Genomic DNA, 57,671 nt, shown 5'->3' with positions numbered 1-57,671 from the left:
CGGTAAGCTAAATTTACGGGACCGCACCCAAATCGCCATCTTTATGCTTAAAAAATAAAGCAAAAAAGGTACTTCCCTACGCCCGCAAAGACGTCTGGAAATACCTTTTTGTTTTACATCTCTACCGATCCTTTTTCGCTAACTTCAGAGGCTGGTGGCAAGGCAAGTACAGCCCCGTCCACACGCCGCTCTTTCCGGTGAGTGAATAATTTGAGCGTAATCACCTGAAACAACGTCACCGAACGTGGTTGGACCGCCCATACCTCATGGTTATCCGGTGCCATAATAACGCCAAGCTGGTGATGCTCTCCTTCGTAGATCGCACGCTGCATAAACTTGCTCTCTCCCTGATGATTACGCACCTCCAACTTACAAAAGGCTGGATTCATCCGAAGTGCCCGGTGCAGATCTTCAGGAGAATGAACGAGTACCCCATTCACTTTATACAGGGTTTCCCCTGCCTCAATTCCCAGTTCTGCTGCGGGACTATCCGGAATTACGCTCAATACCTTAAGTCCATGTTGCGGGTGAACAAATGCAGGACTAAGTTGCTGCTCCTCGAGCGCACTATACCACACCAGAAGCTCATGTCCGGCAAAAGCAACCAACGCTGCAATCACCGTGAAAGGTGACCACCATACGGCAAGAAGACTGAACACAAGCAACGCCAAGCTATACAGCATCAAGCGCTTGGCTGAGCGCTGGAGTTTGCGCCCAGGCAGCATACTCTGTGTGTTCTCGCTAAGACCGAGCAAGATCGGCAGAGCCACCAGCGTATAGCCCTGGCCTGCATGAAACAGCGGAGTCCACGCCAGTTCCGTAATGCCTCCGGTTGTCGGAACCAGAATCAGCAACGGAATCGCCCAGAAGAGTTGCATCTGATACCCGCCTACCAACTTCCCACGTTTGCCTTCCATCAGAAACGGAGAGGCCATAGATACACCTTGCATGCGAGCTAATGCTGCTTCACCAAAATGCAATAATGCAGCCAGAACGAGCAGTGCCGGCATATCTAATGCACGCACAGTCTCCACAGCCTGTCCAAGCATACCTACAGGCTGCCAACTTGAAGCCACATTTAGAGCAAATTGTAAAATTCCCAGCGCCCCTGCTGCATATGCAAAACACAAATAACGGATACGAATCAGAGATAAGACCAAAGCCGCAATCCAAATGCTAATCAGACTGCCCAACGTAAGGTGTGCACCAAGGAATAGAGATATCAGGGACACCATGACGCCTATGATTATTCCACCAAGGACAGCTCGAATCGTCTGTGTGATTGAGCTTTGCATACGAACATGGAAGAGTTTACGCTCCTGGAGCAACTGACGGTGATAAATTAAAGCAATCAGAATAACTGCTATATAATAAAACGGCTGAATCAACAACTGTAAAAATGCTTCCCCTAATGTGGTTATCCAAGGCCATACCCATTCCATTATAGCGTTTCGCTCCTCTCCTTCAGCCGGTTCAGAAAAAAAGAAGGCTGAAAATCAGCCTTCTCTATGGCTTCGACACCGCGGACGAAATATCCTTCGAGACATTTTCGATCGCGCGTTTCAGCTGTGCATCATATTGAGGATTGGCGATTCGTTCAATCAGAGATGCCTCCAGAGATTCGGCCGTTTTCTCATCAATCTGGCCGGTAACCTGAATGCCTTTTTTCTTCTGGAACGCCTTGACTGCTTCTTCCGTCTTCTGGTCGTAATATCCGTCCACACGATCCGGCTTGAAGTCAAGTCCTCTCAGCATCGTCTGTGCACTTTTCACATCCGTGCTATTGCTGTCATATTTCAGTGGCAGCTTCTCTTTATTAATCGGTGCAACCGAGAAATAATCGGGCTGGTTCACTGCAATATCGGGTTTGATGCCTTTTTCATGAATCCAGCTACCATTTGGTGTTAACCATTTGGCAATTGTAATCTTCAGCAGGCTACCGTCACCCATTTGTTTTTCGTAGCTAGTCTGTACAGTTCCTTTACCAAAGGAGTTCTCACCTACCAGTTTAGCGCCTGCCGACTGTTGCAAAGCACCAGCCAGAATTTCGGAAGCACTTGCGCTACCCTTATTCATCAAAACGGTGATTGGATAAGGTTTAGCTGATCCATTCGATTTACTTTGTTCCTTCTTACCGTTTTTATCTTCAACCTGAACGATGACTTTACCTTTCGGTACGAACTGTTCTGCAATATCAATGACGACTTGCAGTACACCGCCCGGGTCATTCCGTACATCAATGATCAGGCCCTTCATATTTTGCTTCTCCAGCTTCGCCAGTTCTTGTTTGAACCGCTCGCCTGTATTCAGCGAGAACTGCGTAATGTTGATGACGCCAATACCGCCATCTTCCATATGTGCATAGACGGTTTCCAGATCAATATCATCACGTACAATCGTGAATTCAATCGGCTCTGTTGATCCCGCACGTTTCACCTGTACTTTGGCTTCACTGCCTTTTGGACCTCTAATCTTGTTAACCGCTTTGTTTAACTCAAGTCCTTGAAGCGATTCACCGTTAACCGACATAATGATGTCTTTCGCACGAATACCAGCTTTTTCAGCAGGCGAACCTTTGATTGGTGATACGACAACGACATTACCATTTTGCGAGGAAACCTCAGCACCAATTCCGGTAAATGAACCTTCGATTGATTCTTCAAACTGGGCAGCTGTTTCTTGTCCCATATAGTTGGAGTACGGATCACCGAGAGATTCCATCATGCCATTGATCGCACCATCAATCAGCTTGGTACGGTCGACATCTTTATAATAGTTGCTGGAGATCAAATCCATCGCGGTTTCAATCTTCTTCAAATCGTTTTTCTGCTGCGAGCTGCCGGTCACACTTGCCAGCAGTCCTTCGCCGGGTCTGACCTGACTTGTAATGCCCGGGTAAGTCATTAACACTAGCGTTAACAGACTCCCGCCAAGCAGTCCCAGAATAACGAACAGCAGCGCCGATCTTTTTTTCATCATCCGTTTGTCACCGCCTTTAGTTTTGAAGCGCATCCGATTCGGATTGCCCCGAATCATTCCCTGAACATGCCAGCTTAGTATATGTCTAGCTTGTACGGATTATGATTTTTCCATTCGAAGTTTAAACCAATTTGTCTCTATTGAATCCGGGATCTATAAATAGTTCATCGGATTCACAGCTGTTCCATTATCTCGCACCTCAAAGTGCAAGTGAGGTCCCGTCGAGTTCCCGGTATTGCCTGACTCGGCAATCGTATCCCCTTTGTTGACCGTATCTCCCTTGCTAACCTTGAATCCACCTTCACGCAAGTGACCATATAATGACCACAAACCTCCGCCATGATCAACAATAACCGTATAACCATATCCACTATACCATTCTGCCATAATGACAATTCCGCCGGAAGCTGCATGAACAGATGTGCCCACAGGCACAGCGAAATCGACACCCGCATGCATTTTGCCTACTTCACCTGTAATCGGGTGAATCCGCGGACCAAATGATGAAGAAATACGTCCACCAGAGACAGGTTTTGCAAATATGCCGCTTCCTGATGAATAGGTAACCGCACTGTTGCCGTTTGAGCTTACACGTGTTGGTTGCTTGGTTGCAGCTTTCGCTCTTGCTAAAGCTGCAGCTCGTGCTTTAGCTGCCGCTGCCGCCTGTTGCTCACGCAATTTATTTTTCTCCTGCAGCAAAGCTGAACGCTTGCCGGCGATCTGCATCAAGACCGCTTCCTGCTCCGCTGTCAACTCTTCGGATTGTTCAATTTTAGCATCATATGAAGCCAGAAGCACTTGCTTTTCCTTCTCTTTCTCGTTCAGCTGCGACTTGCGTTGTTTCTTCTGTGAATAAAGGCTTTTGGCTTGCGCATACTGCCGGTCCAGATCTGCCTTTTTCTCCACCACAAGTTGCTTGTCCGCTTTATGTTCATCTAACAGATGTTGATCCTGATCCACAATCGTTTTAAGTGAATCTGCTCGGGTTAGAAAATCGGTGAAGCTGGTGGAGGACAATAGAACATCCAGATAGGATACAGCTCCGTCCGTATACATCAGACGAACACGTGATTCCAACAACTTTCCTCTTGCCACGATCCGGTCTTCTGCCGCTTGCAGTTCTTCTTTGGTTGTACGGAGTTCGTCCTCCGTATTTTCGATCTGCAACGATACACTCGCGAGCTCATCACTAACGACATTAATCTGCTCCAGGACAACCTTCAGATATTCATTGGTTTTGTTCTTATAATGCTGGGCTTCCTGCTTATTGGCAGCAGCCTTCTTTTGCTCCTGCTTGGCGGAAGCCGCCTTACTCTCCAGTTGCTGAATCTGCTGGTCAATATCACTAATGCTATTCTTGGCGTATCCGTCAGAAGGTTGAAACGTCATACCGGCCAGTAACATAAAGGCCAGCAGCGAAGCGGTTTTTTTCAAAATGATGATCCCCCATCCTATGATTTCACAAGAAAGCAACCTGCACAGGTGGTGAACAGCATGTTCTTTGCTTTCTTTCATCCAAATCCTAATAACCATTGCGTCTTTCCTACATATCGTCAAACAGCGCTCAATAATGAACCTGTTTTGTCATTCTTTTCGATATTTTCAACTTACACCTTAAGCGACTTACGTATTGATAGCGTACTGCCCAAAATGCCCACAAGTACACCAAGCCCAATCAACAGCGTCCCCATCAGCGGCCAAATCTCACTCAGTGGTATCAGATTAAGCATCTGCATAAAGACATCCTGACCAATCGTTGCCAGCAATTGACTGTATCCGAAGAACAGAACCGCGACCGTAATGACGGAACCGATCAGTCCAATTAACGCCCCTTCAATAAAGAAAGGCCAGCGGATAAAGGTGTTGGTCGCGCCCACCAGCTTCATAATACCAATCTCCCGGCGGCGTGCCAGAATCGTTACGCGAATCGTATTGGAGATCAGGAACATGGACATCAGACCCAGTCCCCCGACAAAAATAAATCCGATATTCCGAACAAGCTTCGTAAATTTAAAAAGAACATCCACCGTTTCTTTGCCGTAGTTCACTTTCATGATCGGCTTCTCCGGATGTGTCTCGTTTAAGGCTTCGATCTTTTGCGCGACAAAATTAACCGTTTCCGGTTCAATCACTTTGACTTCGATCGTATCCGGGAGCGGATTGTTATCTACATCGAAACCACTTAATACATTATCAGCACTGGTCCCAAGACGTTCGCGGAATTCTTTGAGTCCTTCTTCCTTGGATACAAAACGAATCTCACTGACTTCTGGCATCGCACTGATCTCCTGCTGCAATGTATTACGCAGGTTCTCATCCACATTCAGCTCCAGAAACGTACTGATCTCCACTTGGCTATCGACCTGATTTGCCATCGAGTTAACGTTGAGCACAAGCAGCATAAACACGCCAAGAATAAACAGAGAGACGATAATCGACATGACGGATGCCACGGACATCCAACCATTGCGGAATACGTTTTTGAAACCCTCCCGCAGATGCCGCAAGAGAGTACTAAAATTCATAACCGTATTCCCCTCTCATCTGATCCCGTACAATCTTTCCGCTCTCAATGGCGATAACTCGTTTACGCATCGTATTTACAATGTCTCTGTTGTGCGTAGCCATAACAATCGTTGTTCCCCGAAAATTGATCTCGTCCAGCAACTGCATAATGCCCCAGGACGTCTCCGGGTCCAAATTCCCTGTAGGCTCGTCCGCAATAATGACGGAAGGATTATTCACAATCGCACGTGCGATTGCAATCCGTTGCTGTTCCCCGCCCGAGAGCTGTGAAGGTTCCCGGTTGGCCTTGCTGCGCAGCCCTACCAGATCGAGCACTTCCATAACCCGTTTCTTGATATGCCGCTTAGGTGCTTCAATAACTTCCATTGCAAATGCAACATTCTCAAATGCAGTCATCTTCGGCAGCAGACGGAAATCCTGAAACACAACGCCGATATTACGGCGCACATAAGGAATCTTACGTGGTTTCAGCTTGCCAATATTAAATCCGTTAATGGATATTTGTCCTTTGGTTGGCACTTCTTCTCTGTACATCAGTTTCATAAATGTCGATTTGCCCGCACCGGATGGACCAACGATATAGACAAATTCATTGCGGTCGATCTTCACCGACACCCCTTGTAATGCGTGGGTACCATTGGCGTAGGTCTTCCACACGTCCTGCATTTCTATCACATCATCACTTCCTGCTCGCATAGTTAGCCATTATAATTTCGACACAATCCCGGCATTTCCTTTAAAAAGACCTGAAATTCATCAGGAAAAATCCATCCCGTCCCTCTTTTGATGGTGAAGCATGGATTCATATGAAGTTTATTGTAACAAATTTGTTACCTATTGAGTACCCGAAAGTTTTCCACTCTTGGATCATATAGATAGAGAGTGTTGCGAATTCCGGAACAACAGAAGCCAAAAGGAGCGTTCGGTTATGAAAAAAATACATGTAACGGTCATCGTCCTGTTCTCTCTGCTCTTGATCAGCTCCGCGTCCTATGGACTGCTCTATGTGTACGTGAATCAGCCCAACTTTCCCAAAGGGGTACAGGTCGGCGGCTGGGCACTCGATGACAAACCTCGCAAGCAAGTGCTGGCAGAATTACAAACGCGCATTCAACAATTGCAGGACTGGCCTGTCACAATCGAAGTCGCTGAACCAAACCCGATAACGATGACACATCCCGCAACTGAACTAGGGGTGAGTTACCATGTAAACAGCTTCAAGGCCGCAGTGAAACAGCTGGACGAGGGGAACCTGTGGGAACGCGCATATGCACGGTATCGATTCCCTCAGACCTTCCCACTGGATATGGCCTACAACGAACAAACCTTTCAACAATTGCTTAGCCCTGCCTGGGAAAAAGAAACCTTCGGTATCCCGGCGGAAGCTGTCCGCCGGATCACCGCAAATGATCAAGTTCAGTACATTCCGGAGAAAAGTGTGCGCCGGATCGATTGGAAAACACTTTCTGCCCTCGTGCAGAATAAGCTGCACCGAGATTTAATTGAAGTGAATGACGGAGTCAAGCCAGATCCGATCCGGATTCTTTTACCCTTATACACCTTGAAACCCGAAGTAACCATCGATTCCCTGAAGCAGGAGGGCATTGAACGCAAAATCGTTCAATTCTCTACGGGACTGGGGAACAGCAGTCAGGGCCGGGTACATAATGTGAGCGCTGCAGCTCAGGCTATTCACGGGATGATTTTGCTGCCTGGGGGTGTGTTCGACTATGAAAAGGTCATTCGCAAAGCGGAGAAGGATTATGGTTTTCGGGAGGCACCGGTCATCGTTAATGGACGGCTAACACCCGGAATTGGCGGAGGAATCTGTCAGGTATCCAGTACCGTATATAACGCTGCTCTGCTAACGGGCCTGGATATTGTGGAACGGCGTAATCATTCCATGCCGGTTAAATATTTGCCGAAAGGGCTGGATGCTACCTTTGCCTCAGGTGCCATTAACTTTCGTTTTCGAAACAGCACCGAGAAGTCCCTGTTGATCCACGCGAAGGTGCAAGGCGGGCGCATGGTCGTGAAATTTTTCGGCACATTCCCGGAAAACGTCAGTTATGCACTGGAGTCCCATACGATTGAAACGCTGAGTGTTCCCGTAAAATATGTATCCAGCAATGTGCTACCTGAGGGCGCCCAGCAAGTGCTTCAGAATGGACAGCCCGGTTATATCGTCGAGACGATCCGCACCAAAAGAGTGGATGGCCAAGTGGTTGAATCCAAAACGATCTCACGCGACACCTACAAGGCTCAAAGCCGTCTGATTGCACGTTCAGGTCACATCAGCATGCCAGATCCGAAGCAACCTTCTGTGGTGGAGGATGGCATTCGTGAAGGGAATCAGCCTTAAAATTAGGTGTACAAGTAGAACGAAAGAGATTTACACTTGGCACTCCGCGGACAGAATAACCTTCCGATCGCTGTTATCCCCAGATTTTTTTGATTCCCTTTTCCAAAGGGAAAAATCCGGTGAAAAAGGCGAAGCTTATGCTTCCGATGCAGCTTTCTTGCAGAAAGCTTTTAGCTCCGCTTCTTCAGGTTTTTTCTGTCCTCTCCGTTATTGTGTAAATGAAAGTTCAACTTAAACACAAGCCTTAGGGCTACAAGAATGATCTGTAAGAAAAATAAAAAAACATGTCTCATACCCATGACGGGATTTGAGACATGTTTTTTTCAAGATATTCTAACGAAGCCCATCTATGACAATCGTTGTTTTTCCTTAGTTCAAAACATTATAACCCAAGAATAAACACTGGATTAATGTTTCGATAATGGCTTAACACCCCTTAGCCTAGTGCCCACCTGTATACTCGTGTTGCTCTTCTCCCACAACCATTTTCTCGTTCCCCATAAAGAAGGAAGCAATCAACGCAAGGGCTGCCGGAATCACCGCCCAGGCAAACAATTGCACAATGGAAGAGGATAACGCATGAGTAATGGATTCCAGCACCTGTGGCGGAATTCCTTGACGAAGTTCTGGTGACAACAGTGCATGTGGATCGGTCAGATCCATCCCGGCAGGAATCCCACCTGCTGGTGCTCCAGCAGATGCACCGGCTTCGCCAGCAGCGCCAGCCATGCCGTCCGTCATTTTACGCGTAAATACTTGACTCTGTATAATCCCAAAGATTGTAATCCCCATTGTCATACCCAGAGAACGCAGAAAGTTCAGTGTAGAGCTTGCTGCCCCCCGTCTTTGCGGTTCGAAGGCATTCATCGCTGCATTACTGAGCACAGAGAAGGATGCACCGACCCCAAGTCCAATCATGACCATATAGATACGGATCGTCCACAAGGATGAGTTTTCATCCAATGTTGTAAGTAAACCTAGTCCCACTGCAAGTAAAGCCAGCGTTGGAATCATAATATTGCGGTATTTCGTTTTGGTCATGAGCACACCGCCCATGGAAGCCGTCACTACGGAACCCAGCATCATCGGCAACAAGACAAGACCCGAGTTGGTTGCTTTACCGCCAAGCACGCCCTGGATGAAAATCGGGATATACACCGATGCAGTAATAAATGCTGCACCACTGAACATGGCAATAACGTTACTTGACCAATACACCCGCTTGCGGAACATACTGAATGAGATAATTGGTTCTTTAGCCTTCGTCTCAGCATATAGGAAGAGCAAGGTTAGCACGACGAATCCAGCAAACAGTCCCAAAATCTGCGCGGAGTCCCAAGCAAACGTCTTGCCACCCAGCTCCAGAGCAAAGATCAGGCAGACTACAGCACCAATCAATGTAACAGCACCCAGCCAGTCAATCTGCTGTGACTGATGCTGGTGAGATTCCTTATAGAAGAATGCGATAAACAGAAATGCAATCAAACCCAGTGGCAGATTGATGTAAAATACCCATTCCCAGGTCGCATACTCTGTAATATAAGCTCCAAGCAGCGGCCCAAACACGCTCGAAAGGCCGAAGACCGCTCCAAACAATCCACCCAGCTTGCCTCGGGATTCCGGTGCAACTACGTCGAACATAATCGTAAAAGCAATCGGTACCAATGCTCCTGCGCCAATCCCTTGAATAGCTCTATACATTGTCAGTTCAACGATTGATGTTGCGGTCCCACACAATGCGGAGCCAAGCATAAACACGATGATACCAAAGACGAAAAACTTCTTACGTCCGTACATATCGGACAGTTTACCGAAGATTGGCATGCCCGCCATCTCAGCCACCATATAGGCAGAGGTTACCCAGACAAACTTGTCCAGTCCGCCAAGCTTGCCGACGATATCGCCCATGGCCGTAGCTACGATGGTATTATCCATAGAGGCCATTAAAATGCTGAGCAGCAAACCTGCAAGCACAAATCCAATTTTATTATTACGTGCAGCCATTGTTGTCAATCTCTCCATTCCCGTTCTATTCATATGACTGCATTAGTATATCCGAAAAGCAGTAACAAGCAATCAGTCCAAGGACCGATTGCTTTATGGCAAAACCTTCTCCCTTGAAATGCCTGCCATCAGCACTGCCATCTAGATGCCACAAAAGTTGAATTCTTGGCTAGATTCGCTCACTGTTGCCTACCTTCGCTTCCGGATCAACAGACAGTTCGCCAGAGTACTCCACAAAACGGACATTACAGCCGCGCCCAATATGGACTCGATTACCTCGAACCGTATCCACCTCGGTATCTTCCAGTACAATCTCATCTCCCTCAATCAGTTGAGCTCTGAAGGATGGTGCACCGCCCAATCCGAGTGCTTTCCAGAAGCCACTGCGTTCCCTGCGCCGGATATCGATACGTCCCCCGCCTACTTCTCTCGCAGAAGAAGACGTATATAGACGAATCTCCACACTGTCCGCGTTTAGCAGTCCACCTACCTTGATATTCCCCTGCACTTGGATGCTCTCTCCCTGTACATCTCCATCAATGGTTACCATACCCCCGATATCAATACGTTCGCCATCCACTCTGCCGCGCACATTACATTTCCCGTTCACCGTCAATTCCGGCGTAGTCAGGTCCCCATTGATTGTACTCATGCCATCCACACGAAGCCGTGAACTAACCAGTGGACCATTGATTGTACACATACCATTAACCGTCGTACTTTCTGCACGAGCTGCTCCGTGAACTCCCAGTGATCCATTGACATCGAGAGATTGAGTGCGCAGCTCCCCTTCTACTTTAGCCATTCCATTTACCGTTGTGCTTTCGGAGACGAGGGAACCATAGATTTTCAGAGTGCCGTTAACGCTTAAAGAGGAACAATCCAGATCACCGTCCAGTTTAGCCATCCCGTCAATATTGACCCGGTGATAGGAGCCGCCTGTCGTTTTGCGAGAGCCTGTGACATTCAGATCATTTCTTAAGTGACGTTCTTCCATTCGTATAATCCCCCTCAGCCCAATTTAAGTTTCAATTCTTCCATAAACGTTGCAAGCGGAATGCGAAGTACCACTTTTACACCTTGATCAAAATAAAGCTCCGCTCCCGAGTTCACTACCATAAAGGTAGGTACACCCATTTTGCGAATAAGCAGCAATTCACTGACACGGTCACGGAACCGGTAGTAGTGTTCAGACATGACATCAATCAGCAGCAACCCTTCCTGCTGGGTAATATCCCCGCTAAGAAGCAGCTTTTCAAGCACATATAACATCATAATCTGTTCCAAACCATATAATGCCTGCTGTCGTCCAGCCTCATTTAAGAGATCAAGCGAAGCTAACGAAACAATGTTTCGATCCAGTAATTGCTGATCCGACATCTCTACCTCCCCAAGTGTAGGCGAGAATACGTCTGCCAGTTCATCCAGTGATAGCCCATCTTTCATATGAATGATCTTGTCGATTCGCTGTAAAATCTGCTGTTTTGGAAAAAATGTTTCCTGTCCCGTAAAGGAAGATTTTCGAATAAACCACTCCTCGGGAATTAGATTTTTCCGTTTCCATCGATACAGTTGACCATATGATATACCTGTCAGATCAAGCAGTTCTTTTTTGGAGATCAAATCATCCGTCAATTTCAGGACCCCCTTTTCATCAAAGTTAGTGTAACAAAACATTGTTACGTTGTAAAGACGCGAGAATATCGAACACGTTTTATAACCTATCATTGCATTTGCTCTATTTTGGGTATAACCTTGGATTATGGCTGATATAACTCAGTTTCCTCACCTTTCCCATCGCATAGAAACATCCTTCTAAACTTCCATTTATGAAAGGGGTTACTTTTTGATATGGCACTTATTAAATGTGATTTCTACTCGGATGCCCTCGGATTAAGCACAAGCATGCACGTGATTCTGCCACAACAGACTCATAATCAGATTGGTATGGACAATGTCACGGGTTCCGGTCTGCACCCCACCCTATATTTGCTTCATGGGATGTCAGACGATGATTCCATCTGGCTCCGCCGTACCTCCATTGAACGTTATGTTGCTCCCCTTGGCATTGCAGTTGTTATGCCACAGGTTCACCGCAGCTTCTACACGGATATGGCAGAGGGAGGACGTTACTGGACATTTATCAGCGAAGAGCTGCCAGCACTCGCCCGTTCCTTCTTCCCTCTTTCAGCTAAACGCGAAGATAATTTCGTGGCAGGGCTATCCATGGGTGGATATGGTGCCTTCAAGCTGGCACTGCGTAAACCTGATCAGTACGCTGCTGCTGCAAGTCTTTCGGGTGCTCTGGACATGGCGGCTCATCTGAACAACGAAGCCCCATCTGCCTTACCTCAGGCTGAACTGTTACGCATCTTCGGGCCGCAATTTGCAGGTTCAGAGAACGATCTGATCCATTTGCTCCAGCAAAGTAAACACAGTCCGGCTCCACAGCCGTTACTCTATCAGTGCTGTGGAACAGAGGATTTTCTGTATAAAGATAATCAGACATTCCGAAAAGCCTGCGCCGAGACAGACTTCAAGTTAACTTATGAGGAAGAGACCGGAGAGCATGAGTGGGGTTACTGGGACATGAAAATTCAGGATGTGTTAAAGTGGCTGCCGCTGCCTAAAAGAGACTAAGGTAAGCGGATGGCTCGTTTTAAACCAGATCGCTCTTGAAGACTACCGATTCTTAAAAACTACAAACTTTCCATACTTGCCGCATTTTGGATATGGTATCTACACAAACATTTGTTTACCATAAACAAATATGCTCATCATAAAAGCAGGCTTGAAATGACACACCCTCGGTTACTAACAACTAACCCGGAGGTACAGTTCATCTCAGCCTGCTTTTGCATTGGCACTTCCTAAATCTATATCGATAAGCAGAGCCGAATCTGAAGTTACATTTTCGACCACGAATCCACCCGGCTACTTTTCAACACTCTGCTTACCCTCTTCCGGCAACAACGCTTTGATCCGAAACGCCATTCGTAGCCGTAATGTTTCTTCCGGATCTTTCAAGCTACGGCCAATAATCTCCTCGCATTTCTCCAACCGATAAATTACGGTATTCCGGTGAATGTATAGTCGCTTGGCTGTCTCGGCAAGATGGCAATGCGTTTCCAGATATACAGACAACGTATGAAGTAACATATGGTGATCCTTAAGTGTCTCGTCCTCGAAACCTTGCATCGTATCCGCATAAAACTTTCTTAGATGGTCATGAGGGATCAGACGCAAAATTTCAGATACTTCCTTCGGCTGATACAATTCAATAAAGAGCGTTTTCCCCGATATACTTCCGAAATAGAGCGCCTCATTGGCCTCTTTAAAAGATAAAGGGACTTGAGTAAGTGGCTGGGCATAACTGCTGAGACCAAAAGATAGCTCTGATTCGTAATACGTGGCAATCCTGCGCTGTAAACGCTCCAGCAGCTCGATCACGATAGGTTTGATCCTATCCCATTCTTCAACCAACGGCATAAGTAGCACATAGGATCGGTCATGGGTGAACAGATATATCGGATGACGGAAGTTCGCGAGCTCCCCTTGAAGATGCTCAGCAATCTGGTCCTGTTCTGCCTTGTATTGCATGAATGACGTCGTTCGGTCCTTGCCATTCAGCTTACCGACCGCGCAAATATATCGCTGATCGCTAGACAGTCCGAACTCCCGCGCCCGACTCGCAATCTCCTCATTGCTTGAGAAGACCCCTCCGATGAAGTTTGTAAAAAATTCGTTCTGGATCCGGCGCCGATTTTGCTTCAAGGCATTATCCTTCATTAGCTCAAATGCGATCACATTGGTTGCCTGTTCAATGGTCAGAATGCTGGAACGTTCAGACGGAGATACAAAACCGGTAATGCAGAGGAAATGCAGCTGTCTATGGGTGTACACGGGAAACAAAGTTAACGTCTCACGTTCTTCCCCCAGCAGAGAAAATGCAGAGAACGCGGAAGGTGCAACATGATATTGACCTCCACTGGATAACAACACCTCCAGATGCGCTGCCATTTTAGCAGGAACTCGGCCGAAGATCGGCTGTAGATATGGCCCCAGCAGAAAAACAGGCAAACGCAGCAAGGAAGATAGTTGATCTAGCAACTTCGGTATTCCTTGACCACTCATGATCTGCTGAGTGAACTGCCGATGGGTCTGTATCGCATTATGCAGCTCAGTTGTTCGCACATCGAGAATATGGCTCAGTGATTTGTTGACAATATCACCAAGTGAAGGATCGACGGGAAGTTCCATCAGAGGAAGATCTAACTCATTTGCGAGCTGAACTGCTGATTCAGGGATGCTGCCGAGGAATCTTTTGCTTTTAATACCCAGTCCCGCGCATTCCTGGTGCCCCATCTCACGGATCAGTTCAAGCAACGCCGGCAGATCGTCCTTGAAGTGAAAAGCAGTCGTAATCAACAATTCATTTCTTTTTAAGTACGGAATGATATCTGGAGCATCCATCATATTTACAGTATGGACTTCCCTGTTCAAACCATCGCTTCCCCCTACCACGATTGTCCCGTTGAACACAGGCAGCTTCAGCAGGTCACTCATTTTCATCATTCTCCACCCCTATGGTTAACATGTACAACGAATTCAGATATTCTTCTACATTTTCGTGAATGATTTTTAACTTTTTTTATTTTACGATGAATTAAACGCAATGCCAAGTTAATTAATCTAACATCGGTTGGAAAGCTAGCGCTGCCGGAATGGGGGATACTGCACTTGATGATTGAACAATCAAAACCATCTGCCTTGTCTAAACAGATCGAAGAGATGGTCGAATGGCTTGCTTCGTACGGAAAAGACAAAAGTGGCGGTGTGACCCGTTTGCTCTATGACCCGGCTTGGAGCGCGGCCCAGAAGGCAATCCAGTCTAAAATAGAACAACTCGGGTTATCCGCACGTTATGATGATGTCGGCAATTTGTTTGGTCGACTCTCCGGACGTGAGCCTGAAGCAAACGTAGTGTTAACCGGTTCCCATGTCGATACAGTGATCGGCGGCGGAAAGTATGATGGAGCCTATGGGATCATTGCCGCACTCATTGCAGTGGAATATTTGTTGACACACCACGGCCTGCCACTCAAACCCATTGAAGTGGTATCGTTGTGTGAAGAAGAGGGCAGCCGTTTTCCAATGACTTATTGGGGCTCGGGTAACATAACGGGAGTAAAAGACCACACTGCCATTCACCACCTCAAAGACATAAACGGAATACCGTTTAAACAAGCGATGCAAGCGGCAGGCTTTGGGTTAGGACTACACCCACAACCTACACGTAAAGACCTGGAATGTTTTATCGAATTGCATATCGAACAAGGCCAGGTACTCGAACGTGAGGATAAATCCATCGGAATCGTCAGTCACATCGTTGGGCAACACCGTTATAACATTACGGTATACGGCGAGAGCAATCACGCCGGAACAACACCCATGCAGTGGCGTCGTGATGCGATGTTTACCTCAGCCGAGCTGATCCGGATTTTAATGCACCGGGCCAAAGCACATGAATCCGGACTCGTTGCCACGGTTGGACGAATGGAAGTCAAGCCGAACGTAGGTAATGTCATTGCACGCGAGGTCACATTTAGTTTGGATGTACGTCACAGTGATGCGGAGACGATTCAGCAATTTTGTGAGGCATGCTTCGGCGAATTTGAGAACGTCGCTTCTGAACACGGAACAGAGGTCGTATACCATAAATGGATGGATGAACCCCCAGTTGCGATGGATTGCACGTTAAACCAAACTGCTGAGGATATTTTAAAAACCAGAGGTATTTCGTACAGAACGATGACCAGCGGAGCAGGACACGACTCACAGATTTTTGGCACGTATTGTCCCACAGGACTGTTATTCGTACCAAGCCAGGGTGGCATTAGCCATTCCCCGGCAGAATTTACCCATACGGAAGATTTGCAACGCGGAGTACACCTGTTAATCGACCTGTTATATAAGCTGGCATACTGAACCAACAACCAGAAACCAGGAGGCGATGATGAGATGACACAGTACCGGGAAATCCATGCACCTTTGAGAACGATTATGACACCAGGGCCGGTCGAGGTTGATCCCAGAGTTTTACGAGCTATGGCAACACCTATTCTGGGTCAGTTTGATCCGGAATTTACCCGAATGATGAATGAAACCATGGATATGTTACGACAGACCTTCCAGACAACAAACCAATGGGCCTTTCCCGTTGATGGAACTTCACGGTCTGGTTTGGAAGCTGTACTGTGCAGCCTGATCGAGCCAGGTGATAAAGTGCTTATCCCTATCTTCGGCCGCTTCGGACATCTGCTGACTGAAATCGCCGAGCGCCACGGTGCTGAACTCCATCTGATGGAGTGCCCGTGGGGAGAAGTATTTGACCAACAAGCGGTGATTGACGAGGTGAAGCGGGTTCAACCCAAAATTGTGGCCATAGTACATGGGGAGACTTCAACCGGTTGTATGCAGCCACTGGATCAAATCGGCCCGGCTTGCCGTGAACTTGGGGTATTAACGGTGGTCGATGCCGTTGCTTCAATCGGCGGCGCACCCGTCAAAGTGGATGAATGGCAGCTTGATGCCGTAATTGGTGGCACCCAAAAGTGCATATCGGTACCTTCCGGTATGGCACCAGTGACTTACAACGAACGAGTAGAACGCATCCTGGCAAGTAGGAAAAAGGTAGAGCGTGGTGTCGCACTTGATAGTGATCGCCGAGATGTAGCACACCCCATCCGTAGTAATTACTTTGACCTGAGTCAGTTGCAAGACTACTGGGGTCCCCGTCGTTTGAATCACCATACCGAGGCAACATCTATGCTGTACGCGCTGCGTGAAGGGCTGCGCATTTTGCTTGAGGAAGGGCTCGAAGCACGTTTTGAGCGTCATCGATTGCATGAAAAAGCACTGATGGCCGGCATCCGTGGTATGGGACTGGAATTATTCAATGATAAAGCATGGAAACTCCCGGTCGTCACCTGTGTGAAAATCCCAGCAGGCATTGATGGTGAGTCTGTACGCACTACACTTCTGACCCAGTTTGGGATCGAAATCGCCAGCTCATTCGGCCCGCTGCATGGGCAGATCTGGAGAATAGGCACCATGGGCTACAGCTGTCGCAAAGAAAACGTATTATTCGTCCTGTCCGCACTGGAAGCTGTGTTAATCCGGCACAAAGCTCCAATTGTGATCGGGCGCGGGGTGCAAGAGGCCCTCGACGTTTACGAGCATGCAGAGTAAAGCTCTGAGAGAATTAGATATTGCATAGGAACAATGTTATTTCTTTAAATATAGAAAGGATTCCGGGAACTCCCGGAATCCTTTTGTACAATTCAGACTTCGTTCAAGATACATGGAGTGCATCATGGATCACCCATGTGCACAGGAAACATTTTCAACGAGGCTCCACACGGAAGGTGACACATGTCTAATATCAACTGGCTACGCTCTGGACTGGGCGGGCTACAGTGGCTATTTTTCTTATTTACCAACACAGTAGTCATACCTATTACAGTTGGGGCGGCATTTGCACTGCCCCAGGAACGAATTCAATTTCTGATCCAGTGTTCTTTTATCCTCACTGGAATTGCATGTGCTGTACAAGCTTGGCTTGGACATCAAAGATCTGTCATGGAAGGACAATCCGGATTATGGTGGGGCGTCATTCTTAGTCTCAGCGCGGCAGCACCCTCACTGGGCATATCACTGACGGAACTGGGCGGCAGTTTAGCCGTCGGTATATTGATCTCCGGTGTAATTACAATCCTGATCGGATTGTGTGGCCTGGCTTCCCCATTATCCAAATTATTCACACCAGGGGTCATGGCAGTCTTTATGTTCTTACTCGGCTGTCGGCTGAATATCATTTTTCTCGAAGGCATGCTGGGCATTTCATCCGGCTCTTCCGATAAATCATCTGCGATTCAACCAACCGTATTCCTGCTGGCTGCAGCAGTGGGCGTTTTCGTTGCTGTTTTATCAGCCAAAGCACGGCCTGCAATTGCTCAATATGCTTTGCTAATTGGTATTTTGGGTGGTTGGTTATTACACGCAGTTGTCTTTGGCAGCTCCAGCGGAACGGGCAACTCGGGAACACTGGATGCAGGCTGGTTTCCACTCGGGGAACCAGCGGGTGGACTAAATGCTGGCGTAATCACAATTGCCGTTATTGCCGGCCTGATCAACACGTCGAATACGTTTGGCGCCCTAAAAGGTACGGACTCTATTTATGAACACGAAGCGTCGAGCAGCCAGTACAAACGCTCTTTCACCATCAGCGGTATCCTTGCAGTGATATCAGGGCTACTCGGGCTTGTCCCATACGCACCTTACGTTTCATCTGTTGGCTTTCTCCAGCAAACCCGTATCCGAGACCGACTTCCGTTTGTCATTGGCGGTCTGATGTTTGCAGCTATCGGTCTGATTCCTGCTGTGAGTGGTTTACTCACACAACTTCCGCTCAGTATCGGAAGCGCTATATTGTTCGTGACGTACCTTCGCCTGTTAGGTTCATCTCTCCAGTATTTCGGACAGATTCATATGGATTCGGCGAATCTCTACCGGACGGCTGCACCTTTGTTCATAGGTATTATCATTATGGGATTACCATCCGAACTCTTCACTACACTGCCACCACTGCTACGTCCACTCCTCGGAAACGGGTTATTGGTAGGCATTTTACTGGCCTTGTTGCTGAATCAAGTTCACTCTCGCCCTTCCCTAAATACACTGAACCCCAATATAAGAACGAAAGGAGAATAAATAATGAAACTTCCAAACCAGAAACTGACAGAGGCAATGAAACCTGATCCAAAGAAAAATGCGGATTCATTCCAGTCTAACGGGTGGGGAGCGTACGTTAATGCTGAAATCAAACTGCCAGCTACCCATACGGGTTCACTCAGCGGACTGACTTTTGCAGTCAAAGATGTCTTTGATATTCAGAGAGAAACAAGCGGAGCAGGTAATCCCGATTGGCTTCGCACACATGCTCCCTCAGAGTCCACTGCACCTGTCCTGCTCACCCTCCTGGAAAACGGAGCAAACCTCGAAGGCACAACACAGACGGATGAACTGATGTACAGCCTGAACGGAGAAAACGCCCATTACGGTACGCCAATTAACCCCATCGCTCCGAATCGGATTCCAGGCGGCTCATCAAGTGGGTCCGCCGTTGCAGCAGCAGCGGGACTGGTTGATTTCGCCATTGGGACGGATACGGGTGGGTCCGTACGCGTTCCATCTTCATACTGTGGCCTGTACGGCTTCCGTCCTACACATGGAGCTGTGTCGGCAGAAGGTGTCATCCCTCTTGCGCACTCGTTCGATACAGTGGGCTGGATGAGCCTGGATGCAACGATTTTACGCAACGTAGGCAACGCGCTACTGAAAGAAAAGCTTCTGTTGAAGGAAACAACAGATATGAAACCATTCTCACACTTCTTCATAGCAACAGAAGCATGGAACCTTCCAGAAGCTGAGGACCGCTCGATTCTCCTTTCAAAATTACACCAAATGGAGGACTGGCAGCCGGGTGGCTATGAAACAATCGACCTGACGGAGCCTGCCGAGAGCTTGGCGGACTGGTCTGCGGCGTTCCGCATTCTACAAGGCCTGGAAATTGCGGTTGAACACAGCGACTGGCTGACAAAAGAAAGTCCGACATTTGGCCCTGGTATCGCTGAACGTTTTGAGTGGGCCTGCTCCCTTGAGGAGTCTGCCAGCAAGGCCGAAGCGGAGCTACGTGCTCGTGTACGGAGTAATCTCGTTCATCTGTTAGGAGAACATGGACTACTGGCCATTCCAACCGCACCCGGACCGGCCCCCCTTTTGGGATTAAAGGGTCCTGAAGCAGAGGCTTACCGCGCCAAAACGATGCAACTCTCCTGTATCGCCGGGCTCTCTGGCCTGCCTCAGGTTACAGTTCCTGCTCTCCGTCCTGACGGACTGCCCATTGGGCTATCTTTTATCGGCGGTACGAATACAGATCTTAAGCTATTACAGTGGACAGCCAAACAATTTGCGAAAGAGGTGTGATGATGAAACTCGTAACGATTGAATATCAAGGGCGAGAACAGGTTGCCTTTTACACGGATCGAGGTATCATTCCGCTGACGTCGCTAAATGAACAGCTTGGTATGAACTGGGATACAGATCTGTTCCATTTACTGCAAAAAAACCAATTCGCCGCGCTGCATAACTGGTACGACAGTAACGGACAGGAGCACCTCCCTTCACTGCCTTATCTACCGGTCAATGAAGCCTCCTACCGTGCATTGTATCGCCGACCCGGGAAAATCATCGGTGTAGGCATGAACTATTGGGCGAAAGCAATCGAGTTATCCGGCCGCCCACCCGAGGATGAACCCGTTATCTTTCTCAAACCCCATTCATCCCTGATTGGCTCTGGGGAAGCAATTCAATTACCAGATGGAGCCGGACAGATCAGTGCCGAGGCAGAACTCGCGATTGTCATTGGACAAACATGCAAAGCCATTTGTGAAGAGCAGGCGATGGGCGTTATAGCAGGTTACACAACCTCTCTTGACATGACTGCCAAGGATATTCACGCCCGCAATCCCAGGTTCATGCAGCGCGCCAAAAGTTTTGACACCTTCCTGAGCCTTGGCTCCTCCCTCTCAACGTCTGATGAATACGAGAGCCTGAATGAACTTGAGATTCAAACGGTGCATAATAACCAAGTCACCCATAGCAATACGGTTGATCACATGATTTTCTCTCCTACATACCTGGTCTCTTTTCTTTCGAATGTGATGACACTCTATCCGGGAGATATCATCTTGACGGGCACGCCGGGGTCGGTCACCATTCAACCGGGCGATAACGTCGGCTGCCAGATTGCGGGACTTAGGAAGCTGGAAAATAGGGTAGAGAACTGAACCCGAACTTTGTAAGGTTTTATGAACATGAAAATACATTTTCCAAGCCACCCTTCTAACATCACACATCACGTCATATTTTTTCATGCAAATTCAACAGAAATTACGATAACAATCTACGTTTTTGTCAATGAATTGTACAAACAAGATGATAAAATAAGAGATACAAAGAACAAGTAAGGAAACATAACACTAATAAGTTATTTTATCTTACATCTTTTATATCATCTGTGGTGTGCAGACAGGAATGGATGGAATGACTCGTTAATTCAGAGGTCGACCAGCCTTGCGGCACCCCATATCAAAGAGGAGTGGGGCAGATATGTCAACGAATATGGTAGGACAAGCACTGAAACAGACGCAACTACATGAAGAAATCAGCATCGACGACTCCTTGAAACCAAAGCAAGAGAGCGAAAGAACAATCGGGGCAGTACCCTACATGTTCATGTGGATCGGGGATGGCGTGAACCTCGGTAACATGACACTCGGAGCGAGCCTCATTGTTGCCGGTGTTGCCACGCTCAATGTGTTTCAGACATTTGTAGCTGCGATGATTGCCATTGGTATCATTTCCGTGATCTTTGCAATCAATGACCGTTTCGGTTATCGAACAGGCATACCCTATGTCGTTCAACTGCGCATGTCGTTTGGCATCAAAGGATCGATCATCTCCTCCTTTTTACGTGGTGTGCCTGCCATCGTCTGGTACGGCTTCCAGAGCTGGGTCGGAGCAACAGCCTTGAACGAAATTGTTAAAGTGTTAAGCGGCGGCGGCTTTGACAGTATCCCAATCTGTTTCGTCTTGTTACAAGCGGTTCAGATTGTCCTGTCACTGTATGGATTTCATGCGATCAAGTGGGTGGAAACCCTCGCCTCCGTTGTCATTATGCTGGCACTTGTCTACGTATTTGGCTTATTGCTCAACTCCCACAGCACAGCCATTAGCGAACATTGGGTGAATGCAAAAGGGACATGGGGACTTCCATTCTTCGCTTTCATTATGGTATTCCTGGGTAATTATGCAGCCATCTTCCTCAGCGCAGGTGATTATTCCCGCGAACTTAAAAGCGGCATCAGTGACAAAAAACGCAGCATGCTGTACTTCTTCCCTATCGTCATCGCTTATGGCTTCGTGCTGACCATCGGGGCGATGATGGCGGCAGCAACAGGCATTTCCAATCCAGTCAAGGCCTTTGCTGTTATCGTGGACAACGCCTATATCACTGTATTCGTTTCCGCCTTCATCGTTATTGGCGCAGTTGCCGTTAACATGGTTGCTAACATCGTACCGCCGGCTTATGTCATCTCGCTTGTTACCAAGCTCAAATACAAAGCATCCGTTATTATTACAGGCTTACTCGCCCTCTGTTCCTTCCCATGGGTACTCGTACAGGATTCCTCGGCACAAGGCTTGAACACGTTCATTCTAATCTACTCCGCCTTCCTTGGTCCCATTGTAGCGATCATGCTAGTTGAGTACTATATCCTGCGAAAACAGAAGGTGAACACAGCAGAGTTATATCTGGAAAATGGTTCATTTAAAGGTTATAACTCAAGCGCCTTGTTAGCCATGCTGATCGGAGCCGGGGCTGCCTTCTTGCTTGTGGATATCGGCTGGATCATCGGATTCATCACGGCTGGCCTTGCATACCTTCTACTAAGCAAATTTGCTTTTAAAGGCTCTTCATTTAAAAAAGGTACGATCTACGAGTAAATACGAATACAAACACAGGCCTGGCTCAACTATCCGAGCCATACAATTCAAATACCACCAAAGAGGAGAGGGATGGATATGGAACATTATGATCTGATCATACGCGGCGGAAGCGTGGTACTGCCAGACGGAGTCACGAGCGTTGATATTGGTGTGAAGGATGGCAAGATTGCGGCGATTGCCGCCACACTGGAGGGCGAAACCAAACAGGAATGGAATGCCACCGGACAGCACGTGCTTCCAGGTATGATTGATGTACATGTGCATTTCAGCGAACCAGGGAGGGAGCACTGGGAAGGATTCACAACCGGATCGGCCATGATGGCTGCAGGCGGCTGCACCACCTTTTTCGATATGCCACTCAACGGAATCCCCTCCACAGTCACGGAAGAAGCACTGCTGGAGAAGGCACGGATCGGCAATGAAAAATCCATCGTCGATTTTGGCCTCTGGGGTGGACTCGTACCTGGCAACGAAGATGATCTGCAACCGTTAGCTGAATCTGGCGTAATTGGCTTCAAAGCCTTTTTATCTACCACAGGCAATAAAGAATTCGAAGCAGTCGATGATATGACGTTATTGACTGGCATGAAAAAGATTGCAGCCCTCGGCAAAATTCTGGCTCTGCATTCGGAAAGCGCGGCGATAACCAACTGGCTTAAAGCGGAAAAGGAAGCTGCAGGACTTGTCAGTGCTGATGACTATCTGGAGACACGACCGATCATCGCAGAAGTTGAAGCGGTTGAACGCGCAATCTATTACTCCGAAATTACAGGCTGTGCCCTGCATTTTGTTCATATCAGTTCCGCAGCAGCCGTGGCTAAAATCGAGGCAGCCAAAGCCCGCGGCATGAATGTCACCGTGGAAACTTGCCCGCATTATCTGCTCTTTAACCATGATAGCTTGCGGGAAAAAGGTACGATCGCCAAATGCGCACCTCCACTGAGAGAAGCGGAGGAACAGCAGCGGCTGGTCTCCCTCCTGACGGAAGGGCGATTCGATATGCTGTCCTCAGATCATTCGCCATGTCCTTATGAGATGAAAGACCCGAAAGATTATAATCTCTTTCAGGCATGGGGCGGAATCAGTGGTGGACAATTCACCCTGCTTTCGGCACTGGAACTTGCACTCACACATCATATTCCACTTGAACACGTTGCTGCCTGGACAGCTTCCAATCCGGCAGCACGTTTTGACCTGGCAGACCGGAAGGGAAGCATCGTCATCGGGATGGATGCAGACTTTGCCATCGTAAATCTAAATGAATCATTCACCGTGACAGAAGAAAACTATTACGCCAAACATAAACAGAGCCTCTATATTGGGCACACTTTCCCGTCAAGCGTGGCAGGTACCATTGTCCGCGGACATGTCGTAGTTCAGGACGGTGAGGCGCTCACCTCTGTAACAGAAGGCAGCTGGCAGAGGCCATAGGGCGGCAGGAAACCAAAAAGAAGCATGCAGAGAGATTATCTCTCAAAACATGCTTCTTTTAGTTTTTTAATCCTTTTTCATTTTTGTTTCATTCATTCCTTGATCACAATTGGTTACATCCTATCCCATTCAGATCACCGTCAGATCTTCACTGAGTACTGACCCTAAGTATTAACCCCGATTCTCAATCCATTGCTCCGTCTGTCCCAGCAGCTTCTCACTACGAGAAATAGCCTCCGCCACTTGATTAGACGCTGTTCCACCGTATACGTTACGAGCGTTAACTACTGCTTCAGGCTGTAACACAGCATAGATCCGATCATCAAACAGCGGTGAGAATTGCTTAAATTCATCAATCGTCAAATCAAGCAAATATTTGCCGTTCTGGATGCAGTACAATACCGTTTTACCAATCACTTCATGTGCTTGACGGAAAGGCAGACCCTCACCTACGAGGAAATCGGCAATGTCAGTTGCGTTGGAGAAGTCCTGATTCACGGCCTGACGCATGCGATCCTTGTTCACCGTCATTGTTGCGACCATCGGTGCAAACAATTGAAGTGCCCCCTCTAACGTTGCTACCGTGTCGAACATGCCTTCTTTGTCTTCCTGCATATCCTTGTTGTAAGCCAGCGGAAGAGATTTCAGCACGGTCAGCAATCCGATCAGATTGCCGTATACACGTCCTGTTTTACCACGAACAAGTTCAGGTACATCCGGGTTCTTCTTCTGTGGCATAATGCTGCTGCCTGTGCAGAACGCATCATCCAACTCTACAAAACCAAACTCCGTGCTGCTCCACAGCACCAACTCTTCACTCAGACGGGACAAATGAGTCATAATCAGGGAAGCTGCTGCCAGAAACTCTACAATGAAGTCACGGTCACTTACCGCGTCCAGACTGTTCTCATATACACCGTCAAAGCCAAGTTGCTCAGCTACAAAATGGCGGTCAATCGGGAATGTGGTACCCGCAAGCGCCCCTGCACCAAGTGGCAGTACGTTAATCCGTTTGTAGCTGTCCATCAGACGCTCAGCATCACGCTGGAACATCGACACGTAAGCCATCAAGTGATGTGCAAACAGAATCGGTTGTGCACGCTGCAGATGAGTATATCCCGGTACAATCGTATCCAGATTATCTTCAGCCTGTCCAATCAGCGCTTCCTGCAACGCGTGCAGCATACCAACAAAACCAACGACACGCTCACGTAGATACAAGTGCATATCCGTTGCCACTTGGTCATTCCGGCTGCGGCCTGTATGTAGTTTACCGCCAACAGGGCCAATTGTTTCGATCAGGTTTTTCTCAATATTCATGTGAATGTCTTCGTCGGATACGGAGAATTCCACTTCACCTGCACGGATTTTATGCAAAACGGTAATTAGCCCTTCTTTGATGGTTTCCACATCTTCTGCAGGCAAAATACCACATTTGCCCAGCATCGTTACATGGGCCAGACTGCCTTGAATGTCTTCTTCCGCCAAAGCTTTGTCAAAGTTAATGGATGCGGTATATTCTTCAACCAGATGATTGGTTTGCTTCGTAAAACGTCCTCCCCACAGCTTGCTCACAGTGAGTATCCCCTTTCGTTCATGGACAAAGCCGCCCCTGCCAGAATGTGCAAGAACGGCCCGCCTTGTCAGTAATTATGATCTAGCGTGACACACACGCCGCAAATTATTTTTTGTTTTGTTCCACACCGGAATGTACTTTCAAACGTAGCGCGTTCAGGCGGATAAAACCTGTTGCATCGCCTTGATCATACGCCTCCGAAGGATCAGCTTCCATTGTAGCAATATCCGGATTATACAAGCTGACAGGACTTTTCACCCCTGCGCCAATAACGTTTCCTTTGTACAGTTTCACACGAACCGTACCGGTTACGTTCTTCTGACTTTCCGTTACCAACGCCTGCAACGCAAGACGTTCCGGTGCAAACCAGAATCCATTGTATACGAGCGTGCTGTAACGTGTAATCAAACTGTCACGCAGGTTCATTACTTCACGATCCATTGTGATGGATTCCATTTTGCGATGTGCAGTGAACAAGATGGTTCCACCTGGTGTCTCATATACGCCGCGGCTCTTCATGCCGACAAAACGGTTCTCCACCATGTCCACACGGCCGATGCCGTGTTTGCCACCAAGTTCGTTCAATTGTTCCATTACTTGAAGCGGGCTAAGACGCTCGCCGTTCAGGGCAACACAGTCACCTTGTTCAAACTCCAGTTCGAGGTACTCCGGTTGATCCGGTGCATCCTCAGGTGCGCTGCTCAGCAGGAACATATCTTTGTTCTCGTCCGCACTTGGATCGAACCACGGATCTTCAAGCACACCGCTCTCATAGCTGATATGTAGCAGGTTGCGGTCCGTCGAGTAAGGTTTCGCCGCAGAAGCGGTAACCGGAATTCCATGTTTTTCAGCGTAAGCAATCATCTCGGCACGTCCAGGGAACTGATTGCGGAACTCTTCCAGACGCCAAGGGGCAATCACTTGAATGTCCGGAGTAAGCGCAGCCGCGTTCAGCTCGAAGCGAACCTGGTCATTCCCTTTACCTGTAGCGCCGTGAGCAATCGCTGTAGCCCCTTCTGCACGAGCGATATCCACCATGCGTTTAGCGATCAGTGGACGAGCAATACTTGTACCCAGCAGGTATTGGCCTTCATAGAGGGCTCCTGCCTGGAACATCGGATAGATGAAATCTTTGGCGAATTCATCACGCAGATCATCGATGTATACTTTGGAAGCGCCCGTAGCGAGTGCTTTTTCTTCGAGTCCATCAAGTTCATCCTTCTGACCGATATCCGCTGTAAAAGCGATAATCTCTGCATCATAGGTTTCTTTCAGCCATTTCAAAATTACAGATGTGTCCAACCCGCCGGAATAGGCAAGTACGATTTTTTCCTTAGCCATGTGATATGGTCCTCCCCAAGATCAATTACGTTAATTCAAACACTTATTATATTCTATCTATCATCGCCAAATTGGCTTGTAAAATCAACCCATTGCCGCAAATCGCGACTATTCACTCATCAAAGCGGCCATCAGAGCCTTTTGTGCATGCAGACGGTTCTCTGCCTGATCAAAGATCAGCGAGTTGGGGCCGTCAATGACACCTGCGCTCACTTCTTCACCGCGGTGTGCCGGCAGGCAGTGCAGGAACATGTAGTCCGGCTTGGCACCTTTCATCAATTCCTCATCCACCTGATACGCAGCAAACGCCTGCTCACGAATCTTCTGCTCTTCTTCAAAGCCCATACTTGCCCATACATCGGTGTACACGATATCGGCATCTTTCACGGCTTCCTGTGCGTTGTACGTCACAAGCACTTCGGAGCCACTCTCCTTAGCAATGGCACGAGCCTGCTCCACCACAGTGCTGTCCGGCTCATATCCTTCCGGTGTCGCTACCGCAACGTGCATCCCCATTTTGGCTGCACCCAGCATCAGGGAGTGTGCCATATTGTTGCCATCGCCCACGTAAACCATTTTCAGACCTGCCAGTTTACCTTTATGCTCCAATACGGTTTGGAAATCTGCCAGCACCTGGCATGGATGCGCCGCATCACTCAGACCATTAATCACTGGTACATCGGCATGTTCTGCCAGTTCAATCACATTATGGTGTCCAAACGTACGGATCATAATGCCATCCAGGTAACGGGACAGTACTTTAGCCGTATCATGCGTCGTTTCGCCGCGTCCTAACTGAATGTCATTTTTGCTCAGGAACAGTGCGTGTCCGCCCAACTGGAACATACCGACTTCAAAGGATACACGCGTACGTGTAGATGATTTTTCAAAAATAAGTCCGATCGTTTTGCCTTTCAGGGGCTGGAACGGTACACCGCTTTTTTGTTTGCCTTTGATCTCAATCGCGAGATCCAGCAGGTAACAAATCTCTTCTGCTGTATAGTCCGTGAATTCGATAAAATCCCGGCCTCTCAAGTCAATCTTCTGAACCTTGTCTGTGTGTTGTACTGCCATATCTTAGTTCCTCCTCATTTCCGGTTCCCTGCACCCGCTTGGGCAGAAATTTTCACACTACTTCTGCTGCCTGATAACCATGCGGCTACAGGGATTCTTTCACTTTAATCTGTGCCGGGGGCCGTTATGGCCCCGGTTCAGTGTTTTATTTTTTCCTCATGAGATTATGCTTTCGCCGCAACGTGCTCTTCAATCAATGTCGCCACCAGGGAAACGGCCTCGTCGATCTCTTCTTTACTTACATACAAGTTAGGAAGCAAACGAATCACATTAGGCCCAGCCGAGACAAACAAAATGCCACGTTTCTGACCTGCCAGTACAATGTCACCGATTGGCTCCGCGCACTCAATACCCACCAGCAAGCCCATACCACGCACTTCTTTCACGAACGAGTTTCCTGCCAGACGATTGCGCAAAGACGTCATCAGATAGTCACCCATCTCGGCTGCACGCTCTGGCAAGCGATCTTCCAGCATCGTCTCAATCGTTGCAATAACGACAGAGGAAGCAAGCGGTGTACCGCCAAACGTCGTTGCATGACTCCCGGGTGTAAATGCATCACGCAGGAAACCTTTTCCCAACATTGCGCCAACTGGAAATCCACTGCCAATCCCCTTCGCAACCGTGAACACGTCCGGTTCAATGCCATAATGCTCATGAGCAAACAATTTGCCTGTACGTCCCATTCCTGTCTGCACTTCGTCGATAATCAACAGCAAGCCATGCTCATCACACAGTTTGCGCACATGTTTTACGAATTCCGGTTCCACCGGATATACTCCGCCCTCTGCTTGAACCATCTCCAGCATAATCGCTGCGGTCTTTGATCCAATCGCCGCTTCCAGTGCAGGGATATCATGCAACGGCACGGTTACAAATCCAGCTGGCAGTGGCAAAAATCCTTCTTTCACCTTATCCTGTCCAGTTGCCGTCAATGTTGCCAATGTACGTCCATGAAAGGATTGAGCAAATGTAATGACTTCGTACCGATCTGTGCCTTTCACCTTCTGGTGATAACGACGTGCCACCTTGATGGCCGCTTCGTTCGCTTCAGCGCCACTGTTGCAGAAAAAGACAGCGTCTGCACAGGTATTGGCTGTCAGCAAAGCTGCTGCCTTTTCTTGCCCTGGAATCTGGAACAGGTTGGATACATGCCACAACTCATCGATCTGAGCTTTCAACTTCGCCCCAACTTTCTCCGGTGCATGGCCCAGGCTCGTTACAGCAAGTCCACACATGAAATCGAGATAACGGTTCCCCTGATCGTCCCACAACCAACTGCCTTTACCTTTGACCAAGCTAATCGGATACCGTGCATACGTTTGAAAAAGTGAGCTTTCCGTCTGTGCCACTGCACCCGTTACTGTTGCTCCCGCTACGGCTGTGCCAGAACCTGGCTGTTCGTTGCCTTTTGCCATGACCATATCACTCCTTGTCGATTCGTACACTGCGATCCATTATGAGAAAACTTCATTTACACGGGTCACTCCGATAAAAGAACAACCTTTCGATCACTGTTATATCCTTATTTTTCGATCATATTTATTGAACTAAAGGCAGTTTACACGGGTCACTCCGATGACAGAATAACCTTCCAATCGCTGTTATCCCCAGATTATTTGGATTCCCTTTTCTCAAAGGGAAAAGCCGGTGATAAGCGTATGCTTCCGATGCAGCTTTCTTTCAGAAAGCTCTTAGGCGAACGCTTCGCTTTTCCAGGTTTTTTCTGCCCTCTCCGTTTTTTTGTGTAAACAAATAGTTCAACTTATATAGATTGATAAAAGGTAAAACCCAGTGATAATCGCAAATACTTCAATCTTCAGGTTCCTCTGTCTTCTACATTAACGTGTAAATTCAACTTTCTCATAAAAACGCCGTGTACAAATTCTTTTTTATATAAATAAAGGCCTAAAGTCTGAATATCGTATTGAACCTACTGCATCCGGATAATTCGTGTGCCGATGGTCTCTCCGCCAAGCACACGGCTCAGGATTTGCGACTCGCTGCCGTCTACGATAATAACTTCGCGTACCTCGCCATGAATGCAAGCAATCGCTGCGCGTACCTTCGGAATCATGCCGCCGTAGATTTCGCCAGTCTGAATCATATCCTCGATCTCCTGAACGGATACGGATGGCAGTACTTTTTTCTCGCCGTCTACGTTTTTCATAATGCCCGGTACGTCCGTCACAACGATCATTCGGCTTACGCCGAGATGAGAAGCCACCGCTCCGGCTGCGGTATCTGCGTTAATATTGTAACGCTGTCCGCTGGCATCTACACCTACAGGTGCAATAACGGGCATATAGCCCATATTTACGATGCCTTGGATGATTTCTGCTTTGACACTTGTCACGTCCCCGACCCAGCCGATCTCGGCGTGGTTTGATACAGGCTTTGCTTGAATCAAACCACCATCCACTCCCGACACACCCAAAGCCTGACCGCCTACACGCTGAATCAGACGAACGATCTGTTTGTTAATGCTGCCCGCCAGCACCATTTCCACAACGTCCAGTACAGGCTCGGTGGTTTTGCGCAAGCCGTTCACGAACTCCGTTTCGATTCCAAGTTTCGCCAGATTATCAGAGATTGCCGGGCCTCCGCCATGGACGATAACCGGTCCGTTTCCCGATGACTGCAAGTCACGCAGGTCTGCAAAAAAGGACTCTGGCAACGCAGCCAGCGTACTGCCTCCACATTTCATCACAAACATCTGTTTTTCCGTTCCTGCTCCCACTGCAGGACTTCCGTTTGGTAACGTTGAATTCACGAGGCAAAGCTCCTTCCTAATCGACTTTTAAAGGATTAACACCTATATAAAAGATACAGATAAACGCTAGCCGTTCCAGATTCGGATCGTTCTTTCGATCACCGTTGTCTCCAGGTTTTTCTGATTCCCCTTTTTCAAAGGGAAAACCCGGAGACAAATGCGAACGCTCCGCTTCTACAGAATCGATTCCGCCTCTTCCACTACATTCGTTTATTTTTACATTTAAAAGTTTAATCCTTATAAACATTTTTACATCTATGATGGTACGCAGCTTTCTAGAGATCAAGCTGCAAAGTTCAAGACCTTTAATAACGTTCAGGTACTTTAAAACCTCAAATAAGTCCGATCAGGGATAAGACAATTTATACTCATGGTATATCATCGATTACGTACGGTACGCAGCGTTAATCCGTACATAATCATATGTCAGGTCACAGCCCCAAGCTACGGCGTTACCTTCACCGTGGTGCAGATCTACCACAATGCGCACCGTATCCGTCTGCAAGTATGCCAGTGCCGCTTCTTCATCAAATACAACAGGACGAGACTGTGCGAGTACCGAGATGTCACCGAGACGGATATCCACCGTATCCGGATTCACTGGCTGGCCTGCGCGGCCTACAGCAGCAATGATCCGGCCCCAGTTTGCGTCAGCACCAAACATGGCGGATTTCACCAGGCTTGAGCCGATCACGGTTTTGGCAATCGCTTGTGCAGAATCATCGCTAACCGCACCCGTAACTTCCACTTCAACCAGCTTGGTTGCCCCTTCACCATCCCGAGCAATCGCTTTGGCAAGTGCCTGGCATACGTAGGTGAATCCGGCAGCAAATGCCTCCCAATCCGGGTGATCCATCGTCAGCTCTTCATTCCCTGCATAACCGCTAGACATCGCTACGAGCATATCATTCGTGCTGGTATCACCATCCACGGTAATCATGTTAAACGTGTGGTTGGTCGCCTGGCGCAACAGGCGCTGCAGCGCTTCTGCTCCGATGACCGCGTCTGAGGTCATAAATGCCAGCATTGTGGCCATATTCGGATGAATCATACCCGATCCCTTGGCCGCTCCTGCAATGGTGACCGTCTTACCGCCAACATCGACGGAGACACAAGCTTCTTTTTTCACCAAATCAGTAGTCAGAATCGCCTGTGAAAATTGCTCTGCTTCGTTGGTTTCCTTGCCCAGTTGCTCCGGAAGTGCCTTGATGCCTGAATGTACCGCATCCATCTTCAGCAATTCACCGATGACACCTGTGGATGCCACAGCTACATCCTCTTCAGCTACACCCAGTTCACGAGCCGCTGCCGCACGCATCGCATATGCATCCTCTTCACCCTGTTGCCCTGTACATGCATTGGCATTACCACTGTTTACAATCACAGCCTGCAAACGCCCGTTGCTCAGGCTTTCCCGAGTAACTTTGAGCGGCGCGGCCTGGAAAATGTTGGTAGTGTACACCGCAGCAGCTGTCGCAGGAATATCACAGCGAATCACTCCGATGTCGTTGCGAGATGTTTTTTTCAATCCACAGTGCAATCCACCGGCGGTAAACCCACCTGGCGTTACAATTGTTCCATTTTCAACTACGGTAAAAGCCTGTTGCTCCACATTTGTTCCCATATCATATCCCCCGTATGCGTTCAGCCATATGCTGATGAACCGCCTGCTTCAACTGAAACTGCCCAACCGCTACCCATGTTGTATGACTTTCTAATGAGACACCGCTTCTACACGCATCCCCCTGCGATGTTCATTCGTCACATCCTTATGGATATACTGGTGTCATGTTCAGCCCGAGGTTTTCCTCCCATCCCATCATCAGGTTCATATTTTGAATCGCTTGCCCGGATGCACCCTTTACCAGGTTGTCGATAACCGAAATGATCGTCAAACGTCCGGTACGCGGGTCTGCTGCAAATCCAATATCACAATAGTTTGATCCAGATACTTCTTTTGTTGAAGGCCAGATGCCAGGTTCACGTACACGTACAAAAGGTCTGTTCCCATAATATTTACGATATAAATCTACAATCTCCCGATCACTATGCTCACCCGTCAACTTCGCATACATCGTACTCATAATTCCCCGCGTCATGGGTACAAGTTGCGTCGTAAATGTTACGGTTACCGGACTCCCGGTAATATTGCCGAGAACCTGCTCAATCTCAGGGATATGCTGATGTTTATTCAACTTGTAAGCCTTAAAATTTTCGTTCATCTCTGCATAATGGTTAGTCAGGCTAGTTCCGCGCCCTGCACCGGATACGCCCGATTTTGCATCAATGATAATGGTCGAAGGATCAATCCAACCCGCCTCCACCGCAGGAATCAGGCCCAACAGTGTCGCTGTCGGATAACAGCCCGGATTGGATATAAAATCTTTTCCCTTCACTTCATCCCCGTACACCTCAGCCATACCGTATACAGCCTTCTCCAACAGATCTGCTGACGGCGCGGGATGTTTGTACCACTGCTCATATACCGATCCGTCTTTCAAACGGAAATCACCAGACAGGTCGATCACTTTCAGCCCTGCTTCCAGTAAACTCGGTACGAGCTTTGCACTTACACCAGAAGGGGTCGCAGTGAATACGAGATCTGCACGACTTGCTATCTCTGCCGGATCAACACCGTCAAGTGGCCTGCGAATCACGTCCGTCAAATGCGGAAATCCATCTGCGATGGACTCCCCGCTGCTCGATGAAGAGATTACCGATGTAATTTCAACTTGCGGATGATTCTGAAAAAAACGAATCAGCTCCACCCCGCCGTAGCCGGTGGAACCGACGATTGCCACTCTTAATTTGTTATTCACTTTCGCTCCCCCTATCCTGTTGTATGCGCTACTTGTGCCTAGCTCAAGGCCAGTCAAAGCTTGAGCAGACAATTCCGTCGCTTCTATGCATATTTGTGTATTATTATACGACTCTAGTTATATAAATACAACACTCTATCATCAATTTAACACGGATTCCCAACAAATCCGAACGATATCTTTTTACCTTAGGGACGAACAAGGTTTCTTCTGTTAAAATACATAATAGCAGGAAACATTACATACAGAGTCTAGTTCAGATATATACCTTGATATTTCAGGTTATATTCATCCAGGCTCCGAAGGTCATTATGAGACATGGGGGACTAAAGTGCATATCGAATCCATCTTACTTGTTGTGCTCCTGGGCCTGAATATTATTTTCGCTGCCGCAGTCGTCTTCTTTGAACGCAAAGATGCCAGTGCTTCCTGGGCTTGGCTGTTGGTGTTGAACTTTATTCCGGTTTTCGGGTTCATACTTTATCTTTTGACGGGTCAGAATCTGACTCGGTACCGTCTCTTTCAATGGAAAGAGCGCAAGAAGCTGGGCTTGGAGGAACGAATTGAGGCGCAGCTTGCCCAGCTGCAGGATAATCGAACCCCGTTCTCCAATAAGGCAACAGAGAATAGCCAAGACATGATCTACATGAACCTCAAACAAAATGGTGCACTCCTGACAGAGGATAACGCGGTTGAGATCATCACCGATGGAACAGACAAGTTCCAGCGGCTTCTGGATGACATCGAGGCAGCACAGGATCATGTGCATGTGCAATATTACATTTATCGTGGGGACAGTCTCGGCAAAAGAATTCGGGACGCGCTGATCCGCAAATCGCGCGAAGGCGTAAAGGTTCGTTTACTCTATGACGCGCTGGGTTCGCGGCGGGTAAGAAATCGCTTTTTCAAAGAATTGCGTGAAGCGGGCGGACTTGTTGAAGTTTTTTTCCCTTCCAAATTCAGTCTGATCAACCTGCGAATGAACTATCGCAATCACCGTAAAATCGTTATCATCGATGGTAATCTTGGTTATGTTGGCGGATTTAACGTAGGGGATGAATATCTCGGGTTGAATTCAAAATTCGGTTACTGGCGCGATACCCATCTCCGTATTCGAGGCAATGCGGTGCATGCGCTGCAGACGCGTTTCCTGCTCGACTGGAACGAAGCTTCCAAACAACATGACACACCCTACGTTCCCGCTCACTTCCCTCATATTGAGGGATCAGGCCAAACCGCTATGCAGATTGTATCCAGCGGCCCTGATGCTGAGATCGAGCATATCAAGAACAGTTACCTGAAAATGATTAATGGCGCCAAACATTCAATTCTCATTCAAACACCATATTTCATCCCGGATGCCAGTGTATTCGAAGCAATTCGTCTTGCTTGCCTGTCAGGCATCGATGTTCGTATTATGATTCCAAATAAGCCGGATCATGCCTTTGTATACTGGGCCACGCTTTCTTATATTGGGGAGCTGTTAAAAGTAGGTGCCAGAGCGTTTATCTACGATAATGGTTTTATTCACGCCAAAACACTGATTATTGATAGTCTGGTTGCTTCCGTAGGCACAGCCAATATTGACTATCGCAGTTTCCGGTTGAACTTCGAGGTCAACGCCTTTATGTATGATGAGACGATTGCAACGGCACTTGTACAAACCTTTGAACACGACCTGCATGTATCGCGGGAGTTGACGCTAGAGGAATACCAAAGTCGCAGTTTTATGATTCGTGTCAAAGAAGCCATATCTCGTCTGCTGTCTCCAATCTTGTAAACTCGGCAGGGACAAAAAATAAAAGCAGGTACTCCCTTCCCCATCATCTGGGTAAAGAGAGTATCTGCTTTTTTATGATTTCTGATTTCCGATTTCTGAATAGTACTTAGATATGCTCGCCACGCTTAAAACCTTCCCCAAGCACCTCGTGTGCATTACTAATGATGACAAAAGCACCCGGATCTACAGACCGGATCAGCGTTTTTAGTCTCGGCACTTCATTTTGCCCAACCACCACCATCAGTACCGTACGCTGGTCATCCGTATATCCACCCTTCGCCTCCAGCTTGGTCAGACCCCGATCCAGATCAGCCAGAATGACTTTGGTTATCGCCTCCGTCTGATTGGAGATAATGTAAGCCACCTTGGAATATCCAAGCCCCATCTCAACGGCATCAATCACTTTACCGGTCACATATAATCCGATTAATGCATACAAGGACTGCTCCAGTGACAACACAAAGGCAGCCAAAATAATTACGGTTGCATCCATGATAACAACGCACAGCGAGTAACTGAACCCACTGTATTTCTGCACAATACGAGCTAGAATGCTCATCCCCCCGGTTGATCCTCTGCCCCGGTACACAATCCCGATACCCAGACCAACACCAATGCCTCCATACAGAGAGCCAAGCAACGGATTTGCCGTCGGGATCTCCCAATGACTCGTCAAATACACAAAGAGTGGTAGAACGATGCTGCCAAGGATGGAACGTACACCGTACTGTTTGCCAATAAGCAGAAAACCTGCAATTAATAGCGGAATATTAATGGCCCATTGGGTATACGCCGGTTCCCAACCGAGCCATTCGTCTCCGAGGATGGATAACCCCGATACACCGCCAGAAGCGATTTGATTTGGCAATAAAAATAAATTAAAGGCTACCGCAATCAAAAACGATCCCACGATAATGAACAGAGTATCGATGACGTTCCGCCAAGGCCCATTCAGGGGGATAAAAGTGGTTAACCTCTTTTTACGCTGAGGATATGAAGGTTGCTGTTCTTGCATGTTGTCGTGCTCTCCTTTATATAACGTATCCATAATCTTCTTCACATTTCATAAAAATGTTCAAAAAAAAGCCCCTGTATACACCAGCATGCGCCTGTGCGCACGGGTCCATACAGGAACTTGAATTAATCGGTTTCTACTTTAATTTGGCTACGCAAATAACCATCGATGAATGCATCGAGGTCGCCGTCCATAACTGCTCCTGTATTTCCAGTCTCCACGCTCGTACGGTGATCCTTTACCATACTATAGGGATGGAATACATAGGAGCGAATCTGGCTACCCCACGAAATTTCCGACTGATCCCCTCGGATTTCATCCAGCTGTTGTTTTTGCTCTTCAATTTTACGCTCATACAACTTCGAACGAAGCATCGTCATCGCGCGCTCACGGTTTTTGATCTGTGAACGCTCGTTCTGACAGGTCACGACCACTCCGGTCGGAATATGTGTAATCCGCACGGCGGAGTCAGTGGTATTAATGTGTTGTCCACCCGCACCGCTCGCACGGTACGTATCAATCTTGAGATCTTCGGTACGAATGTCGATCTCGATGGTATCGTCGATCTCTGGCACCACATCACAGGATACGAAAGATGTATGTCTACGGCCAGATGAGTCAAAAGGAGAGATTCGCACCAGACGGTGAACACCCTTCTCTGCTTTCAGGTACCCATATGCGTTGTGACCTTTTATGGACAATGTCACACTTTTGATACCCGCTTCATCCCCTGGAAGATAATCCAGCACTTCAACCTTGAAACCACGTTTCTCCGCCCAGCGTGTATACATCCGCAGCAGCATCTGTCCCCAGTCCTGCGATTCGGTACCACCAGCACCTGGATGAAGTTCCAGAATGGCATTCATTTTGTCATACGGCTGATTCAGGAGAAGCTGCAGCTCGAACTCTTCCAGCTTGCTTACAATCGCAGAAACACTGTTGCCAATCTCAGCAGCCAGCTCTTCGTCACCTTCTTCATCGGCCAGTTCCGCCATCATTAATGCGTCGTCATAATCCTGTTGCAACTTCGCGTAATGATCTACTGAGCCCTTCACTGCATTCATCTCCGCAATGACAGCTTGCGCTTTCTCGTTGTCATCCCAGAAATCCGGAGCCGACATCTTCTCTTCGAAGTTCTCAATCATCTCGTTCTTGAGATCTAAGTCAAAGAGACCCCCTAAGGTTTGTTAATTTCTTGCCTATTTCACGCAGGTCCTGCTTCACGCTTGGATCAATCATGTGCAATTCCTCTTTTCATTAAGATAAGCTCCCCGCATCCAGGAAGTTCGATCAGATCAAGTCTCGGATGCATTACCTGAGGCTGCGCATACTGTTACCAGTTGGGGCGCCCGCCTTCACCTAGCGTCATATGATTATTCATATGCACCAGTCATCAGATATGCATCCTTCACTTTATCCCATTGAACTTCCGGCTGCAAGGAGCCGTATAAGTCAAACGATATACATTAGACTAATCTATCTTACATTGGGCACTTCGATATAAGAAATGAGACGAAGACTACTCTTGACCGTGGCAGTGCTTGAACTTTTTGCCACTGCCGCATGGACAAGGATCGTTACGGCCGATCTGGTCGGAAACCTTCACCGGACGTTTCTCCGTAGGTTCACCGCTCGTCGAGATTTGGCTCTCGTCCACAACAGCCTGACGCTCCTGGTTGCTTTCGATCTGAGCTTTCATCACATATGTCGCAACTTCTTCCTGAATTGAAGCGATCATCTGATGGAACATCTCGAAACCTTCGAACTGGTACTCACGCAGTGGATCTGTACCGCCGTATGCACGAAGGTGGATACCTTGACGCAATTGATCCATGGCATCAATGTGGTCCATCCACTTGCTGTCTACCGCACGAAGTACAACAACCTTCTCGAACTCACGAACCATCTCTTCACCGATACGTTCTTCACGAGCGTTATACTTGTTCTGTACTTTCTCGAACAGATACTCAATGATCTCTTCAGCTTCTTTACCCCACAGGTCATCTTTGGTAACAGAGCCTTCATCCAGCAGTTTACTGTTCATGAAGTCTGCAACCTCCTGCAGCTCCCAGTTTTCTGGAATGTCGTCACTGCAGTGCGCTTCAACGATCCGTTCAATAGAAGGTTTGATCATATCCATAACGATCTGTTTAATATTTTCAGACTCCAGTACCTCACGGCGCTGTTTATAGATAATCTCACGCTGTTGGTTCATAACGTCATCATACTGAAGAACCACTTTACGTACATCAAAGTTGTTACCTTCAACGCGCTTCTGCGCAGATTCAACGGCACGCGTAATCATGCGGCTCTCGATCGGTTGGTCTTCTTCAAAACCAAGACGCTCCATCATGTTCAGCACGTTGTCTGCCCCGAAACGTTTCATCAATTCATCGCCCAGAGACAGGTAGAACTGTGTAGAACCCGGGTCACCCTGACGTCCAGCACGACCACGCAACTGGTTATCAATCCGGCGTGATTCATGACGCTCTGTACCGATGATATGAAGGCCGCCAACTTCAGCAACGCCCTCACCCAAAATAATATCTGTACCCCGTCCGGCCATGTTCGTTGCAATGGTTACTGCACCTGCCTGACCAGCACCAGAGATAATTTCCGCTTCTTCTGCATGGAACTTTGCGTTCAAGACCTGGTGTCTGATACCGCGACGTTTCAACATGTCTGAGAGACGCTCCGAGTTCTCAATGGATACAGTACCCACAAGAACCGGTTGGTTTTTGCCGTGACGCTCGACGATCTCTTCTACAACCGCTTTGAACTTGCCATCGATGCTTTTGTACACCACATCTGCCATATCATCCCGTTTGTTCGGGCGGTTCGTCGGAATCTGTAGTACTTCAAGTCCATAGATTTTCTTGAACTCTTCTTCTTCCGTTTTTGCTGTACCTGTCATCCCCGCAAGTTTGCGGTACATCCGGAAGTAGTTCTGGAATGTGATCGTTGCCAGTGTCATGCTCTCGTTCTGAACCTCGATGCCCTCTTTGGCTTCAATGGCCTGGTGAAGTCCATCACTATAACGACGTCCAGCCATCAGGCGGCCTGTAAATTCATCAACGATCATGACCTCTTCGTCCGTGACAACATAGTCCACATCACGGCGCATGATCACATTTGCTTTCAAACCCTGTACAATGTGGTGATTGAGCGTCACGTTGGCATGATCATACAAGTTCTCAATGCCAAATGCTTTCTCCGCTTTCGCTACGCCGCCCTCAGTCAGCGCCACAGACTTCACTTTGATATCAACTGTAAAATCTTCTTCCGGTACGAGACGTTTCACAAAACGATCGGCTGCATAGTACAGATCGGTCGATTTCTGAGCTTGTCCGGAAATGATCAGTGGTGTACGCGCCTCATCGACAAGGATGGAGTCCACTTCGTCAATAATACAGAAGAACAATGGACGTTGTACCATTTGCTCTTTGTATAACACCATGTTATCACGCAGGTAGTCGAACCCGAATTCATTGTTTGTACCATACGTAACATCACATGCATATGCATGCTGCTTCAACGCATGATCCATACCGCTGAGGTTAACCCCAACCGTCATGCCCATGAATTCATAGATTTGTCCCATCTCCTGGCTATCCCGTTGAGCCAAATAGTCATTGACTGTGACTACGTGTACACCTTTGGACATCAATGCATTCAAATATACCGGCAGTGTTCCTACCAGCGTTTTACCTTCACCCGTTTTCATCTCAGAAATACGGCCTTCGTGCAGCGCGATTCCGCCCAGCATTTGTACATCATAATGACGTTTTCCCAGTACACGGCGTGATGCCTCACGTACGGTTGCAAATGCTTCAGGAAGAAGTTCATCCGTCGTTTCTCCCTTTTCGATCCGAGCACGGAATTCATCCGTTTTGCCTTTCAACTGCTCATCAGACAAAGCCTGAAATTGTGGTTCCAGTTTATTGATCACATCGACCGTCTTCATCAGACGTTTCACATCACGCTCGTTCATGTCTCCGAAGATCTTTTTGACAAGTCCTAACATGGTATACCCCTTTCGTGCAAAACAGAATAGACCCCCTGCTACCGCCATGCGGCACCATCGGATGGAATGTTGCTCCACTTACCCCCGGGGGTGACAAACAAAAAATAATATAAGATGAATCAACTCCAGGTTTGCCACGGTTACTCATGAAGCTGATCCGGTGTTCACTCGTGTCTGGTGTATATAAAACTTGCCAGAATTCGAGCCGTTGAATCATGTTCATGGTGCTGTGCCTGTCATTGATTATGATTAGCGATCATTCGTCGACAATTCTTCATCAGGACAATGATTCTCTTTGCATAAATTGTAACAGTTTGTAAGGGTCGCCGCAACACGCCGCAGCAGACTTCTTTGAACTTTGACCCCCATATAAACCGAGTTTTAGTGCAAAAAATCATAGTCGTTCGTGGAAGTGACAACGCGACTGTTTTATTTCCCTAGATGTTGCATGGTGCAAGTCTTTATTTGTGGGAAATATGGAAGTTTATTTCAGAATGTATGTTTACTTTAAATAATTCTACTTCGTTATATATATTCCTGCTGACTCCTAGTTATTAGACGCAAAAGTATAGCCAATAGTTTCATTATTTTATTTCCAGCTTTAGGCGAACGATTCGCCATTACAGGTTTTTCTCTCTCTACTAGATGGCGAAGCAGCCGCTACGCACAAAAGAGCCCCATCCCTTAAAGGATGGAGGCTCTCGTTAGGTGCAATTCAGGAAACAATTGGCTCCTGCTTATATTCAATAATGTGGTGTTCTATTCAATTGAATCGATGCTGTAAGTATACTTAGCCTTGTTCAATCAAGCCATACTTGCCATCGTTCCGTTTGTAAACAACACTTACTTCTTCATTCTCGATATTGGAAAATACGAAGAAGTTATGACCAACCATGTTCATTTGGAGGATTGCCTCTTCCACGTCCATTGGTTTTAACATAAAACGTTTCGTACGTACAACTTCCAAATCATCGTCATCCGTATCTGTGTCCAGTTCGGCTGTAGCCACTGTGCCTGTCGGATCTTCCACAAAGAGTGTCTTCAGGCTGCCTTCCTGACGGAATTTACGATTAATTTTTGTTTTGTGTTTGCGAATTTGACGTTCCAACTTGTCCACAACGGAGTCAATGGATGCGTACATATCATCGCTCTCATCTTCAGCGCGGAGCACAAAGCCTTTCAAGGGAATCGTCACCTCAACTGTATGCAATCCTCTTGTCGTGCTCAGTGTAACGGCACCGTCAGAGGTAAGGGGTGCATCGAAATACTTCTCGAGTCTACTCAACTTTTTGTCGACATAATCTTTCAAAGCTTCGGTAACCTCGATTTGTTGACCTCGAATACTTAAATTCATAGGGCACTCCTCCTTTATCTTTGCCACTTCATTATAACACGAATGTAAGCGCCATGTAAAAACTCCCGGTGACCGAATAATGACATCTGCTCCAGTCACATCAACCAAAGTAGGTTTAACGCCATATTTCGTGATATTTCGCCATTTTCGGGCATATTGGGGTAATTAGATAAAATATTTTGTCAGGCGCTTGATCATTTATTTAACCGTTTATGAGGTTACTCAATCTCTTATGTAAAACGTAAAACCTGTGAACACAAAAAAAGACCCCGGATCACCGGAGTCTGACGCTAGCGATAATTCAATTTGGTAACCATCTAACCATATATGTAGGTCGGATTGTCCGGATGATTATAATTTGATTACGTTAGCTGCTTGCGGTCCACGTGCGCCTTCGACGATGTCGAACTCTACGGATTGACCTTCTTCCAAAGTTTTGAAGCCTTCGGATTGAATTGCGGAGAAATGTACAAATACGTCGCCGCCATCTTCAGTCTCAATGAAACCGTAACCTTTTTCTGCGTTGAACCATTTAACTTTACCTTGCATGCACTAACATTCCCTTCGTCATCAAATGAAGTGAAGCTCTGGCCAAAACCCTAGCCCACAATTCAGATGATACCATCCAAACTTATCCATTGTCAATTGGTAAAGAAAATGTTTTCTTGGTATTTTTTGTAGATTTATAGGGAGAAATGTTGAATGCTAGAAATAAAAAAACAGACCAAGAGGTTATCCTTCATCTTGATCTGCATACAAATTATTTTCTTTTATCCATGAGATAACTGTCTGCTATATATTTAGATTCATAGACATCTCGTTGATTTCGAGCTGCATTCCGCTGAATTAACCATTGCTGAGCTTCTTCTTTTAATGCCAACATGCGAGACTCGATCAGCGCATCATAAGCAAGGACATGATTTAACTTTGTTTGTTGTTCTTGGCTTGTCTTATGAGTACCACTCAACACAATCAAACGCTCCACGATAAGCTGCCGTTCATTTACAAAGGCCTCAGTCTCATCCGACGATTTTGCATCGATATCTTTCACAAAGGCATCCGTTAAAATAGTAAGCTCATCCAGCAATTGGTTTATTAGACCGTTGCTCTCCATACTATATCGTACCCATGGTTTGTTTATTGATCACTACCCAAGTTTCTCTCAGCTCTTGTAAATATCCTAATGCCTCTTCACCAAAGCTCTTATTCTTTTTAATGTTTGCCTGGATAAGCAAATGATTCACATACTCGTATAAAGCAAATAAATCTTTTGCCACCTCGTAGGATTGGTTTAAGGTGGACATTAGTTCACTAACAATTGTTTGAGCCTTACCTAAGTTCATATTTGCTTTGTAATAGTCTTTTCTTTCTATGCCATCTAATCCCGCCTTAACAAAACGAATGGCTCCGTCATATAACATAATAACCAGCTGACCTGGTGTTGAAGTCTGTACTGAATTTTGTTTATATTTCTCATAAGGAGATGTAATCATTTCAAATCCTTCCTCCTCTTTTACTTAAAGTAGCTTGCCAAACTGGAAGATTGGGATTGGAATTGACTCATTGCTTTTTCCATCGCTGTAAATTGTTTATAATATCGCGTTTCCCAATCCGTCATTTTCCGTTCCAAGTTTGAGATACGATTGTTATACTCTTTTAATTGTTCTCCCATAATACTTTCTGTTTTCAAAGCCATGGAAGCATTCGTATCAAATTTGGATGTACCCACTTTTTTCGTAAACATCTCCAACGTCTCCGTTAACTTTCCCCTTATTTCACCAAAAATAGGCTTGCTATTCAAATCCGAGGTAGAACCACGGAAAATACTTAACACCTTCTCCGGGTTAGCTGCTAAAGCTTGTGTTAATTTAGCTTCATCAATTTTTAACTGGCCCTTCTCATAGTACTGCCCTGTTGTTATTCCTGCTTCGCTTAGAGCTTTAAGATTGTTAGAAAGAGTCAATCTCATGGAAGTTACAGCATCAGTGAGAATACCATCATTTTTCAGAATACCACTTTTGGCCTTCTCTTCCCACTTCTTGATCTCATCTTCCTTCATCGTCTCACGCTGTTCACTTGTCAAAGGTTTAAAGCCGCGATACGTTTGTTCTGATATTTTGGAATTCATCAGTCCTAGTAATTCATTATATGAGTCCACAAACGATTTAATGGTCTCAACAGCCTTGGCTGGATCAGACTGGGTTGTAACTTTTGAGTTATTACTTCCGCTTAACTCCAGGAAAGTTAACTTCACTCCGTTAACCGTGAGATTATCTGTAGACGGGTTATATGTTTCAGAGCCACCTAAACTACTTGTAACGGTAACTTCTCCTTTGGTATAATCCACCTTTTTACCCGTACCAAAATCGGCAGGCACATCGAGTTTGAGTATATCTGTCAACGAACTCGCTTTGGATTGTTTATTCACGTCCGTATCTGTGATCTCTTTGCCGTATTCTTTATGTGTAATCGTAAACTTACCGCTAATTTCATCGAAAGCCGCATTCACTGTCGGCATTTGTGAGTTTATTCTCGCAACCACAACTGCCATGGTATCTGTGCTAGCAAACATAATGGTTTTATCGTTAATGTTCAGGTCATATGTTGACTGAGCACTACTTCCTGCGATATCTGCAAGAGTTGTAGCACGAGTTGCTTTCACTCCTCCAGCCTGAAGCTCTGCTAAACTTTTCATAGCGGCCTTCTCAGCAAGCTTGGTCACTTTCACTTCCATGGATGCGCTGCCTGCCTCCGCATTTGCCTCCGCTTTAACAGCTGTCGAATTCCCGCTTACTGTTGCTTTTTGAGTATTTAGCAATTCCGATTTACTACTCATATCAAAAAGCTTATTACTCATCTGCACAATTTTACTGTTCAATTCTCTGTAGCTATCCCGAGTCCAATCAAAAATTTGTTTCTGTTGTTTTAATTTATCAAGCGGAACTCGTTTAGCCGTCATCAGCGACTTGACCATACTGTCAATATCCATACCCGAAAATCCATTAATCCGTGATACCATTTATCTCACCCTCCTATACCTTTTCATCAATCACAATTCCTGCAATTTCCATCATCTTAGCTACCAGATCCAGTGTTTTCTCAGGAGGAATCTCTCGAAGCACTTCTCCCGTTTCTTTATTAAGAACCTTAACCATAATTTGATTCGTCTTCTCATGCACGCTCATCTCTAATGTCGTTGTGGGGCCTTGTAGCGCTTTGACCGCTCTGTCAATCGCCTTGATGAGTTGTTCATCACCAGGTGGGATATTCAAACCTTGCCGTTCTAATTTGGATAAATCTGTTCCGTTTCTAACCGATTGCAATAACATGCTGTCCTGATTACTACGAGGCTCAACTGGTGTGTTATTTGTAGCTGAAGAAGTCCCAGTCACATTGGTAGAAAGTGAAAACTGTAGATTCATCATTCATCCCCCGATGGAATTATTTATTATATTTATCGGTAATCTTTAAGTGAGAATGTAGAGAATTATAGTAAAATTAAGCTTTCATCTTAGGGATCGACTCAGTTAAATGACAAAAGATGAGCGTCATATACGGGTTGAACCCAAGCAGCTGAACGGAATCTCTCCATCATAGCTTTTCCTATTTTCATCATAGCTTCTTTATCATTATTACTCTCGTACAGTCTAAAGTTCCGCTCATAAGCCTCATAACTGGAATCCAAGTTCAATAATTTGGTATAGAACAATTCCGCATCTTCAAGGTAGTTATTTCGGAGACACAAATCCCCTAAGAGCCTTATCATTTCCGGATGATTTGGTGATTCCTTATACATAACAACCAACATATCAATCGCTAACTCGTCAAATCTATACTCGCTGAGAATTTTACATATATTCAAAACATTTTTAGAATCATGATCTATCAGTTTTTGAGCCAGCTCCTGAAATAGTTCAAACTCCTCGATCATTATCAGTTGTTTACAAAGTGTGAATAGAACATTTTGCAACGATGTGTTTATGGAGCCTGTCATCTTTTCATCTTCAAAGAGTTGTTTGATTATTTTCATCTCTTTGATTCCTAAATTCATTGCAAATTGAATTTTATCCATTACACTCTTGTCCTTAAATACATATGCCAACAGTAAAACATCTTGGATATTTTCTCTATTGCTCAAGTTATTAATATCTTCCAAAGTCGTTCTCATGAGATTCTTGTCTTTACTATATATCTTGGCAATTGTATGAATATGAGGCTCCGTGGTGATGTTGAATTTGCTCAAGTAGTGGTTTAACAACGAATGACGCAAACTGTACAAAATATTCATTAAATTCTGAAGATCCTCTATGGTGTTTAGGTTATAGTACTCCTCTATAATCTGTTTGCATTCGTCTGAAGATTGATTTATTTTAAGGCTGAACTGTAAGTAATCCTGCAGTACATGCGCGGCGTTTCCTTTTACCTTCATGGCGCTAATTCTCTCCGAGTAACTTTTATCCAATTGGTTCGTTTTCTCATACATATCCGCCAATTGAAGATGCGCCATGTAACTTCCGCTACCCTCGGTAACCATCGTACCTTGATCCCCTAATTCAATACATTTATGAAAACATGTCTCGGCGTCTTTGAAATAACCATTCCTCGCATATATAACGCCTTGAATATATTTCATCTCTGTTTCTGAAGGGAAGATCCTCGTAGCATCCACTAGTATACCTACGGCATCATCAAATTGACCGGTCTCATGAAGTGCAAATGCTAACTTTGTGAGCAGTTCAGGGATGTACACTTTGTCCTTGCCCAACGAGTACGATTTTTGAAAATAAGACACAGCCTTCTTAAAATCATTCATACCAAAGTAAGTTTTCCCCATATTATAGAGGTTGTAGGCTGTAGGATTCTCCTGGACTTCCAGTTTCATTAAGGGCAGATTACGCTTATGTTTCTTCTCTTCCAATATCTTTTCATCCATGTATCCCACATGCTGAATCGTAGATGCCGAGACAACCCCACTATATTTTGAGTTGTTTTCCAGTATATTGAGATGCTCATGCAATCTATTTTCGTATTTAAGACCAATATGATTGCGGAACAATCTCACGGCTGTGTGTATAAATGATCTATTAAATTTCATGTGATTATTAATATTAAATACATAATAATCGTAGTCTTTCTTTAAATCCTCTTGCAGATCTACACCTGCTTCAAAGTATTCATCTGCATCCATGACGAGAACATAATCTGATTTCGCCTGCTCAATCGCAAAATTTCTCGCAGCAGAGAAATCATTAACCCAATCGTAAGAATGAATATTCTTGGTATATTTTTTGGCGATATCCATAGTTCCATCAGATGATCCCGTGTCCACGATAATAATCTCATTAACCAAATGCTGTGCACTCTCTAAGCAGCGCTCTAAGTACTGCTGCTCATTTTTAACAATCATGCAGAGGGAAACCGATTTGTTCATTATATCCACTCGTCTCTTCAATAGTATTATATGAATTCATTAGATTCCACTACATTGCAAATTACAGATCCAATACACTTTAACCATACCTGAACTTCAATTTATATGAATGAGCATAAGGCTTATACCAAAGTACCTGAGTATCCCCTGCTCCATTTTTTCTGTTTTAATCTTTCTTAGAACGCAATTTATTTAAAATACTCATATTGAAATATTTAATCTCTGATAAATATCATTCCAAATACATGCCATATTGATTATACGAAGTATAGTAAAAAAGGTTGTCGATGTGAAAATCGACAACCTTTCCTTACCAATAGATGCTGAGTTAAAATTAACGCAACAATTGCAGAACAGCTTGTGGCTGTTGGTTTGCTTGTGCCAACATCGCTTGGGAAGCTTGAGCCAAGATATTGTTTTTCGTTTGGTTCATCATTTCTTTCGCCATGTCTACGTCACGAATACGGGACTCAGCAGCAGACAAGTTCTCGGAAGTTGTTCCCAAGTTGTTGATTGTGTGCTCCAAACGGTTTTGGTAAGCACCCAGTTTAGCACGCTCTGTGGAAACCGTTGCGATTGCTGTATTGATCGTTGTAATCGCAGCATTTGCAGAAGTTGCGCTGGAGATGCTGATACCACCAGTTACAGCTGCATCTGTAGCACCGTTTGCAGAAGAAGATCCTGTTGCTGCACCTACTGCCAAACTAGCTGCATCCATAGCACCGATTGTAAGTGTGATGCTTTGACCTGCGTTCGCACCGATGTGGAACGTAAGGTTAGCTGCACTAGTTACGCTAGAACCACCGTCAGCAAAACCGTTAAGCAATTTCTTCGTATTGAACTCAGTTGTGTTCGCAATACGAGTGATCTCTTTAGCCAACTGATCCACTTCGTCTTGAAGAGCTGTACGGTCTGTATTTGTGTTTGTATCATTGGAAGATTGAACTGCGAGCTCACGCATACGTTGCAGGATGGAGTGAGTTTCGTTCAACGCACCCTCAGCTGTTTGGATCAAGGAAATGCTGTCTTGACCGTTTTTAGTAGCCATATCCAAACCGCGGATTTGACCGCGCATTTTTTCGGAGATTGCCAAACCTGCAGCATCGTCACCAGCACGGTTGATACGCAGACCGGAAGACAATTTTTCAATTGCTTTGTTAGTGTTCATTGTGTTTGCACCCAGTTGACGGTGCGTGTTCATTGCAGCGATATTGTGGTTGATAATCATTAGAAATTTCCTCCCTGAAAATAAGTTAGTTCCACATCCTTGTGGTAAACGCCGCGACATTAAGGTCGGCCGCCCTGCCGAAGCAGCGTCTAAACTATATATCGACAGGAAGAGAAGAACTGTTTATAGTAAATTGGAATATTTTTATTTTTTTTTATTCTCTACTCCCTGAAGCAACTCCATAAAGGCAGCGACACTTGGGGCATCTGGTGCAGCTGATTCCCGGTTAGCCTCCTGAATGGATGCATATACCTCTTTTCGAAAGATATCAATCTGCTTGGGAGCAGATATACCGATCCGCACCGTATCCCCTTCCACCGCGAGAATAGTTACTTCGATGTTATCCTGAATGATAATCGATTCGCCTTTTTTGCGCGACAATACTAACATCTTAGGCTCCCCCCTTCGTTGGAGTCAGCTCTTCCGTCCAGATCAGATGTCTGGTCAGATAACTCGATTGTTGTAACACCACTTGTTTACCTATTCTCTTCACAGGATTAACCACAACCGGAGCGAGCAAATTCATTGTAGATTTCGTTATTTCGGAATGAATGGTAACGATAGAGAAGACAGCCACGTCTTCTTCTATTTGCAATTCTTCTTTATCCTCGTCACTCAGTTCGAAACTGTAACTCTGATTGAATTCAAACGGACTAACCACCAAAAATGAAAGTTCTTTCTCCTTTAATGATTGTAAATAACTAAACGGCGTCTCTTCCCAAGGAATTAACGCAAAACTTGTTTCATCTTCGAAACCAGGCAAACCTCTTGGAAATTGATATATACTTTTTTCATCGACTTCAATCTTGCCCCAAGTACTTGTCTCAATAAAAATGATAAACGCCTCCCTGGCGATAATAATTTTAGATAAAAAAAGCTATAGCGGATGCTTTCAACCGTCTATAGCTCTATAGTATAACTTATAATCCGATATCTATTGAAGGCGGAGTGTACTGCACAGACCCGTATTGTTGTACATAGATATCCAACTTTCCTCGTTGGTACTCAATCTCAGGTTTGTTTACCGTGACATTCATTTCTGACTTTCCTGCCTCAAAACGAATGTCAGGCGCTCTCGTCGAAACACGGATATCCACATTACCTGAAGATGCAGGAGTGCGTGTTTCTGGAAAAGGCCTCGCTTGCCAGTTCGTCCCCACAATGTTTGCAATCGTATTGCCCGGCTTATGAATTGCTGCAAGCTCGTTCCCTTGCTGTACACGCTCGGCCATATTTTGCAGAAAAATCTGCTGAATACCTGAATAGATCCGGGCATTCATATCAAACATATTTCCTCCATGATAGGCTGAGAAGGCCTTGGACTGATCCACATTAAGATCAATTGGATGGCTTTGTACCGTTAATTTTCCGGGCGTGGTACGAAGCTCCATCTCTGCTTTCGGTTGCCGAATGGAGTATTTCCCCATGTCTGCATCCATATGAATTACAGTAGGTGTTGTATGAATCTGAAGCATCGGAATACTACTCACCAGAGGATCTCCCCCTTTATCTTAGAAAGTCAACCAATGATTGGGAAATGATCTTGGCTCCTGTAGATAGCGAAGCATTGTAGATATTCTCCTGAATTTTCGATTTGATGGATAATTCAGCATAATCCGCATCTTCAACCTTAGACTGTAAATCGGACAAATTAACTTCCAGATCACTCAGTCTGCCTTGCATTAGTTCTATACGATTGGTTTTTGCACCGATCTCTGCCCGAATGGAAAGCATTTGGTTTGTCCGCGTATCAATATTGTTAAGTTGATTCGATAATTCCTTCTGATCTCCGCTGGCCAGAGCCTGACTAATCGTATTAAAGATGACAAACAAGTTATCCGTATCAGAAGAGTTTCCAAACACTTCATTACCGGTCACATTGATCGGAAGCTGGATACTTTCACCAACGATATAATTAATTTTGCCTGTATCCGTAAGAACCGAGGCAGCACCGGATGTATCAAATGATCCATCCGCATTTGCAGGAAAATCGTACGGTTTAGCCGTATAATTTTCACCATTGAAAATATATTTCCCGTTCAGTGTACTGTTTGAAATATCGATGAGCTGAGCTTTTAACTGTTTCACTTCTTGATTGATGCTGTCCAAAGCAGACTGTGGATTCGTTCCGGTTGCAGCCTGTACCGTTAATTCTCTCAAACGCTGTACTACACTTCCTGCCTGATCCATAACGGTATCATTGAAGTCTAGCCAGGATATCGCACTGTCCACATTTTTCTGATATTGCTCATTAGACGATAGTTCCCCGCGATAGCGAAGAGAATAGGTAATTCCAACCGGATCATCCGATGGCTTGTTAATCTTACGCCCTGTGGCCAATTGAGTCTGTGTATTGTTCATCTGCTGCGCATTTCGGTTCAGGTTAAGAATCAACTGTGAACTCAACATATTATTGGTAACTCGCATTTTCTTTAGTCCTCTCCTTTCTTATTATCTGCCTACCATACCCGTAGAGTTAATTAATTTATCAAGCAGTTGGTCATATGTGGTCATAAATCGAGCCGATGCACTATACGCATGCTGGAACTTGATCATGTTGCCCATCTCTTCATCCAGGGATACACCACTAACCGATTGACGACGTGTATCTACCTGTTGTACCAGAAACTCCGAGTTAGAAGTTTGGCGTGCAGCTTCCTGAGATTGAACACCCAGTTGACCTACAATAGCACTGAATTGGCCTCCAATGGTTGCATTACGCAAGCCGTCGGCTGATTTCATTGGTGTATCCTTAAGATTGGCAAGCAGATTAGCCAGTGTATTATTTCCTTTGATTACCGTTTCCGTTCCAGATGCATTCGTTGTTGTCCGAAGTGAAGAGGCAATCTTATTGGGATCAGCCAATATGGCTGCATTCAAGGAAATATTACCAGCTGTAATTGCAGTTCCACCGCCAGCTGCAGTAAAGAACGGTAAACCTCCAGTGTTCGTCCCATCCATGCTGTACCCAAGCTGATGCAATCCGTTTAAACCTTTGACAGTAACCTTGAGATCACTTGTCAGTGTACGTGCTGCTCCTGTGTATGTAACATTATCCAGGACGGTATTATCAGGTAGTACAGAACCCGCAGGGATAGTTATCTCGATATCACCGTTAGCCAGCGTATTCGCTAAATCATCCATTTGTTTACGGTAATCGTTCACCAGGGTATCTCTGGACTTGATCATGCCATGAACCTCACCGTTCGTGAGTGTACCTGCTGTGTATGCGTCATTCAAAAACGCTGAATCTACCGTAGCCTGTACAGCCCCGCCAGTCACAAGCGCTTGTCCATTCATCTGAACTTGATAACCCTGTGGTGAATCCGTAACGCTGATATTCATAATTTTGGACAACTTGTCTGCCATTAAGTCACGTTGGTCACGCAAATCGTTTGCATTATCACCAAGAGATTCAACTTTAACGATTGCACTGTTCAGGTTAGCAATGTTACCCAGGTAACCCTGAATCTCATTACCTTTTACCGCAATATTACTGTCCAGATCCTGACCCAGAGAGTCTAATTGGCGACTAATCTGATTCATGGCGTCGGTGAGAGCGAGCGTGGTCTCTTTAACGATGCGACGAGCCGTAACATCTTCCGGGTTTTTACTTAGATCTGACCAGGATTTATAAAAATTGTCCATAACGGTACGAAAACCTGTTTTGGAAGGCTCGTTGACAATTGCCTCAAGTTTCTCCAGCGTATCCCGCTGAATGGACCAACTCCCGAAGTTGGTATTTTCATTGCGGTACTGGTCATCCAGAAATTTCTCGCGAACACGGGTAATGGAGTCGAACTCGACCCCTGTCCCGAGTTGTCCTGGTGTTGTACTATGTAAAAATGCAAACGGCTCCATAGGAATGGATGCCTGCATATTTACTCTTTGACGCGAATACCCTTCCGTGTTGGCATTAGCGATGTTATGACCTGTCGTGCTAAGAGCGGTCGTCTGTGCGAACAAACTGCGTCTAGCCGTTTCGATTGAATGAAATGTAGATGTCACCTGGTTTCCCCCTATTTAATCAGGCACGCGTGTCGAACAGACCGATTCGCCCTGGATTGCCTTGCTTATCAGCAGGATGCTGATAAGTTGCATCCTGTTCCGGCCTCGAAGCAAACATGTCCATCGATAGATCAATAAACATTAACGATTGCTCGATCAGCTTTTGATTCAGTTGATTAATGTCTTTCAGTTCCTGTAATGTTCCCGCCAGCTTCTTCTGAACTTCAAACAATCGCTGTTTGTCAGCCGGATCAAAGATCAGCTTGGAAATCTCGGTAATGTTCAAGTTCAGCATGGACTTGATGCCACGCTCCTGAAGTAGTTCATGAACAGCATGCAGTCGTTCCGTATCCAGCGGTTCCTGCTGTTTCATAAACTTAGATTCCTTATTCATGATAGCAATAAGCTGGTCCACATCGTTTTTGACGATTACCTCTCGTTTAACCTGACAGAGTGCCAGCATGTCACGGTGACTTTGTTCCATCTGCTCTAAAACTGCAATCAATCTGTCCAGTGCTGCCATTACATAATCACCTATTCCTTATCAAAAGACTTGAAATACGGTAGCAACTTGTCAGCAAGCTTGCTACTGTCTACCTGATACGTTCCTGAGCTCACCTGTTCTTTCAACTCCTGAATCCGTTGCAACCGTCCCGCATCTTGCGTACGTCCTTGTTCTTCAAGCATCTTTATCGCCTCCGGAGAAATGGATACTTCATCCTTGCGGCGGCTTTTCTTGGCCTCAGCCTGCTGATTGGATTCTACATTCCTCTGATATGAATTGATGGCTCCAATTCGACTCGGTTCATTGATTTTCATTCGAAGTGCACTTCCTTTCAAATAAAATAGAATGATCTACGTTTTTCTTTCTTTATCTTTATGTGTTTGAAATGAGTAGGATAATAAAAAAAACCGATAATCTTTAATAAGTTTATCGGTACGTTCCAAAACATTTGTTATAGCATTATTCGTATTTAAGACCACGTTCCTATTAGTTCCGTAGTTTGTCGACAGTATTGTAGGTTCGTACGCCTACTTGGTTGTTCTCCTTCTGACCTACTTCACGGGCAGCTCCAGCCAAGTCTTTGGTTAATCGAGTACGACAGGAATCACACATATGTCCCTCTCGAATCAAAGTCCCGCATACTTCACAAGGATACATCATATTCGGGGCGTTTTCGATGGAAATCCGTCCCTCTCGAATAAACTTGGTGATCGTTTTGATTGGAACTTCAGTTGCATCAGATAATTCCTGTATGTTAGTGCCTTTGTTCTCGCGCAAATATTCTACACATACTTGATATTCCTGTTCCATCTCCTTGATACAGTTCGAGCATACATCTCGAAAATTCAATGCATACAATCTGCCACAACGAGGACAATTTCCTAAATTCATCGCTAAAACTCCCCTCTCCAACTTCCTTTATCCGATTAGTTAATACCTATAGATTACCTTATTTTCTCCTACGAAGTCTATACATTATTGATAAATATAAAATGCATGAGATTGCGTATATATGAAATCTATCTTAAAGTCGATCCCCACTATTTTAGAAGGTTATCTTGCCTTACTGTATATATTCCAACGTTTTTATTACTCTGACTTTTTGAGCGATGAAAATAACATATTAAGATCGCGCTAATGTGAGTGTATAAATTTCCACCGGGATGCCCGCATGACTTGCCGCCTGTAAAATGACATGTCCACAAGCATCTAACGTACTACCGGTCGTATAGATGTCATCGATCAAAAGTAGCCTAAACGGCTTGTTGTAATTCCTGAGCAGCCTGAAATCAAATTCATCAAGCTTGATCAAAAAGGCATGCTTCATCGTTTCGAACCGCTCGGCACGGGACTTGAAGCTTTGTTTCCCTGTGTTGATCTGGCGCTGCAACAGATCAACACAGGGTAGACGAGCGGCGTTGGCAAGCCCCGCTGCCAGCCGCTCCGCCTGATTAAAGCCGCGTTCGGCCAAGCGTTCCCCGCTTACGGGCACGTACGTGACCATGTCAGGTCGCCATAGCGGCTTCCTTGTTTCCTTTTCACATATGGAAGTCAGTTCCTCACTCATCGCCTGAAAGGCTTGAATCAATAGTGCAGTTAGCAGCGGGGCGTAGCGCTCATGGCCTCGAAACTTATATAGGCTTATCCAATCTTTCATCAGATCGTTATACTGGACGGCGCTCCGATTGCAGAAGAAAGAGCGATTCTGCATATGTGGGCGCACACAGTCGGGGCATCCCACACTACGCCCACAGCGCTGGCAACGGATCGAACGAATCCATGGAATCTGCTGTACACAACGCGGACATATCCCCGGATAACGTGAGGACAACACCGCACGGGTTCCACAGGTCAAACATGGTGAACCCGGCGGGCCAAGCAGCTTATGGAGTTGTCCGGTTAAACGCTGAACATGCTCGAAGATATGAGAAATATAACTGAACATGAGGTGCTTCTCCTTTCTTAACGAAATAACGAGACGACATAGCGAGCATAAAGTATGTAATACACGTTCGGTTAACATGTGCGACGAATACTAGTGCTTGCGAAGCGGTGTAATGGTTTTGTTTGATGGTGGATACTGGCGTAAATCATTGTTCGCATAAACGATTAGTCTGTAGTGAGCCTATTCAAGTTCAGTTGTGTATGTTGTCGTAATGATGACTATGATCTCGGAACTGGCGGATGCAGGTAACCTTTGCGGCGGGCAATAGCGTTCATTTTGCGGATCTGGGATACAGCTTTCACTTGGGAACGAGTACGGCGGGATGCAGCAAATACGACACGGCCTGCCGGATCATCCAAGGAGCGCCCTGCCCGGCCTGCCATCTGTACGAGCGAAGCCTCGTCGAAAAGTCCGTTGTCTGCATCCAGAATAAACACATCGCTACGCGGGATCGTCACGCCTCGCTCCAAGATGGTGGTTGTCACGAGCAGACGGATGGAACGTTCCCGAAATGCAATGACTTTGGCGGCCCGCTCCGTATCCTGGGACGAAGTCCCTTCAATCGAGATGTTCGGGAAATTCCGGCGCATCAGATGCACAAAAGTCTCAATCTGGGCGATACGTGTTACAAAAACAAACACCTGAGCATTACGTTGTAAGGAAGCGCGAATACTCCTTACGATGGCGGCTGGAAGCTGTTTACGTTGGATGCACTGCGCCACGGTAGGCATGCTGATCAATTTCGGTACTGGAAGCGGGTGCCGATGAAAACGGACTGGCACTTTCGCATGAGCAAGCTTGCCCAGAGCAACCTCACGTTGTAACCGAGCTGGCGGCGTAGCGGACAAATAAATAAAGTTACCATCTGGTTTGCAACACGAAGCGGCAGCGTGAGCCAGCATGGGATCGTTATGGTAAGGAAACGCATCAAGCTCGTCGATGATTACCAGATCAAACCCTTGGTAAAAACGCATGAGCTGGTGTGTGGTCGCCAGCGTGAGCAGGGCGTCTTTCCAGCGCTCCGAACTCCCGCCATAGAGCGTCGCGAGCGAGGTGTCCGGGAACGCTTTGGCGAGGCGCGGAGCCAGCTCCAGCACAACATCCCTGCGCGGTGTAGCGACCAACGCTCGCCCCCCTTGATCCAGTGTGTGCTGGATCAGAGGGAATATCATTTCGGTCTTGCCGGCCCCGGTCACGGCCCAGAGCAAGAACCGCCCCGGCCCATCCCCTGCGGGCGGCCGGGTCAAAAACGCGAGCGCCGCGGCTGCTGCCGCGCTCTGCGCTGCGCTTAGCCCCCACCGGGCGAGTCCGCCGCCGGTGGGGGCCAGGGCCGTGCCACGCGATGCTTCGCCGCGTGCGGGCACGGCCCCTTGCGCTGCACTGCGTAGCAGCAGCGCACAGGCACGGCTGCGCCCTAGCGCGAGGCATGCCTCGCAGTATGCGCACGCCGCCAGGCCGCAGGCAGCGCAGGGCACGCGCTGCCTGGCTTCGCTGCCACAGCGGTGGCAGCGGGGCGCGCTTCGCGCGCGGCCGTGCCACGCGAGCCGGCGGCGCGTGGCGGGCCCTTCGAGGGCGGCTGTCAGTTGCAGCCGCCCATGCAAGCGCGCGAGCTGCGCAGCCGCGCGCCAGCCCCCGGGCGGCATGGGGGGCTCCGCCGCCAGCAGCGCCTCGGCCTCGGCCGCCAGTAATTGGCGGCCGCTCATCCGCTCAGCCAGCAATGCTGCGCACTGCTCCAGCTGAGCCCAATGCTCGGCGGGATATGACTTGGGTATCCCGCCCACCCTAACTGCATGCACAGCAGCAGTTCCTATCGTTGCCTCCGTTTCACCCGAGAGCTGTTCGTACAAGTCCAGCTTCTTGTTCAAGTAACTTTGCCACGCCTCCATCTGCCAGTGATTCATGCTACGTGCTGGCTCAAATTGATCCACCAGCCATGAAGCCTGACTTAACGGCAACTGCATGCTTAACACCAGACATTGCTGCACATTCCGTCCACTCAACCCTTCCAGCCACCACACCACATCTACCTGAAGATCGAGAGACATCACCATGCTCCATGCCTCACCCGCCCGGCACACATAAAGCCCAACCTGCATCTGCCATTCCCTCCCCTTCTTAAGTCCGGAAACGCAAAAAAAGCACATACCAACCGGCGTCTTCGCCGGAGCATGTGCTTCATGTCCATTGTTTATATCACAGCTTTGCTTCTTCTCTCAGTATAACGAGAATTCCACTTCAAAACAATTCCTTATTTTCCAACCCACACCTTTCCTAACTGACCTGGGCCTGCTTTATGATCAACGCATTCCGTCAAGAACACTAGCTGCCCAATCACTTTAACAAAAAATTGGATTTTTTCTTTGGAATATGCGCAACTTTTTCCAGTTTTATCAGTCTATATTTTTAACTTAAGACTTCTGACTTCAAAATGCTTCTTCCAGCGTCATCCGAAGTGATGAATCCAATAACCAACCATAGATTGCAATAAAACCCATTTTTGATTTAAAGGCAGGCTTGGCTACAATTACAAAAAAAAGACTACAGCACCATGCTGTAATCTTTCCCGTCAAAAATGTGTATCTCCACATTTGCATCATGCCTGATGTGAGAATTACCTGCTTCCGGCTTCATCACTGGCATTGCGCAGATCAATGAGACGATAGCCCTCATTTGTCTGCACTGCATGTTCAAGTTCCGCAGGCACAGCAGGAAGATAAGACAGCTCCATGCCTTGCCTTTGCATCATCTTCTCAATAATGGTGATGGTCTCCGCTTCTTTATGATCGGCGACCACCGTTAATGTGAAGCTTTTACCACGATATAATAATTCCAGGCAAAGTGCTCGAATAATGCCCTCAATTCGTCC

At 46.6% G+C, this 57,671-nt stretch carries 49 protein-coding genes (2 of these 49 only partly in view); 11 read left to right on the top strand and 38 right to left on the bottom strand.

Going from position 1 to position 57,671, the window contains the following annotated elements; translation table 11 throughout:
• On the top strand, positions 1–58 hold the 3' end of the coding sequence (locus ACR8BL_RS19940; protein ID WP_434749221.1) for a response regulator transcription factor. Its footprint begins 632 nt before the window's first position; 58 of the gene's 690 nt are visible here — the last part of the coding sequence; its start codon lies off the left edge, out of view; its stop codon occupies positions 56–58.
• Between the two features lie 55 nt (positions 59–113).
• Here the strand turns inward: ACR8BL_RS19940 and ACR8BL_RS19935 are convergent, their stop codons facing one another.
• From ACR8BL_RS19935 to ftsE, 5 genes are all read right to left on the bottom strand, one after another.
• Positions 114–1,442 (bottom strand): PDZ domain-containing protein, encoded by a 1,329-nt coding sequence (locus ACR8BL_RS19935; protein ID WP_434749220.1) that lies wholly within the window; start codon positions 1,440–1,442, stop codon positions 114–116.
• Positions 1,443–1,506: 64 nt separating this feature from the next.
• A complete protein-coding gene (locus ACR8BL_RS19930) occupies positions 1,507–2,979 on the bottom strand; it encodes a S41 family peptidase (RefSeq protein WP_434749219.1) in 1,473 nt (490 codons plus the stop codon).
• A 153-nt stretch (positions 2,980–3,132) separates the two neighbouring features.
• Positions 3,133–4,413, bottom strand: coding sequence for a murein hydrolase activator EnvC family protein (locus ACR8BL_RS19925; RefSeq protein ID WP_434749218.1), 1,281 nt, complete (start codon positions 4,411–4,413; stop codon positions 3,133–3,135).
• 173 nt (positions 4,414–4,586) lie between these two features.
• Entirely contained in the window at positions 4,587–5,504 is a 918-nt protein-coding gene (gene ftsX / locus ACR8BL_RS19920) for a permease-like cell division protein FtsX (RefSeq protein ID WP_434749217.1), read from the bottom strand.
• Positions 5,494–6,180: a cell division ATP-binding protein FtsE gene (gene ftsE, locus ACR8BL_RS19915; protein ID WP_434753186.1), complete on the bottom strand. Its 687-nt coding sequence runs from the start codon at positions 6,178–6,180 to the stop codon at positions 5,494–5,496. Before ftsE ends, ftsX begins: the two co-directional genes overlap by 11 nt.
• Before the next feature lie 253 nt (positions 6,181–6,433).
• On the opposite strand from ftsE, the gene ACR8BL_RS19910 reads away from it, so the two are divergent.
• Positions 6,434–7,867, top strand: a complete 1,434-nt coding sequence (locus ACR8BL_RS19910) for a VanW family protein (RefSeq protein WP_434749216.1) — start codon at positions 6,434–6,436, stop codon at positions 7,865–7,867.
• Positions 7,868–8,308: 441 nt separating this feature from the next.
• Here the strand turns inward: ACR8BL_RS19910 and ACR8BL_RS19905 are convergent, their stop codons facing one another.
• The 3 genes from ACR8BL_RS19905 to ACR8BL_RS19895 form a co-directional block, all read right to left on the bottom strand.
• The gene (locus tag ACR8BL_RS19905) at positions 8,309–9,871 is read right to left on the bottom strand and encodes an MDR family MFS transporter (protein ID WP_434753185.1); all 1,563 of its coding nucleotides are present in this window, start codon (positions 9,869–9,871) and stop codon (positions 8,309–8,311) included.
• Between the two features lie 169 nt (positions 9,872–10,040).
• Positions 10,041–10,868, bottom strand: a complete 828-nt coding sequence (locus ACR8BL_RS19900) for a hypothetical protein (RefSeq protein WP_434749215.1) — start codon at positions 10,866–10,868, stop codon at positions 10,041–10,043.
• A 14-nt stretch (positions 10,869–10,882) separates the two neighbouring features.
• Positions 10,883–11,506, bottom strand: a complete 624-nt coding sequence (locus tag ACR8BL_RS19895; RefSeq protein WP_434749214.1) for a YhbD family protein — start codon at positions 11,504–11,506, stop codon at positions 10,883–10,885.
• A gap of 216 nt (positions 11,507–11,722) precedes the next feature.
• On the opposite strand from ACR8BL_RS19895, the gene ACR8BL_RS19890 reads away from it, so the two are divergent.
• Positions 11,723–12,511: an alpha/beta hydrolase gene (locus tag ACR8BL_RS19890; RefSeq protein ID WP_434749213.1), complete on the top strand. Its 789-nt coding sequence runs from the start codon at positions 11,723–11,725 to the stop codon at positions 12,509–12,511.
• 294 nt (positions 12,512–12,805) lie between these two features.
• Here ACR8BL_RS19890 and ACR8BL_RS19885 read toward each other — a convergent pair whose 3' ends face one another.
• Positions 12,806–14,446, bottom strand: coding sequence for a PucR family transcriptional regulator (locus tag ACR8BL_RS19885; RefSeq protein ID WP_434749212.1), 1,641 nt, complete (start codon positions 14,444–14,446; stop codon positions 12,806–12,808).
• Between the two features lie 168 nt (positions 14,447–14,614).
• On the opposite strand from ACR8BL_RS19885, the gene allC reads away from it, so the two are divergent.
• The 7 genes from allC (at position 14,615) to ACR8BL_RS19850 (ending at position 23,932) form a co-directional block, all read left to right on the top strand.
• Positions 14,615–15,859, top strand: coding sequence for an allantoate deiminase (gene allC, locus ACR8BL_RS19880; protein WP_434749211.1), 1,245 nt, complete (start codon positions 14,615–14,617; stop codon positions 15,857–15,859).
• 33 nt (positions 15,860–15,892) lie between these two features.
• Positions 15,893–17,122: a pyridoxal-phosphate-dependent aminotransferase family protein gene (locus ACR8BL_RS19875; RefSeq protein WP_434749210.1), complete on the top strand. Its 1,230-nt coding sequence runs from the start codon at positions 15,893–15,895 to the stop codon at positions 17,120–17,122.
• Between the two features lie 183 nt (positions 17,123–17,305).
• Entirely contained in the window at positions 17,306–18,643 is a 1,338-nt protein-coding gene (locus ACR8BL_RS19870) for a uracil/xanthine transporter (protein ID WP_434749209.1), read from the top strand.
• 36 nt (positions 18,644–18,679) lie between these two features.
• On the top strand, positions 18,680–19,918 hold the full coding sequence (locus ACR8BL_RS19865) for an amidase (protein ID WP_434753184.1): 1,239 nt from the start codon (positions 18,680–18,682) through the stop codon (positions 19,916–19,918).
• Positions 19,918–20,781 carry a fumarylacetoacetate hydrolase family protein gene (locus tag ACR8BL_RS19860; RefSeq protein ID WP_434749208.1) on the top strand — a complete coding sequence of 288 codons (864 nt, stop codon included), beginning with the start codon at positions 19,918–19,920 and terminating at the stop codon, positions 20,779–20,781. Before ACR8BL_RS19865 ends, ACR8BL_RS19860 begins: the two co-directional genes overlap by 1 nt.
• A gap of 322 nt (positions 20,782–21,103) precedes the next feature.
• Positions 21,104–22,498, top strand: a complete 1,395-nt coding sequence (locus tag ACR8BL_RS19855; RefSeq protein ID WP_434749207.1) for an NCS1 family transporter — start codon at positions 21,104–21,106, stop codon at positions 22,496–22,498.
• Positions 22,499–22,576: 78 nt separating this feature from the next.
• Positions 22,577–23,932 carry an allantoinase gene (locus ACR8BL_RS19850; protein ID WP_434749206.1) on the top strand — a complete coding sequence of 452 codons (1,356 nt, stop codon included), beginning with the start codon at positions 22,577–22,579 and terminating at the stop codon, positions 23,930–23,932.
• 171 nt (positions 23,933–24,103) lie between these two features.
• Here the strand turns inward: ACR8BL_RS19850 and argH are convergent, their stop codons facing one another.
• The 7 genes from argH to argC all read right to left on the bottom strand — a co-directional run bounded on the left by argH (position 24,104) and on the right by argC (position 33,515).
• The gene (gene argH, locus ACR8BL_RS19845; protein ID WP_434749205.1) at positions 24,104–25,507 is read right to left on the bottom strand and encodes an argininosuccinate lyase; all 1,404 of its coding nucleotides are present in this window, start codon (positions 25,505–25,507) and stop codon (positions 24,104–24,106) included.
• Between the two features lie 106 nt (positions 25,508–25,613).
• Complete coding sequence (locus ACR8BL_RS19840; protein WP_090922968.1) at positions 25,614–26,849, bottom strand: argininosuccinate synthase; 1,236 nt, start codon at positions 26,847–26,849, stop codon at positions 25,614–25,616.
• Between the two features lie 108 nt (positions 26,850–26,957).
• Complete coding sequence (gene argF, locus ACR8BL_RS19835; protein ID WP_434749204.1) at positions 26,958–27,923, bottom strand: ornithine carbamoyltransferase; 966 nt, start codon at positions 27,921–27,923, stop codon at positions 26,958–26,960.
• A gap of 164 nt (positions 27,924–28,087) precedes the next feature.
• Positions 28,088–29,341: an aspartate aminotransferase family protein gene (locus ACR8BL_RS19830; protein ID WP_434749203.1), complete on the bottom strand. Its 1,254-nt coding sequence runs from the start codon at positions 29,339–29,341 to the stop codon at positions 28,088–28,090.
• Positions 29,342–29,856: 515 nt separating this feature from the next.
• On the bottom strand, positions 29,857–30,639 hold the full coding sequence (gene argB / locus ACR8BL_RS19825; RefSeq protein WP_434753183.1) for an acetylglutamate kinase: 783 nt from the start codon (positions 30,637–30,639) through the stop codon (positions 29,857–29,859).
• Between the two features lie 442 nt (positions 30,640–31,081).
• Positions 31,082–32,320 carry a bifunctional glutamate N-acetyltransferase/amino-acid acetyltransferase ArgJ gene (argJ, locus tag ACR8BL_RS19820; RefSeq protein ID WP_434749202.1) on the bottom strand — a complete coding sequence of 413 codons (1,239 nt, stop codon included), beginning with the start codon at positions 32,318–32,320 and terminating at the stop codon, positions 31,082–31,084.
• Positions 32,321–32,465: 145 nt separating this feature from the next.
• Positions 32,466–33,515, bottom strand: coding sequence for an N-acetyl-gamma-glutamyl-phosphate reductase (argC, locus tag ACR8BL_RS19815; protein WP_434749201.1), 1,050 nt, complete (start codon positions 33,513–33,515; stop codon positions 32,466–32,468).
• A 331-nt stretch (positions 33,516–33,846) separates the two neighbouring features.
• On the opposite strand from argC, the gene cls reads away from it, so the two are divergent.
• Positions 33,847–35,295 carry a cardiolipin synthase gene (gene cls / locus ACR8BL_RS19810; protein WP_434749200.1) on the top strand — a complete coding sequence of 483 codons (1,449 nt, stop codon included), beginning with the start codon at positions 33,847–33,849 and terminating at the stop codon, positions 35,293–35,295.
• A 106-nt stretch (positions 35,296–35,401) separates the two neighbouring features.
• On the opposite strand, the gene ACR8BL_RS19805 is transcribed toward cls, so the two are convergent.
• The 22 genes from ACR8BL_RS19805 to ACR8BL_RS19700 all read right to left on the bottom strand — a co-directional run.
• Positions 35,402–36,310 carry a YitT family protein gene (locus ACR8BL_RS19805; protein ID WP_434749199.1) on the bottom strand — a complete coding sequence of 303 codons (909 nt, stop codon included), beginning with the start codon at positions 36,308–36,310 and terminating at the stop codon, positions 35,402–35,404.
• Positions 36,311–36,435: 125 nt separating this feature from the next.
• Positions 36,436–37,549, bottom strand: a protein-coding gene (prfB, locus tag ACR8BL_RS19800) for a peptide chain release factor 2 (RefSeq protein WP_434749198.1) whose coding sequence is annotated in 2 segments (ribosomal slippage) — positions 36,436–37,476 and positions 37,478–37,549 — 1,113 coding nt in all. Because the reading frame shifts where the segments join, the coding sequence is not laid out codon by codon here.
• Positions 37,550–37,829: 280 nt separating this feature from the next.
• Positions 37,830–40,334: a preprotein translocase subunit SecA gene (secA, locus tag ACR8BL_RS19795; protein WP_434749197.1), complete on the bottom strand. Its 2,505-nt coding sequence runs from the start codon at positions 40,332–40,334 to the stop codon at positions 37,830–37,832.
• Between the two features lie 790 nt (positions 40,335–41,124).
• Positions 41,125–41,688, bottom strand: coding sequence for a ribosome hibernation-promoting factor, HPF/YfiA family (gene hpf, locus ACR8BL_RS19790; protein WP_434749196.1), 564 nt, complete (start codon positions 41,686–41,688; stop codon positions 41,125–41,127).
• A gap of 351 nt (positions 41,689–42,039) precedes the next feature.
• Positions 42,040–42,237: a cold shock domain-containing protein gene (locus tag ACR8BL_RS19785; RefSeq protein ID WP_024631599.1), complete on the bottom strand. Its 198-nt coding sequence runs from the start codon at positions 42,235–42,237 to the stop codon at positions 42,040–42,042.
• Positions 42,238–42,448: 211 nt separating this feature from the next.
• Positions 42,449–42,802: a hypothetical protein gene (locus ACR8BL_RS19780; RefSeq protein WP_434749195.1), complete on the bottom strand. Its 354-nt coding sequence runs from the start codon at positions 42,800–42,802 to the stop codon at positions 42,449–42,451.
• Between the two features lies 1 nt (position 42,803).
• Positions 42,804–43,181 carry a flagellar export chaperone FliS gene (fliS, locus tag ACR8BL_RS19775; RefSeq protein ID WP_434749194.1) on the bottom strand — a complete coding sequence of 126 codons (378 nt, stop codon included), beginning with the start codon at positions 43,179–43,181 and terminating at the stop codon, positions 42,804–42,806.
• 20 nt (positions 43,182–43,201) lie between these two features.
• A complete protein-coding gene (gene fliD / locus ACR8BL_RS19770) occupies positions 43,202–44,707 on the bottom strand; it encodes a flagellar filament capping protein FliD (protein ID WP_434749193.1) in 1,506 nt (501 codons plus the stop codon).
• A gap of 13 nt (positions 44,708–44,720) precedes the next feature.
• The gene (locus tag ACR8BL_RS19765; RefSeq protein WP_434753182.1) at positions 44,721–45,110 is read right to left on the bottom strand and encodes a flagellar protein FlaG; all 390 of its coding nucleotides are present in this window, start codon (positions 45,108–45,110) and stop codon (positions 44,721–44,723) included.
• A 101-nt stretch (positions 45,111–45,211) separates the two neighbouring features.
• Positions 45,212–47,119: a glycosyltransferase gene (locus ACR8BL_RS19760; RefSeq protein ID WP_434749192.1), complete on the bottom strand. Its 1,908-nt coding sequence runs from the start codon at positions 47,117–47,119 to the stop codon at positions 45,212–45,214.
• A gap of 334 nt (positions 47,120–47,453) precedes the next feature.
• Positions 47,454–48,347, bottom strand: coding sequence for a flagellin Hag (gene hag, locus ACR8BL_RS19755; protein ID WP_434749191.1), 894 nt, complete (start codon positions 48,345–48,347; stop codon positions 47,454–47,456).
• 144 nt (positions 48,348–48,491) lie between these two features.
• Positions 48,492–48,737: a carbon storage regulator CsrA gene (csrA, locus tag ACR8BL_RS19750; RefSeq protein ID WP_434749190.1), complete on the bottom strand. Its 246-nt coding sequence runs from the start codon at positions 48,735–48,737 to the stop codon at positions 48,492–48,494.
• 1 nt (position 48,738) lies between these two features.
• On the bottom strand, positions 48,739–49,152 hold the full coding sequence (gene fliW / locus ACR8BL_RS19745; protein WP_434753181.1) for a flagellar assembly protein FliW: 414 nt from the start codon (positions 49,150–49,152) through the stop codon (positions 48,739–48,741).
• 115 nt (positions 49,153–49,267) lie between these two features.
• The gene (locus tag ACR8BL_RS19740) at positions 49,268–49,837 is read right to left on the bottom strand and encodes a DUF6470 family protein (RefSeq protein ID WP_434749189.1); all 570 of its coding nucleotides are present in this window, start codon (positions 49,835–49,837) and stop codon (positions 49,268–49,270) included.
• Between the two features lie 16 nt (positions 49,838–49,853).
• Entirely contained in the window at positions 49,854–50,774 is a 921-nt protein-coding gene (flgL, locus tag ACR8BL_RS19735; RefSeq protein WP_434749188.1) for a flagellar hook-associated protein FlgL, read from the bottom strand.
• Between the two features lie 24 nt (positions 50,775–50,798).
• The gene (flgK, locus tag ACR8BL_RS19730) at positions 50,799–52,355 is read right to left on the bottom strand and encodes a flagellar hook-associated protein FlgK (protein WP_434749187.1); all 1,557 of its coding nucleotides are present in this window, start codon (positions 52,353–52,355) and stop codon (positions 50,799–50,801) included.
• 19 nt (positions 52,356–52,374) lie between these two features.
• Positions 52,375–52,878: a flagellar protein FlgN gene (locus tag ACR8BL_RS19725; RefSeq protein ID WP_434749186.1), complete on the bottom strand. Its 504-nt coding sequence runs from the start codon at positions 52,876–52,878 to the stop codon at positions 52,375–52,377.
• 11 nt (positions 52,879–52,889) lie between these two features.
• Positions 52,890–53,174, bottom strand: coding sequence for a flagellar biosynthesis anti-sigma factor FlgM (flgM, locus tag ACR8BL_RS19720; RefSeq protein WP_434749185.1), 285 nt, complete (start codon positions 53,172–53,174; stop codon positions 52,890–52,892).
• 172 nt (positions 53,175–53,346) lie between these two features.
• Complete coding sequence (locus ACR8BL_RS19715) at positions 53,347–53,751, bottom strand: TIGR03826 family flagellar region protein (protein WP_434749184.1); 405 nt, start codon at positions 53,749–53,751, stop codon at positions 53,347–53,349.
• A gap of 232 nt (positions 53,752–53,983) precedes the next feature.
• Positions 53,984–54,805, bottom strand: a complete 822-nt coding sequence (locus tag ACR8BL_RS19710; RefSeq protein ID WP_434749183.1) for a ComF family protein — start codon at positions 54,803–54,805, stop codon at positions 53,984–53,986.
• A 218-nt stretch (positions 54,806–55,023) separates the two neighbouring features.
• Complete coding sequence (locus ACR8BL_RS19705) at positions 55,024–56,901, bottom strand: helicase-related protein (RefSeq protein ID WP_434756411.1); 1,878 nt, start codon at positions 56,899–56,901, stop codon at positions 55,024–55,026.
• A 515-nt stretch (positions 56,902–57,416) separates the two neighbouring features.
• Positions 57,417–57,671 carry the 3' portion of a hypothetical protein gene (locus ACR8BL_RS19700; RefSeq protein ID WP_434756410.1) on the bottom strand. Its footprint extends 165 nt past the window's final position, so 255 of the gene's 420 nt are visible here — the last part of the coding sequence; the start codon falls outside the window, past its right edge; it ends in the stop codon at positions 57,417–57,419.

It is taken from the genome of Paenibacillus amylolyticus (genome assembly GCF_051136285.1).
GTDB classification, from domain to species: domain Bacteria; phylum Bacillota; class Bacilli; order Paenibacillales; family Paenibacillaceae; genus Paenibacillus; species Paenibacillus amylolyticus_F.
Note: the sequence above shows the minus strand (reverse complement) of the source record. Positions and strands in the feature narration are given on the sequence as shown.

Bases quoted from the DNA above. Each gene is read 5' to 3' on its own strand.
- ACR8BL_RS19935 (WP_434749220.1), bottom strand. From the start codon at position 1,442: ATGGAATGGGTATGGCCTTGGATAACCACATTAGGGGAAGCATTTTTA.
- ACR8BL_RS19930 (WP_434749219.1), bottom strand. From the start codon at position 2,979: ATGATGAAAAAAAGATCGGCGCTGCTGTTCGTTATTCTGGGACTGCTT.
- ftsX (WP_434749217.1), bottom strand. From the start codon at position 5,504: ATGAATTTTAGTACTCTCTTGCGGCATCTGCGGGAGGGTTTCAAAAAC.
- ACR8BL_RS19910 (WP_434749216.1), top strand. From the start codon at position 6,434: ATGAAAAAAATACATGTAACGGTCATCGTCCTGTTCTCTCTGCTCTTG.
- ACR8BL_RS19905 (WP_434753185.1), bottom strand. From the start codon at position 9,871: ATGGCTGCACGTAATAATAAAATTGGATTTGTGCTTGCAGGTTTGCTG.
- ACR8BL_RS19900 (WP_434749215.1), bottom strand. From the start codon at position 10,868: ATGGAAGAACGTCACTTAAGAAATGATCTGAATGTCACAGGCTCTCGC.
- ACR8BL_RS19890 (WP_434749213.1), top strand. From the start codon at position 11,723: ATGGCACTTATTAAATGTGATTTCTACTCGGATGCCCTCGGATTAAGC.
- ACR8BL_RS19885 (WP_434749212.1), bottom strand. From the start codon at position 14,446: ATGATGAAAATGAGTGACCTGCTGAAGCTGCCTGTGTTCAACGGGACA.
- allC (WP_434749211.1), top strand. From the start codon at position 14,615: ATGATTGAACAATCAAAACCATCTGCCTTGTCTAAACAGATCGAAGAG.
- ACR8BL_RS19875 (WP_434749210.1), top strand. From the start codon at position 15,893: ATGACACAGTACCGGGAAATCCATGCACCTTTGAGAACGATTATGACA.
- ACR8BL_RS19870 (WP_434749209.1), top strand. From the start codon at position 17,306: ATGTCTAATATCAACTGGCTACGCTCTGGACTGGGCGGGCTACAGTGG.
- ACR8BL_RS19865 (WP_434753184.1), top strand. From the start codon at position 18,680: ATGAAACCTGATCCAAAGAAAAATGCGGATTCATTCCAGTCTAACGGG.
- ACR8BL_RS19860 (WP_434749208.1), top strand. From the start codon at position 19,918: ATGATGAAACTCGTAACGATTGAATATCAAGGGCGAGAACAGGTTGCC.
- ACR8BL_RS19855 (WP_434749207.1), top strand. From the start codon at position 21,104: ATGTCAACGAATATGGTAGGACAAGCACTGAAACAGACGCAACTACAT.
- ACR8BL_RS19850 (WP_434749206.1), top strand. From the start codon at position 22,577: ATGGAACATTATGATCTGATCATACGCGGCGGAAGCGTGGTACTGCCA.
- ACR8BL_RS19840 (WP_090922968.1), bottom strand. From the start codon at position 26,849: ATGGCTAAGGAAAAAATCGTACTTGCCTATTCCGGCGGGTTGGACACA.
- argF (WP_434749204.1), bottom strand. From the start codon at position 27,923: ATGGCAGTACAACACACAGACAAGGTTCAGAAGATTGACTTGAGAGGC.
- ACR8BL_RS19830 (WP_434749203.1), bottom strand. From the start codon at position 29,341: ATGGCAAAAGGCAACGAACAGCCAGGTTCTGGCACAGCCGTAGCGGGA.
- argB (WP_434753183.1), bottom strand. From the start codon at position 30,639: ATGTTTGTGATGAAATGTGGAGGCAGTACGCTGGCTGCGTTGCCAGAG.
- argJ (WP_434749202.1), bottom strand. From the start codon at position 32,320: ATGGGAACAAATGTGGAGCAACAGGCTTTTACCGTAGTTGAAAATGGA.
- ACR8BL_RS19805 (WP_434749199.1), bottom strand. From the start codon at position 36,310: ATGCAAGAACAGCAACCTTCATATCCTCAGCGTAAAAAGAGGTTAACC.
- secA (WP_434749197.1), bottom strand. From the start codon at position 40,334: ATGTTAGGACTTGTCAAAAAGATCTTCGGAGACATGAACGAGCGTGAT.
- hpf (WP_434749196.1), bottom strand. From the start codon at position 41,688: ATGAATTTAAGTATTCGAGGTCAACAAATCGAGGTTACCGAAGCTTTG.
- ACR8BL_RS19785 (WP_024631599.1), bottom strand. From the start codon at position 42,237: ATGCAAGGTAAAGTTAAATGGTTCAACGCAGAAAAAGGTTACGGTTTC.
- ACR8BL_RS19780 (WP_434749195.1), bottom strand. From the start codon at position 42,802: ATGGAGAGCAACGGTCTAATAAACCAATTGCTGGATGAGCTTACTATT.
- fliS (WP_434749194.1), bottom strand. From the start codon at position 43,181: ATGATTACATCTCCTTATGAGAAATATAAACAAAATTCAGTACAGACT.
- fliD (WP_434749193.1), bottom strand. From the start codon at position 44,707: ATGGTATCACGGATTAATGGATTTTCGGGTATGGATATTGACAGTATG.
- ACR8BL_RS19765 (WP_434753182.1), bottom strand. From the start codon at position 45,110: ATGAATCTACAGTTTTCACTTTCTACCAATGTGACTGGGACTTCTTCA.
- ACR8BL_RS19760 (WP_434749192.1), bottom strand. From the start codon at position 47,119: ATGAACAAATCGGTTTCCCTCTGCATGATTGTTAAAAATGAGCAGCAG.
- hag (WP_434749191.1), bottom strand. From the start codon at position 48,347: ATGATTATCAACCACAATATCGCTGCAATGAACACGCACCGTCAACTG.
- csrA (WP_434749190.1), bottom strand. From the start codon at position 48,737: ATGTTAGTATTGTCGCGCAAAAAAGGCGAATCGATTATCATTCAGGAT.
- flgL (WP_434749188.1), bottom strand. From the start codon at position 50,774: ATGCGAGTTACCAATAATATGTTGAGTTCACAGTTGATTCTTAACCTG.
- ACR8BL_RS19725 (WP_434749186.1), bottom strand. From the start codon at position 52,878: ATGGCAGCACTGGACAGATTGATTGCAGTTTTAGAGCAGATGGAACAA.
- flgM (WP_434749185.1), bottom strand. From the start codon at position 53,174: ATGAAAATCAATGAACCGAGTCGAATTGGAGCCATCAATTCATATCAG.
- ACR8BL_RS19715 (WP_434749184.1), bottom strand. From the start codon at position 53,751: ATGAATTTAGGAAATTGTCCTCGTTGTGGCAGATTGTATGCATTGAAT.
- ACR8BL_RS19710 (WP_434749183.1), bottom strand. From the start codon at position 54,805: ATGTTCAGTTATATTTCTCATATCTTCGAGCATGTTCAGCGTTTAACC.
- ACR8BL_RS19705 (WP_434756411.1), bottom strand. From the start codon at position 56,901: ATGCAGGTTGGGCTTTATGTGTGCCGGGCGGGTGAGGCATGGAGCATG.